The organism is Kitasatospora sp. NPDC059646 (assembly GCF_042734615.1).
Classification (GTDB): domain Bacteria; phylum Actinomycetota; class Actinomycetes; order Streptomycetales; family Streptomycetaceae; genus Kitasatospora.
This window is the reverse complement of record NZ_JBHWDS010000017.1, coordinates 1-57,383: the sequence shown is the minus strand read 5'-3', so window position 1 is coordinate 57,383 and position 57,383 is coordinate 1. Positions and strand designations below refer to the sequence as shown.

Annotated in this window: 44 protein-coding genes, 1 tRNA gene and 1 pseudogene (1 of these 46 running past the window's edge); 20 read left to right on the top strand and 26 right to left on the bottom strand. The window is 73.3% G+C overall.

What is annotated here, in order from left to right:
• Window positions 1-814 carry the 5' portion of a transketolase family protein gene (locus ACFV1L_RS14780; RefSeq protein WP_380365880.1) on the bottom strand. It extends 92 nt beyond the left edge of the window, so the window shows 814 of its 906 coding nt (coding positions 1-814); its start codon is at window positions 812-814; its stop codon lies off the left edge, out of view.
• Window positions 815-887: 73 nt separating this feature from the next.
• Entirely contained in the window at window positions 888-1,604 is a 717-nt protein-coding gene (locus ACFV1L_RS14775) for a transketolase (RefSeq protein WP_380365879.1), read from the bottom strand.
• Window positions 1,605-1,670: 66 nt separating this feature from the next.
• Here ACFV1L_RS14775 and soxR point away from each other — a divergent pair, with 66 nt between their 5' ends.
• From soxR to ACFV1L_RS14760, 3 genes are all read left to right on the top strand, one after another.
• Window positions 1,671-2,162 carry a redox-sensitive transcriptional activator SoxR gene (gene soxR, locus ACFV1L_RS14770; RefSeq protein WP_380365877.1) on the top strand — a complete coding sequence of 164 codons (492 nt, stop codon included), beginning with the start codon at window positions 1,671-1,673 and terminating at the stop codon, window positions 2,160-2,162.
• 106 nt (window positions 2,163-2,268) lie between these two features.
• The gene (locus ACFV1L_RS14765; RefSeq protein ID WP_380365876.1) at window positions 2,269-3,117 is read left to right on the top strand and encodes an SAM-dependent methyltransferase; all 849 of its coding nucleotides are present in this window, start codon (window positions 2,269-2,271) and stop codon (window positions 3,115-3,117) included.
• A 62-nt stretch (window positions 3,118-3,179) separates the two neighbouring features.
• Window positions 3,180-4,010, top strand: a complete 831-nt coding sequence (locus ACFV1L_RS14760) for a sulfurtransferase (protein ID WP_380365874.1) — start codon at window positions 3,180-3,182, stop codon at window positions 4,008-4,010.
• On the opposite strand, the gene ACFV1L_RS14755 is transcribed toward ACFV1L_RS14760, so the two are convergent.
• From ACFV1L_RS14755 to coaE, 4 genes are all read right to left on the bottom strand, one after another.
• On the bottom strand, window positions 3,944-5,293 hold the full coding sequence (locus tag ACFV1L_RS14755; RefSeq protein WP_380365872.1) for a hypothetical protein: 1,350 nt from the start codon (window positions 5,291-5,293) through the stop codon (window positions 3,944-3,946). The genes ACFV1L_RS14760 and ACFV1L_RS14755 overlap by 67 nt on opposite strands.
• Complete coding sequence (locus ACFV1L_RS14750; protein WP_380365871.1) at window positions 5,290-6,039, bottom strand: toll/interleukin-1 receptor domain-containing protein; 750 nt, start codon at window positions 6,037-6,039, stop codon at window positions 5,290-5,292. The genes ACFV1L_RS14755 and ACFV1L_RS14750 overlap by 4 nt, the downstream gene beginning before the upstream one ends.
• 73 nt (window positions 6,040-6,112) lie before the next feature.
• The gene (locus ACFV1L_RS14745) at window positions 6,113-8,212 is read right to left on the bottom strand and encodes an MMPL family transporter (protein WP_380365869.1); all 2,100 of its coding nucleotides are present in this window, start codon (window positions 8,210-8,212) and stop codon (window positions 6,113-6,115) included.
• A gap of 138 nt (window positions 8,213-8,350) precedes the next feature.
• Window positions 8,351-8,947, bottom strand: a complete 597-nt coding sequence (coaE, locus tag ACFV1L_RS14740) for a dephospho-CoA kinase (protein ID WP_380365867.1) — start codon at window positions 8,945-8,947, stop codon at window positions 8,351-8,353.
• Between coaE and ACFV1L_RS14735 the strand changes: the two are divergent.
• Window positions 8,919-9,824: pseudogene (locus ACFV1L_RS14735) on the top strand (alkaline phosphatase family protein); the annotation flags it as partial. The gene coaE and the pseudogene ACFV1L_RS14735 overlap by 29 nt on opposite strands.
• A gap of 212 nt (window positions 9,825-10,036) precedes the next feature.
• Here ACFV1L_RS14735 and ACFV1L_RS14730 read toward each other — a convergent pair.
• The 3 genes from ACFV1L_RS14730 to rpsA form a co-directional block, all read right to left on the bottom strand.
• The gene (locus ACFV1L_RS14730; RefSeq protein ID WP_380365865.1) at window positions 10,037-10,681 is read right to left on the bottom strand and encodes an MBL fold metallo-hydrolase; all 645 of its coding nucleotides are present in this window, start codon (window positions 10,679-10,681) and stop codon (window positions 10,037-10,039) included.
• Between the two features lie 10 nt (window positions 10,682-10,691).
• Entirely contained in the window at window positions 10,692-12,797 is a 2,106-nt protein-coding gene (locus ACFV1L_RS14725) for an MMPL family transporter (protein WP_380365863.1), read from the bottom strand.
• Between the two features lie 746 nt (window positions 12,798-13,543).
• Entirely contained in the window at window positions 13,544-15,034 is a 1,491-nt protein-coding gene (rpsA, locus tag ACFV1L_RS14720; protein ID WP_035861395.1) for a 30S ribosomal protein S1, read from the bottom strand.
• A gap of 430 nt (window positions 15,035-15,464) precedes the next feature.
• Here rpsA and ACFV1L_RS14715 point away from each other — a divergent pair, with 430 nt between their 5' ends.
• Together ACFV1L_RS14715 and hrpB are read left to right on the top strand one after the other, a co-directional pair.
• Complete coding sequence (locus ACFV1L_RS14715; protein ID WP_380365862.1) at window positions 15,465-16,376, top strand: class I SAM-dependent methyltransferase; 912 nt, start codon at window positions 15,465-15,467, stop codon at window positions 16,374-16,376.
• Window positions 16,377-16,378: 2 nt separating this feature from the next.
• Entirely contained in the window at window positions 16,379-18,892 is a 2,514-nt protein-coding gene (gene hrpB / locus ACFV1L_RS14710) for an ATP-dependent helicase HrpB (RefSeq protein ID WP_380365860.1), read from the top strand.
• Between the two features lie 22 nt (window positions 18,893-18,914).
• On the opposite strand, the gene ACFV1L_RS14705 is transcribed toward hrpB, so the two are convergent.
• The 3 genes from ACFV1L_RS14705 to polA form a co-directional block, all read right to left on the bottom strand.
• The gene (locus ACFV1L_RS14705; protein WP_380365859.1) at window positions 18,915-19,241 is read right to left on the bottom strand and encodes a hypothetical protein; all 327 of its coding nucleotides are present in this window, start codon (window positions 19,239-19,241) and stop codon (window positions 18,915-18,917) included.
• A gap of 78 nt (window positions 19,242-19,319) precedes the next feature.
• Entirely contained in the window at window positions 19,320-19,934 is a 615-nt protein-coding gene (locus ACFV1L_RS14700) for a GNAT family N-acetyltransferase (RefSeq protein ID WP_380365858.1), read from the bottom strand.
• Window positions 19,935-20,003: 69 nt separating this feature from the next.
• The gene (polA, locus tag ACFV1L_RS14695; RefSeq protein ID WP_380366002.1) at window positions 20,004-22,685 is read right to left on the bottom strand and encodes a DNA polymerase I; all 2,682 of its coding nucleotides are present in this window, start codon (window positions 22,683-22,685) and stop codon (window positions 20,004-20,006) included.
• A gap of 201 nt (window positions 22,686-22,886) precedes the next feature.
• On the opposite strand from polA, the gene ACFV1L_RS14690 reads away from it, so the two are divergent.
• The 7 genes from ACFV1L_RS14690 to ACFV1L_RS14660 all read left to right on the top strand — a co-directional run bounded on the left by ACFV1L_RS14690 (window position 22,887) and on the right by ACFV1L_RS14660 (window position 30,134).
• Window positions 22,887-23,339, top strand: a complete 453-nt coding sequence (locus ACFV1L_RS14690) for a PaaI family thioesterase (RefSeq protein ID WP_035861407.1) — start codon at window positions 22,887-22,889, stop codon at window positions 23,337-23,339.
• Between the two features lie 87 nt (window positions 23,340-23,426).
• Window positions 23,427-24,095: a Tat pathway signal sequence domain protein gene (locus tag ACFV1L_RS14685; RefSeq protein ID WP_380365856.1), complete on the top strand. Its 669-nt coding sequence runs from the start codon at window positions 23,427-23,429 to the stop codon at window positions 24,093-24,095.
• Between the two features lie 289 nt (window positions 24,096-24,384).
• Window positions 24,385-25,617 (top strand): branched-chain amino acid ABC transporter substrate-binding protein, encoded by a 1,233-nt coding sequence (locus ACFV1L_RS14680; RefSeq protein ID WP_035861410.1) that lies wholly within the window; start codon window positions 24,385-24,387, stop codon window positions 25,615-25,617.
• An 83-nt stretch (window positions 25,618-25,700) separates the two neighbouring features.
• Window positions 25,701-26,630: a branched-chain amino acid ABC transporter permease gene (locus ACFV1L_RS14675; protein ID WP_035861413.1), complete on the top strand. Its 930-nt coding sequence runs from the start codon at window positions 25,701-25,703 to the stop codon at window positions 26,628-26,630.
• Between the two features lie 5 nt (window positions 26,631-26,635).
• Complete coding sequence (locus tag ACFV1L_RS14670; protein WP_380365853.1) at window positions 26,636-28,579, top strand: branched-chain amino acid ABC transporter permease; 1,944 nt, start codon at window positions 26,636-26,638, stop codon at window positions 28,577-28,579.
• A 5-nt stretch (window positions 28,580-28,584) separates the two neighbouring features.
• Entirely contained in the window at window positions 28,585-29,421 is an 837-nt protein-coding gene (locus ACFV1L_RS14665) for an ABC transporter ATP-binding protein (RefSeq protein ID WP_380365852.1), read from the top strand.
• The gene (locus tag ACFV1L_RS14660; protein ID WP_380365850.1) at window positions 29,418-30,134 is read left to right on the top strand and encodes an ABC transporter ATP-binding protein; all 717 of its coding nucleotides are present in this window, start codon (window positions 29,418-29,420) and stop codon (window positions 30,132-30,134) included. The genes ACFV1L_RS14665 and ACFV1L_RS14660 overlap by 4 nt, the downstream gene beginning before the upstream one ends.
• Window positions 30,135-30,208: 74 nt before the next feature.
• Here the strand turns inward: ACFV1L_RS14660 and ACFV1L_RS14655 are convergent, their stop codons facing one another.
• On the bottom strand, window positions 30,209-30,892 hold the full coding sequence (locus tag ACFV1L_RS14655) for an ANTAR domain-containing response regulator (protein WP_380365849.1): 684 nt from the start codon (window positions 30,890-30,892) through the stop codon (window positions 30,209-30,211).
• A gap of 68 nt (window positions 30,893-30,960) precedes the next feature.
• Here ACFV1L_RS14655 and ACFV1L_RS14650 point away from each other — a divergent pair.
• Window positions 30,961-31,034, top strand: a tRNA-Leu gene (locus ACFV1L_RS14650).
• Between the two features lie 89 nt (window positions 31,035-31,123).
• Here the strand turns inward: ACFV1L_RS14650 and ACFV1L_RS14645 are convergent.
• Together ACFV1L_RS14645 and ACFV1L_RS14640 are read right to left on the bottom strand one after the other, a co-directional pair.
• Window positions 31,124-32,113, bottom strand: coding sequence for a hypothetical protein (locus tag ACFV1L_RS14645; protein WP_380365847.1), 990 nt, complete (start codon window positions 32,111-32,113; stop codon window positions 31,124-31,126).
• Window positions 32,114-32,269: 156 nt separating this feature from the next.
• On the bottom strand, window positions 32,270-33,589 hold the full coding sequence (locus tag ACFV1L_RS14640) for a LuxR C-terminal-related transcriptional regulator (RefSeq protein ID WP_380365845.1): 1,320 nt from the start codon (window positions 33,587-33,589) through the stop codon (window positions 32,270-32,272).
• A gap of 150 nt (window positions 33,590-33,739) precedes the next feature.
• Between ACFV1L_RS14640 and ACFV1L_RS14635 the strand changes: the two genes are divergently transcribed.
• On the top strand, window positions 33,740-34,669 hold the full coding sequence (locus ACFV1L_RS14635) for an NADP-dependent oxidoreductase (protein WP_380365843.1): 930 nt from the start codon (window positions 33,740-33,742) through the stop codon (window positions 34,667-34,669).
• Window positions 34,670-34,720: 51 nt separating this feature from the next.
• Here the strand turns inward: ACFV1L_RS14635 and pyk are convergent, their stop codons facing one another.
• Window positions 34,721-36,148 carry a pyruvate kinase gene (pyk, locus tag ACFV1L_RS14630; protein WP_380365842.1) on the bottom strand — a complete coding sequence of 476 codons (1,428 nt, stop codon included), beginning with the start codon at window positions 36,146-36,148 and terminating at the stop codon, window positions 34,721-34,723.
• 350 nt (window positions 36,149-36,498) lie between these two features.
• On the opposite strand from pyk, the gene ACFV1L_RS14625 reads away from it, so the two are divergent.
• From ACFV1L_RS14625 to ACFV1L_RS14610, 4 genes are all read left to right on the top strand, one after another.
• Window positions 36,499-38,334 (top strand): bifunctional metallophosphatase/5'-nucleotidase, encoded by a 1,836-nt coding sequence (locus ACFV1L_RS14625; RefSeq protein ID WP_380365841.1) that lies wholly within the window; start codon window positions 36,499-36,501, stop codon window positions 38,332-38,334.
• A gap of 139 nt (window positions 38,335-38,473) precedes the next feature.
• Window positions 38,474-39,382: a hypothetical protein gene (locus ACFV1L_RS14620; RefSeq protein WP_380365839.1), complete on the top strand. Its 909-nt coding sequence runs from the start codon at window positions 38,474-38,476 to the stop codon at window positions 39,380-39,382.
• 121 nt (window positions 39,383-39,503) lie between these two features.
• Window positions 39,504-40,286: a hypothetical protein gene (locus ACFV1L_RS14615; protein WP_380365838.1), complete on the top strand. Its 783-nt coding sequence runs from the start codon at window positions 39,504-39,506 to the stop codon at window positions 40,284-40,286.
• A 9-nt stretch (window positions 40,287-40,295) separates the two neighbouring features.
• The gene (locus tag ACFV1L_RS14610; protein ID WP_380365836.1) at window positions 40,296-40,796 is read left to right on the top strand and encodes a GNAT family N-acetyltransferase; all 501 of its coding nucleotides are present in this window, start codon (window positions 40,296-40,298) and stop codon (window positions 40,794-40,796) included.
• A 363-nt stretch (window positions 40,797-41,159) separates the two neighbouring features.
• On the opposite strand, the gene ACFV1L_RS14605 is transcribed toward ACFV1L_RS14610, so the two are convergent.
• From ACFV1L_RS14605 to ACFV1L_RS14595, 3 genes are all read right to left on the bottom strand, one after another.
• A complete protein-coding gene (locus ACFV1L_RS14605; RefSeq protein ID WP_380365834.1) occupies window positions 41,160-42,617 on the bottom strand; it encodes an aldehyde dehydrogenase family protein in 1,458 nt (485 codons plus the stop codon).
• A 54-nt stretch (window positions 42,618-42,671) separates the two neighbouring features.
• Entirely contained in the window at window positions 42,672-43,541 is an 870-nt protein-coding gene (locus ACFV1L_RS14600; protein WP_380365833.1) for a helix-turn-helix domain-containing protein, read from the bottom strand.
• A gap of 126 nt (window positions 43,542-43,667) precedes the next feature.
• A complete protein-coding gene (locus ACFV1L_RS14595; protein WP_380365832.1) occupies window positions 43,668-46,328 on the bottom strand; it encodes an AAA family ATPase in 2,661 nt (886 codons plus the stop codon).
• A 96-nt stretch (window positions 46,329-46,424) separates the two neighbouring features.
• Here ACFV1L_RS14595 and ACFV1L_RS14590 point away from each other — a divergent pair, with 96 nt between their 5' ends.
• Window positions 46,425-46,790 carry a nuclear transport factor 2 family protein gene (locus tag ACFV1L_RS14590; protein WP_380365830.1) on the top strand — a complete coding sequence of 122 codons (366 nt, stop codon included), beginning with the start codon at window positions 46,425-46,427 and terminating at the stop codon, window positions 46,788-46,790.
• Window positions 46,791-46,948: 158 nt separating this feature from the next.
• Here the strand turns inward: ACFV1L_RS14590 and ACFV1L_RS14585 are convergent, their stop codons facing one another.
• The 7 genes from ACFV1L_RS14585 to ACFV1L_RS14555 form a co-directional block, all read right to left on the bottom strand.
• Window positions 46,949-48,409, bottom strand: a complete 1,461-nt coding sequence (locus ACFV1L_RS14585; protein ID WP_380365828.1) for a glutamate synthase subunit beta — start codon at window positions 48,407-48,409, stop codon at window positions 46,949-46,951.
• Window positions 48,402-52,985 carry a glutamate synthase large subunit gene (gltB, locus tag ACFV1L_RS14580; RefSeq protein ID WP_380366001.1) on the bottom strand — a complete coding sequence of 1,528 codons (4,584 nt, stop codon included), beginning with the start codon at window positions 52,983-52,985 and terminating at the stop codon, window positions 48,402-48,404. Before gltB ends, ACFV1L_RS14585 begins: the two co-directional genes overlap by 8 nt.
• Before the next feature lie 442 nt (window positions 52,986-53,427).
• Window positions 53,428-54,168, bottom strand: a complete 741-nt coding sequence (locus ACFV1L_RS14575; protein WP_380365826.1) for a VIT1/CCC1 transporter family protein — start codon at window positions 54,166-54,168, stop codon at window positions 53,428-53,430.
• 185 nt (window positions 54,169-54,353) lie between these two features.
• Complete coding sequence (lgt, locus tag ACFV1L_RS14570) at window positions 54,354-55,331, bottom strand: prolipoprotein diacylglyceryl transferase (RefSeq protein ID WP_380365824.1); 978 nt, start codon at window positions 55,329-55,331, stop codon at window positions 54,354-54,356.
• Window positions 55,332-55,410: 79 nt separating this feature from the next.
• Window positions 55,411-56,283, bottom strand: coding sequence for a DsbA family protein (locus ACFV1L_RS14565; protein ID WP_380365822.1), 873 nt, complete (start codon window positions 56,281-56,283; stop codon window positions 55,411-55,413).
• A 55-nt stretch (window positions 56,284-56,338) separates the two neighbouring features.
• On the bottom strand, window positions 56,339-56,851 hold the full coding sequence (locus tag ACFV1L_RS14560; RefSeq protein WP_380365821.1) for a MauE/DoxX family redox-associated membrane protein: 513 nt from the start codon (window positions 56,849-56,851) through the stop codon (window positions 56,339-56,341).
• Between the two features lie 128 nt (window positions 56,852-56,979).
• Entirely contained in the window at window positions 56,980-57,150 is a 171-nt protein-coding gene (locus ACFV1L_RS14555; RefSeq protein WP_380365819.1) for a hypothetical protein, read from the bottom strand.
• Between the last annotated feature and the right edge of the window lie 233 nt (window positions 57,151-57,383).

Genomic DNA, 57,383 nt, shown 5'->3' with positions numbered 1-57,383 from the left:
GCTCGGCCACCGGCACGCCCAGCCCGAGGACGCGGTGCGGCAGCTGCTCCAGCGCCCGGTGCGCCTCGCGCTCCGAGGTGCCGGCCAGGTACGGCTCGACCAGCACCACGTCGCCCCGGTCGCCGACCGCCGCCCGCAGGCCGGCCGCGTCGAACGGCCGCACCGTCGCCGCGTACAGCACCGTCACGTCGAGCGTCTCGGTGGCCTCCAGCACCGCGTCCAGCATCGGGCCGACCGCGAGCACCACGCCGCGACCGCCCTCACGGACCGTCAGGAACCGCCCCGGGACGACCGGCCGCGCCTCCCGGTTCTGCTGGACGGACAGCCGCACGTACTGCAGGCTGTCGCCGGCCGCGACGGCGTGCCGCAGCAGCAGGTCGGCCTCGGCGGGATGGCCGGGGACGTGCACGTGCCAGCCGGGGAGGGTGTCCAGCAGCGCGACGTCGCCGGGCGCCATGTGGGTGCGGCCGCCGGCCGGCCAGTCGTAGGAGCCGGCGGCGCTCACCAGCACCGCGCCGACGCCCTGGTGGACCAGGTCCAGCTTCACCTGCTCGAAGGGGCGCTCGATCAGGAAGCTGGCGAAGGTGTGCGCGATCGGCCGCATCCCGGTCAGCGCCAGCCCGCCCGCGGCCCCGATCAGCAGCTGCTCGCGGATGCCGACGTTCACCACCCGGTCCGGGTGGGCGCGGGCCGCCCCCGCGAACTGCGCGGCGCCGATGTCGGCGAGCACCAGCGCGGTGCGCGGGTCCTGGTCGAGCAGCTCGGCAGTGGTCAGCGCGAACTGGTCGCGCATCGTCAACTCTTCGGTGGTCATCGCGCGTCGTCTCCGCTCTCGGCCGTTCTCTGGGTCGGTTCTCGGGGTCGGTTCTCGGGGTCGGTTCGTGGGATCAGTTCTTGGGTTCGACGCGGGCCACCACCACGTGCGGGCGGCCCGGGTGCGGGGCGGTGAACGCCCGGTACAGCTCCTCGTGGTCGCGGCCGTCCACGGTCGCCGTCGACCAGCCCTCACCGGCGAACCGGGCCGCGATGCCACCGCTCCAGCCGTGCGTGGCCGAGGAGTTGTCGATCACCACGGCGTGCAGCCGCTCCAGCCCGTACGCGCCGGCGAAGGCCACCGCCTCGTGGTTGCTGCCCTCGTCGAACTCGGCGTCACCGATCAGCACCCACACCGCCGGCGACTCCAGGCCCTGCGCCCGCAGCCCCAACGCCGTGCCGACCGCCAGCGGCAGCCCGTGGCCCAGCGAGCCGGAGCCGATCTCCGCACCGGGCACCAGCAGCCGGTCCGGGTGGTGGCCGAGCGGCGAGTCGTACGCGCCGAAGCTCGGCAGCAGCTCCACCGGGAAGAAGCCCTTCGCGGCCAGCACCGCGTAGTACGCCATCGGGCCGTGGCCCTTGGACAGCAGGAACCGGTCCCGGTCCTGGGCGTCCACCGTCTCCGGGCGGACGTTCAGCACCCGGTCGTACAGCACCCACAGGGCGTCCAGGGTGGAGGTGGCGGCCGGCGTGTGCTTCTCGTCGCCGGTCATCAGCGAGATCAGGTGCGGCAGGTCGTCCCGGCCGAGCGCGGGGGCGCTGCCGAGGGTGCTCGTTGCGTCGCTCGTCATGGCCACGAGCATCCAACTTCAAGCCCGCTTCAAGTCAAGCACCGACCGGCGGTAGGCTCCGGGGGCATGACGCCCTCCCGGCACGACCGCCTCACCATCGGCCAACTCGCCGAGCGCAGCGGCCTCGCCACCTCCGCGCTGCGCTACTACGAGAGCCTCGGCCTGATCCACTCCGAGCGCACCACCGGAAACCAGCGCCGCTACGCCCGCTCCACGCTGCGCCGGATCGCCTTCGTCCGGGCCGCCCAGCAGGTCGGCCTCTCCCTGGACGAGGTCCGCACCGCCCTCGCCCGACTCCCGGACGACCGCGCCCCCACCCCCCGCGACTGGCACTCCGTGGCCGGCGCCTGGCAGCACCGCATCGACCGGCAGATTGCCGAACTCCAGCAGATGAAGGCCAAGTTGACGGGATGCATCGGCTGCGGCTGCCTCTCCCTGAGCCGCTGCGCGCTGTACAACGCCGACGACCGCGCCGGCGCCGCCGGACCGGGCGCCCGCTACCTGCTCACCCGCGACCCGGACGACGGGCCCGAGCCCGCTGTCGGACCCGAGGGATAGCCTTGCCCCGCCGCCGGGCGACCGGATTCGGCCATCCGTCGTCGAACCGGTTTCCCGGCCGTCTATGCTGCCCCCGAAAGCGCGTTCCACCGACGGGGGGCCGGACATGACCGATCATCAGGAGATCTCGCTCGACTGGATGTCCGGCGAACAGACTCCGCCGCCGTCCGCCGAACTGCGCCCCGAAGTGCCGCACCCGGCCCGGATGTACGACTACTACCTCGGCGGCAAGGACAACTTCCCCGCCGACCGGGCCGCCGCCGAGAAGGTGCTCGCGCTCAGCCCGCTGGTGCGGATCAGCGCGCTCGCCAACCGCGCCTTCCTGCAGCGCGCCGTCCGCACCCTCGCCGAGCAGGGCGTCCGCCAGTTCCTCGACATCGGCACCGGCATCCCCTCGGCGGGCAACACCCACGAGATCGCCCAGTCCGTCGCCCCCTCCGCCCGGGTCGCCTACCTGGACAACGACCCGATCGTGCTGGTGCACGGCCGGGCCCTGCTGGCCGGTGCCCGGCCGGGCAGCGTCGGCGTCCTGCAGGCCGACCTGCGCGACCCCGAGGCGATCCTCGCCGACCCCGCCGTCCGCGAACTGCTCGACCTCGACCGGCCGGTGGCCCTGCTGCTGTTCGCCATCCTGCACTTCGTCGACGACGCGGACGACCCGTACGCCATCGTCCGCACCCTGGTCGACGCCCTGCCCTCCGGCAGCTACCTGGCGCTCTCGCACGCCACCGCCGACTTCGTCGACCCGGCCGAGGCCGGGAAGGGCCCCGCCGTGTACCGCGCCGCGACCGCGCAGCTCACCATGCGCACCCGCGAGCAGGTGCTGCGCTTCTTCGACGGCCTGGAACTGCTCGACCCCGGCCTGGTCACCGCCCCGCTGTGGCGGCCCGACCAGGCCCCGCAGGACACCGACGGCCAGGTCGCCATCTGGTCCGGCGTCGCCCGCAAGCCCTGACGCCCGGCACCGCCCGGCGGCGGTGCGATCATGGGACTCCCCTCACCGACGGAGCCGCCGCCATGACCGCACTGCCGCCGCCCCTGGTCGACCCCTCCTGGCTGGCCGACCGCCTCGCCGACCCCGACCTGGTCGTCCTGGACGCGAGCGTCGGCGCGCACCGCCACGCCGCCCACCGCATTCCCGGCGCCCGCCCGTTCGACCTCGACGGCGCGCTCTCCGACCCCGCCTCCGACCTGCCGCACACCATGCCGTCGGCCGCCGACTTCCAGCGCGAACTGCGCGCCCTCGGCGTCCACGACCGCTCCACCGTGGTCGTGTACGACGCCGCGGGCATCTACTCCAGCCCCCGCGCCTGGTGGATGCTGCGCGCCATGGGCTTCGACCGGGCCGCCGTCCTGAACGGCGGACTGCCCGCCTGGCAGGCCGCCGGACACCCCGTCACCACCGACGAACTCCCGTACTCCCCGGGCGACTTCACCGCCCGCCCGCGCCCCGGCCTGCTGGTCGACCGGGACACCGTGGCCGCCGCCCTCGCCGACCCCGACACCGCCGTCCTGGACGCCCGCTCGCACGAGCGCTTCACCGGCGCCGCCCCCGAACCCCGCCCCCACCTGCGCCGCGGCCACCTTCCCGGCTCCACCAGCCTGCCCTTCACCGAACTCCTCACCCCCGACGGCCGCTACCTCCCCCTCCCCGACCTCCGCGCCCGCCTCGCCGCCGCCACCGCCGCCCGCCCCCGCCTCGTCACCACCTGCGGCTCCGGCGTCACCGCCTGCATCCTCGCCTTCGCCGCCCACCTCACCACCCACCCCGCCCCCGCCGTCTACGACGGCTCCTGGTCCGACTGGGGCCGCCCGGAAACCGACCTCCCCGTCACCACCGGCCCCTGACGGGCCGTCACCGCGTCCGGCGGCCCGTACTCCCGCAGCAGGGCGGCCTCGGCCGGCAGCCGTCCGCCCCACTGCTCTGCCAGCACCCGGAGGTCGTCCGGACGCCCCGCCGCCCGTGCCTGCTCGGCGAAGCGGAGCGCCAGCTCCCGGCGTTCGGCGGGGCCGAGCCCCGGCAGCCGGACCGCCTCGGCCGTCCAGTCCCGGAGGTGCTCGCGCAGGCCGGGGAACCAGGTCCAGAAGTGCGACCGCACCGCCCTGCCGTAGGCCGACTGCGCGAACCCGGTCCGGCCGTCCCGGGTCCGCCTCATCCGCAGCGCCTCGAACCGGGCGCGCAGGTCCGGGCCGGCCAGGGCGGACTCCTCGCCCGGCGATCCGCCGAGGAGGCGGAGCAGCCGATCGGCTCCCGCGACGACGGCGTCCACCGGCGCGCCTTCGAGCATCGCGCCGGCGAGCAGCAGGGCGCGCGCCCGGACGTCGGTCACCTCCCCCACCTGCCGGGCGACTTCGTCGCTGTGGTCGGTGACCTCCGCCAGCGCTGCGGCGAGCCGGTCGGCGAACGCCGCTCCGGGCCGGCCGTGTCCGCCGGTCCCGCCGACGGCCCTGGCCAGCCGGGCGATGTCCCGCATCGGCGCGGTCGCCAACAGCTCCGCGAGGAGCGGGAGTTCCGGACGCTCCAGGTCTTCCGGGCGGTGCGGCACCTCGTCGGCCCGCAGGTGCCGGGCCAGCACGGCACGGCCGCGGGGCCGTCCGAGCTCGACCGCCTGGTGCCGGAGTTCCGGCGCGAGCACCCGCTCGACCTCCGGCGAGAGGACCACGACCAGTCTGGCGCCGGTGCGCTCCGCCGCGGACCGGTGGACGTCCAGTGCTTCGAGCGCCGCCGGGCGGTCGTCCGCGGCCGCCGCCGACAGGTCCAGCAGCAGGCGGTCGTCGGGGCCGTGGTCCGGCCGGCCGTCCCGCGGCCCGATCGGCAGGTTCTCGAAGACCCCTGCCCGCCCCGGCAGTTCGTGCAGCAGGACGATGCCGGCGGCGCGCCGCCCGACGCCGGCCTCGCCGCCCAGGAGCACGGTCGCCCCCGGTTCGGTCAGTCGCTCGGCCGCCCGGCCCAGGTTGCGGGGCCGCACGAATCTCCGGCAGAGCCAGCGGCGATCGGCCGCCGCGATCCGGATCAGCTCGCGGGGGCACGGCGGCCCGCCCGGCGGGTGGATGTGGTTGTGCTGGTCGCCCGAGCCGGTGTGGACCGGCCCGTGGGCGGAGTCGATCCGGGTGCCGACCGGAGCGGTCACCTGCCCCGGTCGCTCTCGCGCCCGGACACTCCGCCGAACTGTGTTCGGGACACCCGGAGTTCGCCGCCGGTGACGTACTGGACACCCATCCCGTCGCCGCTGAACCGCGGGCCGACGTACAGATCGCCACTGCCCGTGTGGACCGGTCCGTGCGGCGAGTTGATCACCGTCCCGGTCAGGTCGCCGCCCACCGCGCCGACTCCGTCCCGCATCCGCGGCCGGTCCGCGCGCGCCGCCCTGCGGCGGCGATCCGCGGACGCTGCCCGCCGGGAGTCGGACCTGGCCAGTGCAGGCACCAGTTGCGCGAGGTCGTCCCCGATCCGGGCCAGGTCCGCCCGCGAGTTCCGCAGGTCGAGCCGGCGGTACTGGCAGTCGGCGAGTTCGGCGAGTTCCGCCGGCAGGCGGCCGCGGTCGAGTCGGACGGCGTCGGTGAGCACCGGGACGACCACGGCGCCGCTCTCGAACGCCTCGACGATCTCCCGCCCGGTCCAGTCGACCCGGCTCTCGCCGTCCCGGCCGTCCCGGCGCGCTCGCGGATCGAACCAGCGGCGGCCGATCACGGCGAGCAGGACGTGGCTCCGACGCACCGCGGTGATCAGTTCCCGGGGGAAGCGGCTGCCCGGCGGGATCGAGTCGCTCGCCCGGAACACCTGCCCGGGCCCGAACCTCGCCGACAGCTCGTGCTCCAGCAGCGCGGCGACCGCATCGCCGTCCCCGGTGCGGTAGTTGACGAAGACGACGGACACGCCGACACACCCCCAGCCATGGACATGCCGCAATCTTCGTCGAAATCCCCGCACCCGTCGAGAACGCGGGCGCTCAGAGCTCCGCCGCCCCCTCGGGCTCCCGGGGGGCGGTGCGGAAGAGGCGGCTGGGCCACCACATGCGGTGGCGGAGGTCGGCGGTGAGGGCGGTGACCAGGACGGAGCGGACCACCAGGGTGTCGAGCAGGACGCCGAGGGCGACGGCGAAGCCGATCTCGGCGAAGCCCACGACCGGCAGCGTGCCGAGGACCGCGAAGGTCGCGGCGAGGATCAGGCCGGCGGAGGTGATGACGCCGCCGGTGGCGGCGAGGCCGGCGACGGCGCCGCGGCGGGTGCCGAGGTGGGCGGACTCCTCCCGGACCCGGGTCATCAGGAAGATGTTGTAGTCGATGCCGAGCGCGACCAGGAACACGAAGACGAACAGCGGGAACGCCTGGTCCTGGCCCTCGAAGTGGAAGACGTGCGCGAAGAAGAACGCGCTGATCCCGAGCGCCGCCGCGTACGACAGCACCACGGTGGCGATCAGCACCAGCGGCGCCACGACGGCGCGCAGCAGGGCGGCGAGGATCAGCAGGACCACGCCCAGCACCAGCGGAATGATCGTCCGGTTGTCGTGCGTCGCGGCCCGCCCCGCGTCCAGCAGCACGGCGCTGGAGCCGCCGACCTTCGCGTCCGCGCCGGGCACGGCGTGCACGGCTTCGCGGACCCGGTCGACGGTGGCCCGGGCGGCCGCGCTGTCCGGCGCGTCGGTGAGCGTCGCCGGGAACAGCGCCTCCCCGCCGCGCACCTCGGCGGGCCCGATCCCGGCGATGCCGGGGGTGGCCGCGACGGCCTGCCGGACGGCGTCCATCGGCGGCCCGGCATTGCCGACCACCGTCAGCGGGGCGCCCGTCCCGCCGGGGAAGTGCGCCGCCAGCACCTGCTGGCCGGTGACGGAGTCGGGCGTGCCGGTGAACGTCCCGGCGGTGCTCAGGCCGGTCGCGTTCAGCGACACCAGCCCGGCGGTGCAGGCGGCCAGCGCCAGCGCGGTGCCGATCCACACCTTGCGCGGGCGGTGGGCGATCCAGGCGCCGATCCGCGCCCACCGTCCGGTGCGGGTCGGCTCGGGCGTGCCGAAGCCGGGCCGCACCGGCCAGAACACCCAGCGTCCGAACGCCACCAGCAGCGCGGGCAGCAGGGTGAGCATCGCCAGCAGCGCGACGGCCACGCCGATCGCGCAGACCGGGCCGAGGCCCCTGGTGGAGTTCATGTCGGCGATCAGCAGGCACAGCATCGACGCGGCGACGGTCGCCGAACTCGCCAGGATCGCCGGCCCGGCCCGGTGCAGGGCGGCGGCCATCGCCTCGTGGCGGTCCTCGTGGCGCCGCAGCTCCTCCCGGTAGCGGGCGGTCAGCAGCAGCGCGTAGTCGGTGCCCGCGCCGAGCACCAGCACGATCAGGATGCCGGCGCTCTGCCCGTTGACGGTCAGTCCGGCGTGCGCCGCGAACAGGTAGATCACCGCCTCGGCGACCGCCAGCGCGGCGCCCGCGGACAGCAGCGGCAGCACCCACAGCACCGGGCTGCGGTAGGTGAGCAGCAGCAGCACGATCACCACGGTGACGGTCGAGTACAGCAGCGTGCCGTCGATGCCCGCGAACGCCTTCGCCTGGTCGGCGCCGATCCCGGCGGGCCCGGTGACGTGCGTGACCAGGCCGGGCTGTGCACCGGCGGAGGCGGTGGCGCGCAGGCTGTCCACGGCGGGGCCGAGGTTGTTCCAGCCGGTGGTGCCGACCTGCACGGGCACCACGGTCTGCAGGGCCTGCCCGTCCGCGGAGGCGACCGGCCCGACGACCGGCGCGACCACGTGCGGGGCGCCGGTGAACGCCTCGGCGTCACGGACGGCCTTGGCGTGGTCCTCGACGGTGATGCCGCCCGCCCGCTGGTAGACCACCACGGCGTCGGCGGTGTCCACCGGCCGGAACAGGCGCTGCGCCTCCAGCACCTGCGTGGACTCGGCGTTCGCGGGAAGCCAGCTGGACGCCTGGTTGTCCTCGGCGCCCATCAGCTTCCCGGCCAGCGGCGCGGCGACCAGCAGCACCACCAGCCAGAGCCCCAGGACCACCCACTTGCGGCGCCGCCCGCACGGCAGCGCCGCCCACCCGTTGCCGGAACTCATCGTGACCGGCCCCCAAGCTCAGGACCCCGGGCGGGCCTGCCGCCGCGCCCTCGTCGTTCCAGCATCCCGCCGCCCCCGGCCCCTCGCGCGGCGGCCGCCGGGTCGCCGGTCGGTCCCGGGCGCCGTCCCGGACGGGGGTCAGGCCCGGCGCTGCTCCAGCTGCTGCCACAGTTCGCGGACCCGGGCGGTGAGCTGCTCCAGGTCGCCGCTGTTGTCGAGCACCAGGTCGGCGACGGCGAGCCGGTCCTCGCGGGTGGCCTGGGCGGCCATCCGGGCCCGGGCCTCGTCCTCGGGCATGCCGCGCAGCTCGGTGAGCCGGCGCAGCCGCTCGGCGTCGGGGACGTCGACGACCACGACCAGGTCGTACAGCGGGGCGAGTCCGTTCTCGGCGAGCAGCGGGACGTCGTGCACGACGACCGCGTCCGGGCCGGCGGCGGCCTCCAGTTCGGCGGAGCGGGCCCGGACCAGCGGGTGAACGATGGCGTTCAGCGCGGCCAGCCGGGCCGGGTCCCCGAACACGATCCGGCCGAGCGCGGGGCGGTCGAGCGAGCCGTCGGGGAGCAGCACCCCGGGGCCGAACTCGGCGGCCACCGCGGCCAGTCCGGGCGTTCCTGGGGCGACCACCTCACGGGCGATCAGGTCCGAGTCGACGATCACCGCGCCCAGCGCGGCCAGTTGGCGGGAGACCTCGCTCTTGCCCGCGCCGATGCCGCCCGTCAGTCCGATCCTCAGCATGCCGTCAGGTTACCGGCCCGTACCGGGGCGGTCGGCGGGAGCCGCCCCGGAGCGAACGCGGGGCGAACTCCACGGGAACTCTCGGACCGTCCCCTCAAGGGCCGCCCGAAAAAAGTTGTCCATACAGCTCTACGGACCGTCCCGGGCCGCTAGGGTGCCGAACACCTGCATCGAACACCCTCGCCACCCTCGAACGATCGGAGCACCACCCGTGTCCAGCAACTGGCCCGCCGGCCCGCGCCGGGTCCTGGTCGTCGGCATCGACGGCGTCCGCCTCGACCTGCTTCCCGGCCTGCACACCCCGCACCTGGACGCGGTCGCCGCCGCCGGCTTCCTCGGCGCCGTCGAGGTGGACGACGCCACCCCGACCATGTCCGGCCCGTGCTGGGCGACCATCGTCACCGGCGTCGGCGTCGCCAAGCACGGCGTGCTCGGCAACCACCTCGGCGGCCACCGCCTCGACGTGTTCCCGGACTTCACCACCCGCCTGGCCAAGCAGCACCGCCGCCGCACCTTCGCGGTCGGCGGCTGGGAGCCGCTGTTCCTGGCCCGCGACGGCGGCCCGCTGTTCAACGCCCCCGGCCGCCTCTCGTACATCGCGCCGCTGGAGGACACCCCGGAGGCCTGGGAGGTCTGCGACGAGCGGGTCACCGCCGAGGCCGAGTACGTGCTCGCCCGCTCCGACGACGACCCGCAGGCGTCCTTCGTCTACCTCGGCGCGGTCGACGAGACGGCGCACTTCCGCGGCTGCGGCGAGGACTACCGCCGTTCGGTCGAGGCCGCCGACGTCCGCCTCGGCCGCCTGCTGGCCGCGCTGCGCGAGCGCTCCACGTACGCCGCCGAGGAGTGGACGGTCATCGTGGTCACCGACCACGGGCACGTGGACGCCGGCGGCCATGGCGGGCGCAGCGACCTGGAGCGCACCGCGTGGATCGCCGCCTGCGGCCCCGGCATCGCCCCCGGTGCCCCGGTCGGCCCGCTGCACCACACCGACGTCGCCGCGCACGTGTACGCGGCCCTGGAGATCGCCCCCGACCCGCACTGGACGCTCGACGGCCGCCCCTTCACGGCCGCCGTGCCGACCGGCCGTCAGACCAGGTCGACCGACTCGCCGGCGGTGAGCATCCGGTACTCCACGCCGCCGGTGCCGGGGCCCTGCGGGCCGAGCAGCCGCCCGTGGACGGCCTGTCCGGCCTCGCTGAGGGTCGCCTCGTGGATCGCCACCGCCTGCCGGGGCCGGGCGTCGCGCAGGTAGTCGACCAGCTCGCCGACCCGCAGCCACGGCGCGCCGAGCGGCAGCAGCAGCGTGTCGACGGTGTCCGGCGGGACGGTCAGCGCGTCCCCCGGGTGGAACACCCGGCCGCCGAGCAGGAACCCGATGTTGGGGATCCGCTCGATGTCCGGGTGGATCTCCGCGTGCCACTCGCCGTGCACCGTCACCGGCAGCCCGTCCAGGTCGAAGGCGTCGCCCTCGCCGACCACCGTGACCCGCGCCCCGATCCCCTCCAACTGCCGGGCCACCGACCGGTTGGTGTACACCCGCAGCCCCGGGTTCGCCGCCACGGCCGCCCGCACCTGCGGCTCGGTGAAGTGGTCCGCGTGCTCGTGGGTGATCAGCAGGGCGCTCACGCCCCGCACCACCTCGGGGCCGCTGAACATGCCGGGATCGATCAGCACCGCCCCCTCGGCGTGCTCGATCCGGACGCAGGCATGGCCGAACTTCGTCAGTCGCATGCGGCCAAGCCTAGGACGCGGGCACCAGTGCGGGGGGCTCTGCCGCGCGCGGCGCGGGCACGGCGGGCGGGGTCAGCGGCGGCAGTTCGACGTGCTCGCTGAGGCCGATGACCCGGTGCAGGCGGCGCAGCGGGGCGGGCGCCCACCAGTTGAGCCGGCCGAACAGCGACATCGTGGCGGGCACCAGCAGGGTGCGGACCAGTGTCGCGTCGACCGCGACGGCCACGGCCAGGGCGACGCCCATCTGTTTGACCATCAGCATCTGTCCGGCGGCGAACCCGGCGAACACGATCACCATCAGCAGGCCGGCCGAGGTGATGATCCGGCCGCTGCGCTGCAGCCCCAGCTCCACCGACCGCAGGCAGCCGTGGCCCTGGTCGTGCAGCTCCTTGATCCGGGAGAGCAGGAACACCTCGTAGTCCATCGACAGGCCGAACGCGAAGGCAAACACCAGCACCGGGATGATCGTCTCCAGGCCGCCGGTCGGGGTGAAACCGAGCAGCCCGCTGAAGTAGCCGTGCTGGAACACCAGGGTCAGCGCGCCGAGCGACGCACCCAGCGACAGCACGTTCATCAGCAGCGCCTTGACCGGCAGCACCACCGACCCGGTCATCATGAACAGCAGCACCAGCGTCCCGGCCGCGACCAGGCCCAGCGCCCACGGCCCCCGCGAGCCGATCTCGTGCTGGAAGTCGACCAGCGACGCGGCGTCGCCCGTCACGTACGTCTCCAGTCCGCCGCGGTGCTCGCGCAGCTCGCCGACCACCCGCTTGGCCTCCGCGCCCTGCGGGTCGCCCTTCACCAGCACGTCCACGGTCTGCACCCGGTCCGAGACGGGCGTCACGGCCCGCACCCCGGACACCCCCGGCAGCTTCGCGACCACCGTGTCCGCGTAGCTCTGCGCCTGCTGCGCGGTGCCCGCCACGACCACCTGCACGGGGGCCGGGGACTGCTGCGGGAAACGTTCCTGCACGGTCTCGGCGACCTGCCGGGACGCGAAGCTCTTCGGCAGCACGTCGGCACCCGAGTTGCGGAAGTGCGAGCCCAGGAACGGCGCGCCCGCCGCGAGCAGCAGCGCCACGCACGCCAGCATCACCGGCACCGCCCGCCGCTGCACCCGGCGCACCGTCCGGGAGAAGAACCCCTCGTCCGGGACGGGCGCGGTCGGCGCCTTGATCCGGCGCCCCATGAAGCCCAGCAGCGCCGGCACCAGCGTCAGCGCCGCCGCGACCGCGATCACCACCACGCTCACGCCCGCCGCCGCGACCGCCCGGAACACCGGGCTGGTGAACACGAACAGGCCGCTCAGCGCCACCGCGACCGTCAGCCCCGAGAACGCCACCGTCCGGCCGGCCGTCGCCGCCGTCCGCTCCACCGCCTGCGCGATCGTCGCACCGTGGCCGCGCTCCTCCCGGAACCGGTTCACCATCAGCAGCGCGTAGTCGATCGAGAGGCCCAGGCCCAGCACCGTAGCGATCGGCAGCACGGACGTGTCGATGTCCATGATCCGGCTGAAACCGAACATCGCCAGCAGCGCCCCGCCCACCGAGGCCACCGCCCCGATGCCCGGCAGCCCCGCCGCGGCCAGCCCGCCGAACACCAGCACCATCACGATCAGGGTGAGCGGCAGCGTGACGATCTCCCCGAACCGGGTGTCCTTCGCGGTCTGGTCCTTCACCTCCTGCTGCAGCACCAGATCACCGCCCACCACGGTGTGCGCGCCGTCCGCGGTGATCTGCTCCAGCCGGTCCGTCACCGCGCTCAACTGCTTGGCCGACGACCCGTCCGCCATCCGCACGCTCACCAGCGACGCCTTGCCGTCCGCCGCGGTCAACTGCCCGCCGGTCGAGTACGTGTCCGCCACCGAGAGCACGCCCGGCAGCTTCGCCACGTCCGAACTCGCCTGCTGAACGGCCGCCTTCACGCCTCCGGCAGCCACCGCAGGCCCGTCCACCACCGCCGTCACGGTGCCCTGCACCGGATCCGCGGCCTGCACCACGGACGTACCGCGCGCCGACTCCGACCCCCCGTTGCCGGTCCCCGCCACCGACCCCTCGAACACCCGCCCGCCGATCAGCACCCCCACCGCGAGCACCACCGCCCAGAACCCCAACACCCAGCGCCGGTGCCGGAAACACACCCGCCCGAGCGCGGCCAACCGCCCTCGAACCTGGAAAACCTGGACCTCTGCTGCTGCGGTGGAGCGAGAGCTTCGCATGTGCGGGGCGCCTTTCGGACAACTGCCCCCAAGGTATGCGCGACTTCCCGAACGTCCTATAGCCGGACGATGAGCCTCATCTCACAATTCCCTTCACATAAACGCCACTTAAGCTCCCCACCTCCCCCAGATCGGCAGCCCCAAGGCCACCAGACGCCCCCCACCAGACCCTCGGGCGAGCAGAGCACGGAGCCAGCCCCACACAGCGCAGCACACCCCCGCCGACCAGGCCCGCAGGCGGTTCGCAAGGCCGGCCGCGCGCAGCACACCCTCGGCCGGCGACTGCTCGGGACCCCAGCCACACGCAACGCGCACCCCTCCCCACCAGCCCCCCACGCAGCACGCCCTCCTCGCCAAACCCCCGGGCAGCCGCAAAGCCGGCCCCAGCCACGCGCAGCGCAGCACCCCCCTCACCGCCCGCGACGCGCAGCGCTCCTGTCTCGGGCCACCCCCGGGCAGCCGCAAAGCCAGCCCCAGCCGCGCGTGGCATGCGCCCCCTCCCTCACCAGCTGCGCGGAGCGCACCCTTGCTGGCGGGTGCTCGGGTGGGCGGGTGGGCGCAAAGACAGGAACCCCCCACCCAGGGAATGCCTGGGCAGGGGGTTCCTGTTCGCGTCAGCTACTCAGCAGCCGAAGCGCAGAGCTTCAGCTCTGGCCACCGGCCAGCTTCTCGCGGAGCGCAGCCAGCGCCTCGTCGGAGGCAAGCGCGCCGGAGCCCTCGTCGCTGCTGGAGGAGTACGAGCCGCCACCGGACACCGGGGCCTCCTCGCCGGCCTCGGCGGCAGCAGCCGCGTCCGCCTCGCGGGACTTGATGACCTGGGCCTGGTGCTGCTCGAAGCGGGCCTGGGCCTCGGCGTACTGCCGCTCCCACTCCTCGCGCTGCTTCTCGAAGCCGGGCAGCCAGTCGTTCGCCTCGGGGTCGAAGCCCTCCGGGTAGATGTAGTTGCCCTGGTCGTCGTAGGAGGCGGCCATGCCGTACAGGGTCGGGTCGAACTCGACCGACGCCGGGTCGGCACCGAGGGACTCGTTGGCCTGCTTCAGCGAGAGGCTGATGCGACGACGCTCGAGGTCGATGTCGATGACCTTGACGAAGATCTCGTCGCCGACCTGGACGACCTGCTCCGGGATCTCGACGTGGCGCTCGGCCAGCTCGGAGATGTGGACCAGGCCCTCGATGCCCTCGTCCACGCGGACGAACGCACCGAACGGAACCAGCTTGGTGACCTTACCCGGCACGACCTGCGAGATCTGGTGCGTGCGGGCGAACTGCTGCCACGGGTCCTCCTGGGTCGCCTTCAGCGACAGGGAGACGCGCTCGCGGTCCATGTCCACGTCGAGAACCTCGACGGTGACCTCCTGGCCGACCTCGACAACCTCGTTCGGGTGGTCGATGTGCTTCCAGGACAGCTCGGAGACGTGCACCAGGCCGTCGACGCCGCCGAGGTCCACGAACGCACCGAAGTTGACGATCGAGGAGACGACGCCGGAGCGGACCTGGCCCTTCTGCAGGGTGGTGAGGAAGGTCTGGCGGACCTCGCTCTGGGTCTGCTCCAGCCAGGCGCGGCGGGACAGGACCACGTTGTTGCGGTTCTTGTCCAGCTCGATGATCTTGGCCTCGAGCTCCTTGCCCACGTAGGGCTGGAGGTCGCGGACGCGACGCATCTCGACCAGCGAGGCCGGGAGGAAGCCGCGGAGGCCGATGTCGAGGATGAGACCACCCTTGACGACCTCGATGACGGTACCGGTGACGATGCCGTCCTCTTCCTTGATCTTCTCGATCGTGCCCCAGGCGCGCTCGTACTGGGCGCGCTTCTTGGACAGGATCAGGCGACCCTCCTTGTCCTCCTTCTGGAGAACCAGGGCCTCGATGTTGTCGCCGACGGCAACAACCTCGTGGGGGTCGACGTCGTGCTTGATCGAGAGCTCACGGGACGGGATGACACCCTCGGTCTTGTAACCGATGTCGAGGAGCACCTCGTCACGGTCGACCTTCACGATGACGCCCTCAACGATGTCGCCGTCGTTGAAGTACTTGATGGTCTCGTCGATCGCGGCGAGGAACGCGTCCGCGTCGCCGATGTCGTTGACCGCAACCTGCGGGGTGGTGCTGACAGAGGTGTCGGTGGGGCTCGTCATTAGGAAAAGGGCTCCGGTACGGACATGAAGTCGTAGTAATGCCACGCGGAGGGCCCTGATCGCTCCCACCGAAAGCCGTACAGGCCAGAAAACGGCCACCGAAACGATTCCAGCGATCGGAATCCCGGTGTCCGTCTGACGACCGTGGGGTCTTCGACAGATGCGAGCGCGACCTGCTCCGTCCGAGGCGCGCAGGCCCGCAGCGCAACTTGTAGCATACGGGGACACCCGGGCACGGTCAACGCCGAAGTCGGCGAGACCGGTAGAGGCCGGGACGGATCAGGCCATATCCTCCGAAGGCGCACCTCGCGGCGGCTCGAACACCGGCCCTACCCCGGATGCCACGGCCCGACCCGGTTCCGTACGGGAGTACAGGACCGGCTCCGCGGCAGCGGCGCTTCCGCATTCGACAGCCTACGTGACGGATTCCATGACCCACTCCACCACCCCCGGTTCCGACGAGCCCCGCGACTACGACCCGGCCGGGTACGACGTCCCGAGCGCCTACCACACCGATGCCGACGAGGACGACGACGGCGACGAGACGCTGCGGCGGGAGGCCGGCGAGGAGGAGTCCAGCCGGGCCAGCCGGCACTGGTGGGACCGGAACGCGGACGACTACCAGGACGAGCACGGCGAGTTCCTCGGCGACGACCGGTTCACCTGGTGCCCGGAGGGCCTGGACGAGGCCGAGGTGCGGCTGCTGGGCGACCCGGCGGCGCTGAAGGGCGCGGCCGTGCTGGAGATCGGCTCGGGCGCCGCCCAGTGCTCGCGCTGGCTGGCGGCGCAGGGCGCCCGGCCGGTCGCGCTGGACATCTCGTACCGGCAGTTGCAGCACTCGCGGCGGATCGACCTGGGCCGCGGCCTGGAGCCGGTCGCGGTGGTGCAGGCGGACGGCGCGGTGCTGCCGTTCGCGGACGGCTCGTTCGACCACGCGTGCTCGGCGTACGGCGCGGTGCCGTTCAGCGCGGACACCGCGCGGCTGATGCGCGAGGTGCACCGGGTGCTGCGGCCGGGCGGGCGGTGGGTGTTCTCGGTGACGCACCCGATCCGCTGGGCGTTCCCGGACGAGCCCGGCGAGGAGGGCCTGACGGCGTCCTCCTCGTACTTCGACCGCACCCCGTACGTCGAGCAGGACGAGCACGGCGTGGCGACCTACGTCGAGCACCACCGGACGCTGGGCGACCGGGTGCGGGAGCTGGTCGGGGCCGGGTTCACGCTGCTCGACCTGATCGAGCCGGAGTGGCCGGAGCACCTGGAGCAGGAGTGGGGCGGCTGGAGCCCGCTGCGCGGCCGGCACATCCCCGGGACGGCGATCTTCGTCGCCCGCCGGGACGGCTGACGGTGCGCACCGGGGGGCGCGAACTGCCGGTCCGCACCGCGCTGGGACCGCTCGCGGCGGCGCTGGAGGAGCACGGCACGGCCGTGCTGTCCGCGCCGCCCGGCACCGGCAAGACCACCCTGGTGCCGCTCGCCCTGGCGGGGCTGCTGGACGCTCCCCCCGCTCCCGGGCCGCCGCGCCGGGTGCTGGTCGCCGAGCCGCGCCGGCTGGCGGTGCGGGCCGCGGCGCGCCGGATGTCCTGGCTGCTGGGCGAGCCGGTCGGCGGACCGGTCGGGTTCACGGTGCGCGGCGAGCGCCGGGTCGGCCCGGACACCCGGGTCGAGGTGGTCACCACCGGCGTGCTGCTGCAGCGCCTGCAGCGCGACCCCGAACTGCCGGACGTGGACGCGGTGGTCCTCGACGAGTGCCACGAGCGGCACTTGGACGCGGACACCGCGCTGGCGTTCCTGCTCGACGTCCGGGCCGCGCTCCGCCCCGAGCTGCGGCTGCTGCTGGCCTCCGCGACCGCCGACACCGACGCCTGGGCCGAACTGCTGGGCGGGGCGCCGGTGGTGGCCGCCGAGGGCGTCTCGCACCCGGTCGAGACGGTGTGGGCGCCGCCGCCGGGCGCGGTCCGGCCGCCGCACGGGACGCGGGTCGACCCGGCGCTGCTGGAGCACGTCGCGGCGACGGTGCGCCGGGCGCTGGCCGAACGCGACGGGGACGTGCTGTGCTTCCTGCCGGGCGTGGGCGAGATCGCCCGGGTGGCCGCGCAGTTGGACGGCGTCGAGGTGCTGCAGCTGCACGGGCAGGCGCCGCAGGCGGTGCAGGACGCGGCGCTGGGCCCCGGCGAGCGGCGGCGGGTGGTGCTGAGCACCTCGGTCGCCGAGTCCTCGCTGACGGTGCCGGGCGTGCGGGTGGTGGTCGACTCGGGGCTGACCCGGGAGCCGCGCACCGACCACGCCCGCGGCCTGTCCGGGCTGGTCACCGTCCGCACCTCGCTGGCCGCGGCCCGGCAGCGCGCCGGGCGGGCCGGGCGCGAGGCCCCCGGCACGGTGTACCGGTGCTGGGCGGAGGCGGAGGACGCCCGCGCCGCCCGCTTCCCGACGCCCGAGATCGCGCTCGCCGACCTGACCTCGTTCGCCCTGCAGGCCGCCTGCTGGGGCGCCCCGGACGCCACCGGCCTCACCCTGCCCGACCCGCCGCCCGCCGGTGCGCTGGCCGCCGCCCGCGGCACGCTGCGCGCGCTGGACGCGGTCGACGCCGACGGCCGCCCCACCGAGCGCGGCCGGGCGATCGCCCGCACCGGGCTGCACCCACGGCTGGCCCGCGCGCTGCTCGACGGCGCCGCCGCGGTCGGCCCGCGGCGCGCCGCCGAACTCGTCGCGCTGCTCTCCGAGGAGCCGCCGCGCGCCCTCGGCGACGACCTCGCCGGGATCTGGCGCACCGTCAGGCAGGGCACCGACCCGTACGCGCGCCGCTGGAAGGAGGAGACCCGCCGGCTGGAACGCGCCGTGGGGCAGCCCTCCGGCGGCGGTGGCGGGCCGTCGGACGCGGCGGCCGCCGGGCTGGTGGTCGGGCTGGCGTACCCGGAGCGGGTCGCCCGGGCGCGGGACGGCGCGGAGGGCGCGTACCTGATGGCGTCGGGGACGGCGGCCCAACTCCAGGGCGGCTCCCGGCTGCCGGCCGGCGGGTGGCTGGCGATCGCGGTGGCCGACCGGCCCGCCGGGTCGCCGTCGGCGCGGGTGCTGCGCGCGGTCGCGATCGACGAGGCGACGGCCCGCCGGGCGGCCGCGCCGCTGCTGGACGGGCGGGAGGAGGTCGGCTGGTCGGCCCGGCAGCGGGAGGTGACGGCCCGTCGGGTGGAGACCCTCGGCGCGATCGAGCTGGCCGCGGCGCCGCTGACCGCGCCGGATCCGGCACTGGTGCGCGAGGCGCTGCTGACCGGACTCGCACGGGAGGGCATGTCGGCCCTGTTGAGCTGGCCGCCGGCCGCGGCGGGGCTGCGCGAGCGTCTGGCGTTCCTGCACCGCACCCTCGGCGGGGAGTGGCCGGACGTCGGCGACGCGGCGCTGCTGGCGGCCGCCGGGCAGTGGTTGGAGCCGGAGCTCTCCCGGGCCCGCCGCCGCGCCGACCTGGAACGGATCGACACCGCGGCCGCGTTGCAGCGCCTGCTGCCGTGGGCGAGCGGCGAGGCGGGGCGGCTGGACGAGCTCGCCCCCGAGCGGATCACCGTGCCGAGCGGCAGCCGGGTCCGGGTCGACTACTCCGGCGACCGGCCCGTTCTCGCCGTCAAGCTCCAGGAGCTGTTCGGCTGGGACGCCGCCCCGGCGCTGGCCGGCGGCCGCGCCCCGCTCACCGTCCACCTGCTGTCCCCCGCCGGCCGGCCGGCGGCCGTCACCGGTGACCTGGCCGCGTTCTGGCGCGAGGGCTACCGGGCCGTCCGCGCCGAGCTGCGCGGCCGCTACCCCCGCCATCCCTGGCCGGAGGACCCGACCACCGCCGAAGCCACCCGCCGGGCCAATCCGCGCAAGTGACGCCGCGTCGGCCGAGGGGGCGTCAGCGGCGCCTGGTCGGGGTGGTCGTGCGGGTGTTGCGCCTCGGCGTGCTGCGGTCGCCGTCGGGGTGCGTCGCCCCCGGCGTCGTCCGCGGGGTGGCGGGAGCAGGGGTGGCGGGAGCCGGGGTGGTCCTCGGCTCCTCGGCGGTCCGGGACGGCGACGGCGTGGGCGGGGCGCCGGGGGACGGCGACCAGGTGGAGGTGGGTGCGGCGCTCGGCGCCGCCGCGGGCACGGGGGCGACCGGGCGCGGGGGCGGCTGCCGGACGGGGCCCGGTCCGGCCGTGCACGCCGCGCCGCCGGCCATCAGCGCGGCTGCTGCCAGCACCATCCCCGCCCGCGTTCTTCCGCCCTGCGGCACCGTCATCGCTGCGCTCCCCCTTGCCCTTCGAACACCGGCGTGCGGAGCCTACTGGTTGCCGCGGTCCGCCCCCGGCCACTCCGCGGCGAGGACCGCCATGTCGATGTCGTCGATCCACCGGTCGCCGTACCGCAGGACCTGGCGGCGGATCCCCTCCACCTTGAAGCCGGCCTTCTCGTAGGCGCGTTGGCCGCGTGCGTTGAACGCGTAGACGCCCAGCGAGACCCGGTTCAGGCCGAGGGTGCGGATGGCGTGGTCGGTGGCCATCCGGACGGCCTCGGTGCCGAAGCCGCGGTCGCGGCCGTCGGGCCCGATGCAGATCCGCAGGTTGCAGGAGCGGTTGGGCTCGTCCCACTCGTTCAGGACGACCTCGCCGACGCCGCGGCCGGTGGACCGGTCGACGATGATCAGGTCGAGCCGGTCGGGCTGCTCGTTGCGGGTGGAGTACCACTCGACGATGCGCTTCTCCATCGCCTCGTCCCACTCGGGCGCCACCGGGGTGTGCACGGGCGAGGTGTACTTCAGCACGTCCGGGTCCTGGAGCATGACCCGCAGCCAGGGCAGGTCCTCCTCCGGCCGGACCGGGCGGAGGACGATCCGCTCCCCCTCCAGCGTCGGCTTGTCGGCGAACGTGGCAGCGGGAGCGGCGGGTTGATCAGTCATTCGGCCAGTCTCCGAGCCCCGGGCGGGCGCCTGCAAGCGATTTGGCGGGCGCCGCCCGGGGCCGGGCGGTCAGTGTGCGGCGGCCTCCCAGTCGGCGCCGACGCCGACCGAGACGTCGAGCGGGGCGCGCAGCGGGTACGCGCCGGCCATCTGCTCGCGGACCAGGGCCTCGACCTGCTCGCGCTCGCCGGGGGCGACTTCGAGGACGATTTCGTCGTGGACCTGGAGCAGCATCCGGCTGCCGAGGCCGGCGGCGCGGAGGGCTTCGTCGACCCGGAGCATGGCGATCTTGACGATGTCGGCGGCGGAGCCCTGGATGGGGGCGTTGAGGGCCATCCGTTCGGCCATCTCGCGGCGCTGGCGGTTGTCGCTGGTGAGGTCGGGCAGGTAGCGGCGGCGGCCGAGCAGCGTCTCGGTGTAGCCGACGGCGCGGGCCTCCTCGACCACGTTGTGCAGGTAGTCGCGGACGCCGCCGAAGCGCTCGAAGTAGGTGTCCATCAGGCCCTGGGCCTCGGCGGGCTTGATGCCGAGCTGCTGGGACAGGCCGTACGCGGACAGGCCGTAGGCGAGGCCGTACGACATGGCCTTGATCTTGCGGCGCATCTCGGCGTCGACCGCGTCGGGGGCGACCGAGAAGACCTGCGAGGCGACGGTGGTGTGCAGGTCCTCGCCGGAGGCGAAGGCCTCGATCAGGGCGGCGTCCTCGGACAGGTGGGCCATGATGCGCAGTTCGATCTGCGAGTAGTCGGCGGTGAGCAGCGTCTCGTAGCCCTCGCCGACCACGAAGGCGCGGCGGATGGCGCGGCCCTCCTCGGTGCGGACGGGGATGTTCTGCAGGTTCGGGTCCTGCGAGGAGAGGCGGCCGGTGGCGGCGACCATCTGGTTGAAGGTGGTGTGGATGCGGCCCTGCGGGGAGACCGTCTTGAGCAGGCCCTCGACGGTGGTGCGCAGCTTGGCCTGGTCGCGGTGGCGGAGCAGGATGACCGGCAGTTCGTTGTCGGTCTGGGTGGCGAGCCAGGTGAGGGCGTCGGCGTCGGTGGTGTAACCGGTCTTGATCTTCTTGGTCTTGGGCAGGCCGAGGTCGCCGAACAGGACCTCCTGGAGCTGCTTGGGCGAGCCCAGGTTGAACTCGCGGCCGGCGGCGGCGTGCGCCTCCTCGACGCAGCGCTGGATCTCGGCGGCGAACTGGGCCTCCAGGCCCTGCAGCCAGGCGCGGTCGGCGGCGATGCCGTAGCGCTCCATGCGGGCGAGGAGTTCGGCGATCGGCAGTTCCATGTCGTGGAAGAGCTGCACGGCGCCGACCTCGGCGAGCCGGGTGTCGAAGAGTTCGGCGAGGTCGTGGACGGCGCGGGCCTCGGTCATCAGGGCCTGGGCGCCGGCGCTCGGGTCGGGCTCGTCGGCGTCGAAGCTGAGCTGGCCGGTCTCGGCCTGGGCGGCGGGGGCGAGCGAGCGGGCCAGGTACTCCTCGGCGAGGACGTCGAGGGTGAAGGCGCGGCGGCCGGGCTTCTCCAGGTAGGCGGCGAGCGCGGTGTCGGCGGTGACGCCGGCGAACTGCCAGCCCTGTTCGGCGAAGGCCCGCATGACCTGCTTGGCGATGTGCAGGGCCTTGGGGCGCTTGGGGTCGGCGAGCCAGGCGGTGAACGCGCGGTCGTCGTCCTCCTCCAGCGCGGCGGGGTCGAACCAGGCGGCGGCGGTGCCGGTGGCGAGGGCGACCTGCTTGACCCGGCCGGCGCCGAGGGCCCACTCGTAGTCGGCGGCGAGGGCGGTGCGGGCGCCGTCGGCGGTGTGCTCCTCCAGCCAGGCGGCGAGCGCGCCGGGGACGGTCAGCAGGTCGCCCTCGACGGCGGGGCCGGTGGGGACCTCGGCGGCGGCGGTCCCGGCGCCGGCCGGGTCGATGCCCTGCACGCGGTCGCGGAAGTTGGGGTTGCGGAACTCCAACGCCTCCATGATCCGGGCGATTTCCTCCCGGTCGAACGGCGTGCGCTCCAGCTGGGGGACGGTGAGCGGGAGTTCGACGTCCCGGACGAGCTCGGTGAGGATCCGGTTGCGCTTGACGGAGTCGAGGTGCTCGCGGAGCTTCTCGCCGATCTTGCCCTTGACCTCGTCGGCCCGGTTGACCAACTCCTCGAAGGAGCCGAACTGGTTGACCCACTTGGCGGCGGTCTTCTCGCCGACGCCGGGGATGCCGGGCAGGTTGTCGGACGGGTCGCCGCGGAGCGCCGCGAGGTCGGGGTACTGGTCGGGGCGGACGCCGTACTTCTCGGCGACCTTGTCGGGGGTGTAGCGGGTGAGCTCGGAGACGCCCTTGGTCGGGTAGAGCACGGTGACGTGCTCGTCGACCAGCTGGAGCGAGTCCCGGTCGCCGGTGACGATGAGCACCTCGTAGCCCTCGGCGACGGCGGCGGTGGCGAGGGTGGCGATGATGTCGTCGGCCTCGAAGCCCTCGGCGGTGAGCCGGGGGATGCGCATGGCGTCGAGGAGTTCGCCGATCAGCGGGATCTGGCTGCGGAACTCGTCGGGGGTCTTGGCGCGGTTGGCCTTGTACTCGGGGAACTCGGTGGCGCGGAAGGTCTGCCGGGAGAGGTCGAAGGCGACCGCGAGGTGGGTGGGCGCCTCGTCCCGGACGGTGTTGACGAGCATCGAGGTGAAGCCGTAGACCGCGTTGGTGTGCTGGCCGGTGGTGGTGGAGAAGTTCTCCACCGGCAGGGCGAAGAAGGCCCGGTAGGCCATCGAATGCCCGTCGAGGAGCATCAGCCGGGGCCGTCCGGCCGCACTCTTTCCTGCACCCTGTGTCGCCACGTCACGTCCCGTTCCTGCCGGATTGCACTGCCGCCCCCGATCCTAGGGCCCGGGGACGACATCTCCCGGCGCGGCGCGGGCCTCCTCCCTACTGGCGGGTAGACAGTCGTACGATCGACCCGCCCAACGAAGTGAACCCCGAACAGGAGCACCATGACCGACTCGGCGCCCGTACTGAACGTGCCCCAGGACGTGCTGGACCACTTCGCGAAGCTGGGGGTGAGCCCGTCGACCTTCTCGGGCGGGCACCTGGGCGAGAAGCTGGGCATCACGATCGTGGAGGCCTCCCCGGACCGCGTGGTGGGCACCATGCCGGTGGAGGGCAACCAGCAGCCGTACGGGCTGCTGCACGGCGGGGCGTCGGCCGCGCTGGCCGAGACCCTGGGGTCGATCGGCGCGATGCTGCACGCCGGCCCGGGCCGCTACGCGGTCGGCGTGGACCTGAACGCCACCCACCACCGCTCGGCCACCTCGGGCCTGGTGACGGGCGTCGCGACGGCGGTGTTCAAGGGCCGCACCGCGGCGACCTACGAGATCGCGGTGACGGACGACACCGGCCGCCGGATCACCAGCTGCCGGCTGACCTGCATGCTGCGCGACCTGTAGCGGCGCACGCCCCCAACTCCCCGCGCGCCCCCTGGGTTTGGCCGCGCCCCGGCAGGGGCAGTCTCGGCTGGACGAGGGGGCGCCGCCATGTCCGCAGAGTGCGAACGGCCGGGCGAGCCAGGGGGGTTCCTCGGCCCGGTGGAGCCGGGCGAGGGCACCTGGACGCAGCTCAGGCTGTACGCCGAGGAGCCGCCGCGACTGCTGAGCAGGCGTCAGAAGGCGCTGGCGGTCGCGGCGTTGCTGGCCTTGGCGCTTTCCCTGACGGCGCGTCACGCGATGGAGCGCACCGAGGCCGCGGCGAACTCGCCGCCGTCCCAGCCCGTTCAGCCCTTCCCCTCGCAGTCCACCCGGTTCGAGTACGGCGGCCCGCTGCCGGCCGGGCAGGACTCGTTCGCGCTGTCGCTGACGGTGCACAACAACGGCCCGGGGCCGGTGGACGTGCTGGGGGTGAGCCAGGGTTACCGCGGCCTGTCGGTGGTGGTGGCGGGTTGGCTGCCGCAGACGGTGCCGTCGGGGCGGACGATCTCGTTGCGGGTCGGCCTGAAGGTGACGGACTGTTCGGCGGCTCCGGCGGACGCCGGGCTGCCCTTTCTCGATGTAACGCTGCGTAACACGCGCGCCATGGAGACGGTGAGCCAGATTCTCGGCGACCCGTATGCCCGCGACCTTTCCGGAGCACTGCATTCGACCTGCGACATTCCCGATAATCGGACACCTGCGACCAGCCCGACATCGTCGGACAAACCTGTCCGATAAGCGGAGACGCCAAGCGTGACCAGGGAGTTGGGAACCTCAACCATCCACTTCTCGGGACGGAGCCCGGAATTCCGGGCTCCACCTGGGGTTTTCGACCATGTTCTGAGATCAACTTCCAGCGTGGTCATAACAAGAGAATCACAGCCTCATCTCCCCCTCTGCCCGAGCCGCCGCGCCCGGTCTAGAGTCACGCCCAGTCACCGGCTGTCCGATTTTCGGGCTCGGTCGACGCGTTCCGGCACCGCCAGCCCTGTGCGCGTGTCTTCCGTCCAGAAGGAGACCCCCAGTCGTGCGAAAGAGCTCACTGCTTGTCGTGACCATTGCAGTTACCGGAGCGCTCACCCTCTCGGCCTGTGGCTCGCGCGGCGCCAAGTCCGGCTCGGACAACGCGGGCGGCGGCACCACCAAGGTGGTCATCGGCGTGGACGCCCCGCTCAGCGGCAAGCTGTCCGCGCTGGGCCTCGGCATCAAGAACTCCGCGGACCTGGCCGCCAAGAAGGCCAACAAGGACAAGCTCGTCCCCGGCGTCACCTTCTCCGTCGAGGCCAAGGACGACCAGGCCAACCCGACCTCCGGCAAGCAGAACGCCACCGCCCTGGTCGACATGAAGGACGTCGTCGGCGTCGTCGGCCCGCTGAACTCCAGCGTCTCGCAGACCATGCAAAAGGTCTTCAACGACGGCAAGCTGACCCAGGTCTCCCCCGCCAACACCAGCCCCGAGCTGTCCCTCGGCCCGGACTGGGGCAGCAGCAAGTTCACCCGCCAGTACGCCACCTACTTCCGCACCGCCACCACCGACGTGGTGCAGGGCAAGTTCGCCGCCCAGTACCTGTTCAACGAGGCGAAGAAGACCAAGGTCTACGTCATCGACGACAAGAAGACCTACGGCGCGGGCCTGGCGGCCATCTTCCAGGACGAGTTCAAGAAGCTCGGCGGCACCGTGGTCGGCACCGACCACATCAACCCCGACGACAAGGACTTCTCCGCGGTCGCCACCAAGGTCGCCTCCTCCGGCGCCGACTCGGTGTACTACGGCGGCGAGTACCCGGAGGGCGGCCCGCTCACCGACCAGATCAAGAAGGCCGGCGCGAAGGTCCCGCTGTTCGGCGGCGACGGCATCTACGACCCCGAGTTCATCAAGCTCTCCAACAACAACAGCGAGGGCGACCTGGCCACCTCGGTCGGCGCCCCGGTGGACGAGCTGGACTCCGCCAAGACCTTCATCTCCGACTACAAGGCCGAGGGCTACAAGGAGCCGTACGCGGCCTACGGCGGCTACTCGTACGACGCCGCCTGGTCGATCATCGAGGCCGTCAAGGCCGCGGTGGAGCACAACGGCGGCAAGGTGCCCTCGGACCTGCGCGCCAAGGTGCTGGAGGAGATGGGCAAGGTCAAGTTCGCCGGCGTCACCGGCCAGGTCTCCTTCGACCAGTACGGCGACACCACCAACAAGCAGCTGACGGTCTACAGCGTCAAGGGCCCCGAGTGGAAGGCCGTCAAGAGCGGTACCTACACCGGCTGATCTCCCTGCACCAGCCGATGTCCGGCGGGGGGCGCCACAAGTGCCCCCCGCCTCCTCATACCCCCTATCCACGGAGGCCCGCGGTGCACGAACTGCCGCAAAACCTGGCCAACGGACTGATGCTCGGCCTGATGTACGGCCTGATCGCCATCGGGTACACGATGGTCTACGGCATCGTCCAGCTCATCAACTTCGCCCACGGCGAGATCTTCATGATCGGCGGCTTCGGGGCACTGACCGCCTACGCGGCCCTGCCGCACGGCACTTCCCTGTGGCTGGCACTGCCGGTCATGATCCTGGGCGGCGTGATCGCCTCCGTGCTCACCGCCACCGCGGCGGAACGGTTCGCCTACCGGCCGCTGCGCAACGCGCCCCGGCTGGCCCCGCTGATCACCGCGATCGGCCTGTCGATCGCGCTGCAGCAGGTGGTCTGGGCGTTCTACCCGGGTGCCAAGAAGGCCATCTCCTTCCCGCAGTTCGAGGGCGACACCGTCAGCCTCGGCCTGTTCCACCTGCAGCGCAACGACCTGTTCCTGCTCGCCGCCGCTCCGCTGTGCATGCTGATCCTGGCGTCGTTCGTGCGGTTCACCCGCACCGGCCGGGCCATGCAGGCGACCGCGCAGGACCCGGACACCGCGAAGCTGATGGGCATCAACACCGACCGGATCATCGTGGTCGCCTTCGCGCTGGGCGCGGCCTTCGCCGCCGTCGCGGCCGTGGCGCACGGCCTGAGGTACGGACAGGTCGACTTCATGATGGGCTTCCTGGCCGGCCTGAAGGCGTTCACCGCCGCCGTCCTCGGCGGCATCGGCAACATCTACGGCGCGATGCTCGGCGGGCTGGTCCTCGGCGTCGCCGAATCGCTGGCCACCGCGTACATCCAGAACGTCCCCGGCATGCACCAGCTCGGCGGCGGCGCCTGGGCCAACGTGTGGGCGTTCGTCCTGCTGATCGTCGTGCTGCTGGTGAGGCCCCAGGGCCTGCTCGGCGAGCGCGTCGCGGATCGGGCGTGAGCACCATGACGACTTCCCACGAGACCACTCCGGTGCTGCGGCTGCCCGCCGTCGCGGCGTTCGCCGCGACGCTGGCCGGCGGCGTGCTGGCCGCCGCGTCCGCGGCGATGTCCTGGACCTGGACCGACGCGTTCCCCGGCGACCTCACCTACTACGGCTCCCCGGCCGGCCTGCAGTGGCTGGCGCTGGCCGGCGGCCTGCTGACGGCGCTGCTGGCGCTGGGCGCCCGCGGCCTGAAGGGCCTGCGCTGGCTGAGCCCGTCCGGCAGCCACAACGGCGTGCTGTTCGCCGCCCTCGGCACCCTCGCGGTGTGCTGGTACTCGGTGGCCGCGATCGCCGTCGAGCTCGACGGCCTGGTCAACCTCGACCCGGGCGGCTGGGTCGCCGCGGTCGGCTCGCTGCTCGCCGTCGTCGGCGCGCTCGGCCTGCCGCTGGACCGCCGGCGCACCGTCAAGCAGCCCGCCGTGGCCTGGTGGTGGTACCTGGTGGCGGCCGTCTCGGCGGTGCTCCGGGTCGGCCTCGGCCAGGGCTGGGCGCTGAACGCGGTGCCGCCCGGCATCCGGCCGATCTTCACCGAGAACCTGTGGTTCTTCGTCGCGGTGCCGGTCGCGATCGTCGGTTTCAAGCTCTGGCTGCTGCTGGACGCCTGGCTGCGGATCGGCCGGATCGAGCGCCCGCTGCTCCCCGCCCGCGCCCTGCCGTCCTGGGCGGAGATCCTGGTGATCACCGCGGTGTTCGCGCTCGGCCTGGGCGTGGTCGAGTTCGGCATCTCCACCGAGTACGGCGAGCTGTTCGTCGGCTTCCTGCTGCTGACCGTCTTCGCCACCGCGGCGCTGCTGGCCTCCGGCGCAATCGCCCGGCTGCGCGAGCTGACGACCCGTCACCGCTCGGTGACCACCGGCGCGGCGTTCGCCGCCGCGGGCGCGTTCCCGTTCACCCAGAGCAGCGAGACGTACGTGCTGATCGGGGCGAACATCCTGATCTTCGCGACGGTGGCGCTCGGCCTGAACGTGGTGGTCGGCCTGGCCGGCCTGCTGGACCTCGGCTACGTGGCCTTCCTCGGCGTCGGCGCGTACGCCGCGGCGCTGGTCTCCGGCTCGCCGTTCTCGGTGTTCCGCGGCGTGCACCTGCCGTTCCCGGTCGCGGTGCTGATCGGCGCGCTGGCCGCGCTGGTGTTCGGCGTGGTGATCGGCGCCCCGACGCTGCGGCTGCGCGGCGACTACCTGGCGATCGTCACGCTCGGTTTCGGTGAGATCTTCCGGATCGCGATGAACAACCTGGACGGCCGCTCCGGTCCGAGCCTGACCAACGGCCCGAACGGCATCGCGGCGATCCCGGACGTCAACCTGTTCGGCTTCGACTTCGGTCAGCCGCACGAGTTCCTCGGGCTGCAGCTCGGCAAGTTCGGCAACTACCTGCTGCTGATGCTGGTGGCCACCGCGATCGTCGTGGTGGTGTTCGGCCGGGTCGCCAACTCCCGGATCGGCCGCGCCTGGGTGGCGATCCGCGAGGACGAGACGGCGGCCGAGGCGATGGGCATCAACGGCTTCCGGGTGAAGCTGATCGCCTTCGCGCTGGGCGCCACGCTGGCCGGCCTGGCCGGCGCGGTGCAGGCGCACGTGGCCGGCGCGGTCTCCCCCGACCAGTACCTGTTCGCCGGGCCGGTCCCGCCCAACTCGGCGTTCCTGCTGGCCGCGGTGATCCTCGGCGGCATGGGCACCATCAGCGGCCCGCTGGTCGGCGCGGCCCTGCTGTTCCTGATCCCGGCGAAGCTGCAGTTCCTGCAGTCCTACCAGCTGCTGGCGTTCGGCGTGGCGCTGATCCTGCTGATGCGCTTCCGCCCGGAGGGCCTGATCGCCAACCGCCGGCAGCAGCTGGAGTTCCACGAGGCCGAGCTGCCCGCGCAGGGCACCTCGCCCGACGACGCACTCACCAAGGCAGGGGCGTGACCGCCATGACCACCGACACCGCCCCCGTCGGCGGGGCGCCCGCGCCGCTCGCCGAACCCGTGCTGGAAGCCTCCGGCGTGGTGATGCGCTTCGGCGGCCTGACCGCCGTCAACCAGGTCGACCTGACGGTCCGTCAGGGCGAGATCGTCGGCCTGATCGGCCCGAACGGCGCCGGCAAGACCACCTTCTTCAACTGCCTGACCGGGCTGTACGTCCCGACCGAGGGCACCGTCACGTACAAGGGCCGGGTGCTGCCGCCCAAGCCGCACCTGGTCACCGAGGCCGGCATCGCCCGGACCTTCCAGAACATCCGGCTGTTCTCCAACATGACGGTGCTGGAGAACGTCCTGGTGGGACGGCACACCCGCACCAAGGAGGGCCTGTTCTCGGCGATCCTGCGCGGGCCGTCCTACCGGCGCGCGGAGCAGGAGAGCCGCGAGCGGGCGATGGAGCTGCTGGAGTTCTGCGGCCTGGCCGCGAAGGCCGACCACCTGGCCCGCAACCTGCCCTACGGCGAGCAGCGGAAGCTGGAGATCGCCCGGGCGCTGGCCTCCGAGCCGGGCCTGCTGCTGCTGGACGAGCCGACGGCGGGCATGAACCCGCAGGAGACCCGGGCCGCCGAGGAGCTGGTGTTCGCGATCCGGGACCTCGGGATCGCGATCCTGGTGATCGAGCACGACATGAAGTTCATCTTCAACCTGTGCGACCGCACGGCGGTGCTGGTGCAGGGCCAGAAGATCGTCGAAGGCGACCGGGAGACCGTCCAGAACGACGAGCGGGTCGTCACCGCCTACCTGGGCGCCCCGCTCGAAGGAACCACCGCAACGGAGGCCGACCAGTGACCGCTCTGCTGGAAGTCGAGGACCTCCGCGTCGCCTACGGCAAGATCGAGGCCGTCAAGGGCATCAGCTTCACCGTCGAACAGGGCGAGGTCACCACCCTGATCGGCACCAACGGCGCGGGCAAGACCACCACCCTGCGCACGCTGTCCGGCCTGCTCCGGCCGACCGCGGGCCGGATCGTGTTCGAGGGCGAGCCGATCGACACGGTGCCCGCGCACCGGATCGTCGCGCTGGGCCTGGCCCACTCGCCCGAGGGCCGGCACATCTTCCCGCGGATGACCATCGAGGAGAACCTGCTGCTGGGCGCGTTCCTGCGGCGCGACCAGGCGGGCATCGCGGAGGACGTGGAGCGGGCCTGCACGCTCTTCCCGATCCTCGCCGAGCGCCGCAAGCAGGCGGCCGGCACGCTGTCCGGCGGCGAGCAGCAGATGCTGGCGATGGGCCGGGCGCTGATGTCCCGCCCGAAGCTGCTGATGCTGGACGAGCCGTCGATGGGCCTGTCGCCGCTGATGATGCAGAAGATCATGGCGACCATCGTGGAGCTGCGCTCCGCCGGCACCACCATCCTGCTGGTGGAGCAGAACGCGCAGGCCGCGCTCTCGCTCTCGGACCGGGCGTACGTGATGACCACCGGCGAGATCACCCTCTCCGGCACCGGCGAGGAGCTGCTGCGCGACGACACGGTGCGCCGCGCCTACCTCGGCGAGGACTGACCCCCCGTCAGCACGGCGAGTGCCCCGCCTCCCGGTCCGGGAGGCGGGGCACTCGCACGTCGGCGCCGGGCCCGTCAGCCCTCGGCCGCCTCGGCCTTCTTGCGGTCCTGGGCGGCGCCCTCCTCGATGACGGCCTCGGCGACGGCGGCCATGGTCATCCGGCGGTCCATCGAGGTCTTCTGGATCCAGCGGAACGCGGCGGGCTCGTTCAGCCCGAACTTGGTCTGCAGCACGCTCTTCGCGCGGTCGACCAGCTTGCGGGTCTCCAGCCGCTGCGAGAGGTCCGCGATCTCCTGTTCGAGGGTGCGCATCTCGGTGTACCGGGAGACCGCCATCTCGATCGCCGGCACCAGGTCGCTCTTGCTGAACGGCTTGACGATGTACGCCATCGCGCCGGCGTCGCGGGCCCGGTCGACCAGTTCCCGCTGCGAGAAGGCGGTGAGCATCAGCACCGGGGCGAGGTGCTGCTCGTGGATCCGCTCGGCGGCGGAGAGGCCGTCCAGGACCGGCATCTTGACGTCCAGGATCGCCAGGTCGGGCCTGAGCTCCTCGACCAGCCGCAGGGCCGTCGCACCGTCACCGGCCTCACCGACGACGGTGTAGCCCTCTTCCTCCAGCATCTCCTTGAGATCGAGGCGGATCAGTGCCTCGTCCTCGGCGATGACGATTCGGGTGATCTGGGGCGGGTCGGTGTCAAGCGGCTGGGCCTGCTCGTCGGCGGTGCTCACGGGGCTCCTCGGTCCGGCGGGGTGCTGCATGCACGAGCCTACCCAGACACGGTATGTTTGGTTCACCACGGTGGGGGGTTTGACCTTCGAACCGCTGGGCCCCGATAGCCCAATCGGCAGAGGCAACGGTCTCAAACACCGTCCGGTGTGGGTTCGAATCCCACTCGGGGCACTTTCTCTTCGATTCCAAGGTCACTGGCCTTGGCTGCGCGCCGCCGCGGTGACGATCACCACGGCGGCGCCGCCGTTTCCGGCCCCGGCTCAGGACAGCGGGCCGCTGCCGGCCAGGCCGCTCGCGGTCAGTTCGACGGCGGCGGCGGGGCTCGGGGCGTCGGTGACCGAGAAGGTGTAGTCGCCGTCGGTGGCGCCGCTGAACACGAACCAGGCCGCCTGGTCCTGGCGCAGCGGCCGGTCCGGGTAGATCGCCTCGATCGGGGCGGCGGTCGGGCCGACCTCCTGGCCGCCGGGCAGCTTCAGCCGCAGCGCGGTGCCGTCCACCGCCATGCCGGCCGGGCCGACGGCGCCCTTCATGTCGAACACCACCAGCACGGCGCGCTGCCCGGGCTTGAGCGTGGTGATGCCGTTGCCGTCGCCGAAGTCGGCGCGCAGCTGGGCCGACTTGAGGTTCAGGGTGAGCCGGCCCGAGGTGAGGCTGGTGCCGGACGGCCTGAGGTCGACGGGCTTCAGGCTGACCGCGGCCCGGCCGCCCTGCCCGAGCGGGACGACGCCCTGCGCGGTGCCGGCCCCGCCGAGCACCAGGGACGCGCCGTCGAAGGCGAACGGGCGGCCCCGGTCCGGGTGGCCGCGGAAGGTGATCGGCAGCGGGTCGGTCGCGCCGGGGACCGGCGGGACGGCGCTGCCCGGGTCTCCGTCGACGGGGGTTCCGGCGAGGTCGAGGGCCAGTTCGGGCCAGCTGCGGATCGCGGTGGCGGTGAAGGTGTTGGTGACGGCGGTGTCCAGCACGACCGTGTACTCGCCGCCCTGGCCGGGCGTCCAGGTGGCGCTCTTCACGTCGAACCGGAGGCCGCCCCACCACGCGCTGCGGCCGATCTGCACGGTCTTCGCGGCCTGCGCGCCGGTGCTCGCGGGGGCGGCGGTGCTGCCGGGGGCGGCCGGACGGGCGGCCGGCCCGGCGGGCGCCGGGGCGCTGCTCCGGCAGGCGGTGGCGCCGGCGGCGAGCAGCACGGCGGCGGCGAGGGCGGCGGCGGTTCTGACGGGGCGTCGGGCCGGGCGTGCGGGTCTGCTCTTCATGGCGGTTCCCTCCCTGGGCGCCGCCACGGGGTGCGGGGCGCCGTCGCCCGGGTGGTACCCGCGCCCCGGCGGGACGATCCGGCCGTGACAGGGCCGGGACCGAACCGCGCCACGACAGTGAAGTCTCCTCCGCCGCAAGGAAGTTGACGAACGATCCTACGACGCGGCGTACAGCCCGGCGGGCCGGCCGGCCCGGTGCGCGAGGGCGGCGGCCTCGCCGCGGGAGGCGACGCCGAGCTTGGTCAGGATGTTGGCGACGTGGAACTTCACCGTGGACTCGCTGATGTGCAGCGCCGCGGCGATGTCCCGGTTGCGGCGGCCCCGGGCGAGCTGGTCCAGCACCTCGTGCTCGCGCGGCTGGAGGCCGTCCAGCGGGTCGCCGGCGGCGGCGGGTTCGGGCAGGGCGAGCGGCAGGTCGACCGTGACCGTGGTGCCCCAGCCGGGGACGGCCTCCACGGTGCTGTGCCCGCCCAGTGCGGCGATCCGCTCGGCGGTGCGGTGCACGCCCAGGGCGTCGGCGGCGAGCGCACCGAGGCCGTCGCCGCGCACCACCGCGCGCAGCCGGCCGTCGGCGGTGAACTGCCAACCGACGTGCAGCCGGGTGGGCTTCTCCTGGTCGAGCATCATCAGCACGGCGGCCCGGACGGCGTCCCGGGCGGTGTGCGCCAGGTCGGCGGGGACGGAGCGGGTGGCGTCGGCCGGGGGTGCGACGTCCAGCCGGACCCGGGTGTGGCGCAGCAGCGGGCGAAGATCGCGGGCGAGGCGGGCGAACGCGGCGTCGGCGGGCTCCTCACTGAGGGTGCGGTCCAGGTCGGCGGAGCGGCGCAGGTCGAGCAGGGCGGTGACGGCGAGCTCGGTGGCGGCGCGGCGGGCGGCGGCGTCGTCCAGGTCGGCGGAGCGCAGCGGGGCGAGGATGGCGGTGAGCGCGGCGCTGTGGGCGCCGGTGGACTGGGCGATCGCCCAGGCGCGGGCGTTGGCGGAGATCCGGGAGGCGACGGCCTGGGCGGGCGCGGCGTCGGTGGCGCGGTGTTCGGAGTGGGCGACCACCAGGTCCCACAGGTGCTGGAGGAGCTCCGGCGCACCGGCGGCGAGCGGGGCGGCGTCCGGCCGGACCAGCACCAGAACCGCGCCCCTGCCGCTGCCCGGGGTGGTGGTGACCACCACCAACGGCCGTTCCCGGCCCGCGAGTTCGGCCGTTCCCTGCCAGGGCCGGCCGGGCCCGGCCTCGGCCAGTGCGCGTTCGCCGAGCCGGGAGAGCAGCAGGCTGCCGAAGGCGTCGGCGAACTCCGGCGCCCCGACCACGTTCGCCGGGGAGTACGCGCAGACGCCGCTGAGCTGGGCGGCGGCCAGGTGCGGGACGAGCGGGTCGAGCACCTGCGAGAGCCGCGGCAGCAGGCCGGGGCGGGGTTCGCGCAGCACCTCGGCGGCGCGGGCCAGGGCGTCCTGCGGGCTGCTCCAGGGAGCGGTCTCGTCCATACCGGCCAGCCTAGTCGGGCCCTCGCCCCCCGCCCCTGGCTTTTCGGCCAGGTCGAACTGGCCGGAAGGCGGGCCGGGCGGCGGCCGCCCGGGGCACAGGATGGGACACGTCGAAGCGACCGAACTTCCCTCCGAACCAAGGACATTGCCATGACCAAGGCCATTGCTTTCAGTGAGTACGGCGACCCGGACGTGCTGGCCCCGATCGACATCGAGGTGCCCGAACCGGGACCGGGCCAGGTGCGGGTCGCGGTGCGCACGCTGGGGGTCAACCCGCTGGACCGGCGGCTGCGCACCGGTGAGCTGGCGGCGCTCTTCCCGATCGCCTTCCCGTTCGTGCCGGGCTGCGAGGTGGCGGGCACGGTGACGGCGGTCGGCGAGGGCGTGACGGGCTTCGCGCCCGGCGACGAGGTGTTCGGCGGGATGATGGCCGGCGGCTACGCCGAACACGCCCTGGTGCAGGCCGAGTCGCTGGCGCACAAGCCGGCCTCGCTGAGCTGGGAGCAGGCGGCCGCGCTCCCGACCGGCGCGGAGACCGCGGAGCGGGTGCTCGGCGTCCTGGGGGTGCGGCCGGGCGAGACGCTGCTGGTGCACGGCGCGGCGGGCGGCGTCGGCACGCTGCTGCTGCAGTTCGCCCGGGAGCGCGGGATCACGGTGGTGGGCACCGCGAGCGAGGCCAACCACGGCTACCTGCGGGAGCTGGGCGCGATCCCGGTGGCGTACGGCGAGGGCCTGGCCGAGCGGGTGCGGGCGGCCGCTCCCGGCGGCCGGGTGGACCGCGCGCTGGACGCCTCCGGCCGGGCCGACGAGATCCCGCTGTCCGTCGAGCTGACCGGTGCCGCGGACCGGGTGCTGTCGATCGCGAACGCGGTCGGCGCCCAGCAGCACGGCGTCCGGTTCAGCGGCGGCCAGGAGACCGAGCACTTCCACCAGCGGGCGTTCGCGGCCGCCCTGGAGCTGCACGGGGCGGGCAGGCTGGTGCTGCCGCTGCACCGGGTGCTGCCGCTGGCCGAGGCGGCCGAGGCGCACCGGATCAGCGAGCACGGGCACCTGCGCGGCAAGGTCGTCCTGACGGTGTGACAGGTACCGGGAGGGGCCGCCCCGTCGGTGGGGAGGGGCGGCCCCGGGCGGTCAGTTGTCCAGTTCGCCGACGTGGTGGACGCGCACCAGGTTGGTGGAGCCTGCCAGGCCGGGCGGGGAGCCGGCGGTGATCACCACGATGTCGCCGCGCTTGCAGCGGCCCAGGCTGAGCAGCTGGGCGTCGACCTGGGCGACCATCTCGTCGGTGGTGGTGACGAACGGGCCGAGGAAGGTCTCCACGCCCCAGCTGAGCGCCAACTGGCTGCGCACGGCGGGCTCGTAGGTGAACGCCAGCACCGGGATCGGCGAGCGGTAGCGGGTGAGCCGCTTGGCGGTGTCGCCGCTCTGCGTGAAGGCGATCAGGTACTTGGCGTCCAGGAAGTCGCCGATCTCGGCGGCGGCCCGGGCGACCGCGCCGCCCTGGGTGCGGGGCTTGCTGCCCTCGGTGAGCGGCGGCAGTCCGGCGGCCAGGATCTCGCTCTCGGCGGCGGCGACGATCCTGCTCATGGTCTTGACCGTCTCGACCGGGTACTTGCCGACCGAGGTCTCGCCGGACAGCATCACCGCGTCGGTGCCGTCGAACACGGCGTTGGCGACGTCGGAGGCCTCGGCGCGGGTGGGCCGGGAGGCGTTGATCATCGAGTCCAGCATCTGGGTGGCGACGATCACCGGCTTGGCGTTGCGGCGGGCCAGCTTGACGGCCCGCTTCTGCACCAGTGGCACGTCCTCCAGCGGGAGTTCGACGCCCAGGTCGCCGCGGGCGACCATCAGGCCGTCGAAGGCGTCCACGATGGAGTCGAGGTTGTCCACCGCCTGCGGCTTCTCGATCTTGGCGATGACCGGGATCCGGCGGCCCTCCTCGGCCATCACCCGGTGCACCTCCTCGACGTCCCGGCCGCTGCGCACGAACGACAGCGCGACGAGGTCGGCGCCGGTCCGCAGCGCCCAGCGCAGGTCTTCGACGTCCTTGTCGGAGAGCGCGGGCACGGAGACGGCGACTCCGGGCAGGTTGAGGCCCTTGTGGTCGGAGACCAGGCCCCCTTCGATGACGATGCAGTGGACCCGGGGGCCCTCGACGTGGGTGACCTCCAGGCAGACCCGGCCGTCGTCGACCAGGATCCGTTCGCCGCGCGACACGTCGGCGGCCAGGCCCGGGTAGGTGGTGCCGCAGATGTCGCGGTCACCGGGGACGTCCTCGGTGGTGATGGTGAACTCGTCGCCGCGTTCCAGCAGGACGGGTCCGTCGGCGAAGGTGCCCAGCCGGATCTTCGGGCCCTGGAGGTCGGCGAGCACCCCGACGCTGCGGCCTGTCTCGTCCGAGGCCTTGCGGACCCGGTGGTAACGATCCTCGTGCTCCGCGTGGGAGCCGTGGCTGAGGTTCAGTCGGGCGATGTCCATACCGGCGTCGACCATGGCTTTGATCTGGTCGTACGAGTCCGTGGCAGGCCCGAGGGTACAAACGATTTTTGCTCGGCGCATACCTGAGAAGCGTAGGCATTACCCGGCCGTAACAGAGCGCTTCCGGCCAGTCCCCCCACGGCAGTTGACGGAAGATTTGATGAACGGACCGACACACTCCAAGCAGTGGCGCACCGGGTGAGCTGGGCGGCTTCCGGTTGACGCACGGACGTGCGGTCCGCCGGGCCGGCGTCACGGGAGAGTTGCCCAGATCTCACCTGTTGGACAGCTCTCGGGGCTGGTACCGGAGCCGAGAAGAGGGCAGACTGCCACACGCGTTTTTCTACGCGCGTCACGGCAGGTGGCGGGGTGTCAGCTGCCCCGACGCCGCCTCCCCCCTGACGGCCCGTACCGCCCGACTTGGAGTCTTGATGTCCCTGAACCGCCGTGACTTCGTCACCCGCTCCGCCGCCACCGCGGCCGGGGCCGCCCTGGCCGGCGGCCTGACCGCCGCCACGGCCACCCCCGCCGCCGCGGCGGACCAGAACCAGGGCGAGTCCCGCGGCCGGGGCCCCGTCCCGTTCAAGGCGAGCTTCACCGTCATGGGCACCACCGACCTGCACGGCCACGTCTTCAACTGGGAGTACTTCACCGACTCCGAGTTCGACGACAAGAACCACAACGACGTCGGCCTGGCCAAGATCTCCACCCTGGTCGAGCAGGTCCGCCAGGAGAAGGGCCGAGGCCGCACCCTGCTCATCGACGCCGGTGACACCATCCAGGGCACCCAGCTGTCCTACTACTACGCCCGGGTCGAGCCGATCACCGGCACGAAGGCCCCGCGCCACCCGATGGCCGCCGCGATGAACGCCATCGGCTACGACGCCGCCGCGCTCGGCAACCACGAGTTCAACTACGGCATCCCGCTGCTGCGCGCCTACCAGGACCAGCTGGACTTCCCGCTGCTCGGCGCCAACGCGCTGAACGCCAAGAACGAGAAGCCGGCCTTCCCGCCGTACGTGATCCGCGAGCTGCACCTCGGCCACGGCCGCCCGATCCGGGTCGGCATCCTCGGCCTGACCAACCCGGGCATCGCGATCTGGGACAAGGCCAACGTCCAGGGACAGCTGACCTTCCCGGGCATCCCCGAGGTCGCCGCCAAGTGGGTGCCGAAGCTGCGCGCCGCCGGCGCCGACGTGGTCGTGGTCTCCGCGCACACCGGCGCCGACGACCCGTCCTCGTGGGGCGACCAGCTGCCCTACGCGGAGAACGCGGGCGTCACCATGGCCGCCACCGTGCCCGGCATCGACGCGGTGCTGATCGGCCACGCCCACAAGGAGGTCGTCCAGCGCGACGTCGTCAACCAGCAGACCGGCCGGACCGTCGTCCTGTCCGAGCCGCTGTGCTGGGGCGAGCGCCTGACCTGCTTCGACTTCGAGGTCGAGTTCGCCCGCGGCCAGTGGACCGTCACCGGCGTCACCTCGCGCCTGCTGAACTCCAACACGGTCGCCGAGGACCCGAAGATCGTCAAGCTGGTCGACGCCCAGCACAAGAAGGTCGTCGCGTACGTCAACCAGGTCATCGGCACCTGCAAGGAGAGCCTCTCCATCGCCGAGTCCCGGTTCAAGGACACCCCGATCATCGACCTGATCGGCCGGATCCAGGCCGACGCGGTGCGCGACGCGCTTTCCGGCGGCCAGTACGCCAAGCTGCCGGTGCTGGCCCAGGCCGCGCCGTTCAACCGCACCGCCGTCATCCCGGCCGGCGAGGTCAAGCTGCGCGACGCGGCCGGCCTGTACATCTACGAGAACACCCTGGAGGCCCGGATCCTGACGGGCGCCCAGATCAAGGACTACCTGGAGTACTCCGCGAAGTACTACGCCCAGGTCGCCCCGGGCGCGCCGATCAACCTGGACACCCTGACCAACCAGGCCAACAACACGCCCGACTACAACTACGACTCGATCTACGGCGTCAGCTACGACATCGACATCGCGCAGCCGGTCGGCAGCCGCATCGTCAACCTGTCCTACCAGGGCAAGCCGGTCGACCCGGCCGCGCAGTTCGTGCTCGCCGTCAACAACTACCGTGCCAACGGCGGCGGCAACTTCCCGCACGTCGCCAAGGCGCAGCAGGTGTGGGCGAACTCCGACGAGATCCGCAACACCATGATCGCCTGGGTGAAGGCCAAGGGCGTCATCGACCCGGCCGACTTCTACGGCCAGAGCGGCTGGCGCCTGGTCCGGGCCGGCGTTCCCGTCTTCTAACTCCTCCTCCCGGTCTCCCGCCGCTCAGGGGCCGTTCGGACCGCGGGTCCGCGCGGCCCCGCCGCGTTCCCGGGAACCGCTTCGCCGGCCCGTCCGTCCAACCCGCACACTGCACACAGGAGTTGAGGGGGCGGCACGAATGCGCGGACGGATCGCGGTGGCGGCGGTGGCGGCGGGACTGCTGTTGGGCGGGTGCTCGGACACCCCGGCCCCGCCCGGCCCGGCGGTCGCGCCGAGCCTGGTCACAGCCGGACCCGAGGTGCGTGCCGCGACCGGCGACGCCGCCCGCCAGGCCGCCGCGGTGGCGGCCGCCTGGCCCGGCTCGGCCGCCCAACAGGCCTGGGAGCACGGGTACTTCCCCACCGCCGACACCTCCGAGTGGCTGCCCCCGGGGGCGTTCCGCAGCGGGGAGGACAAGGCCGCGTACACGGCCGGCCACCTCGACCTTCAGGCCACCCTGCCGGTGTCGGTCGCCGACACCGCCGAGGTGCAGTTCGCGGACGGCTCCCGGCTCGTGCTGCCGCAGCGCTCCGCGAAGGAGGTCTTCGAGGAGCTGACCCGCTCCGACCGGCCCTGCTCCGGCCACTGCGACGCCCGCCTGACCGTCACCGGCGTCCGCCCCGGCACCACCACCGTGCCCACCTCGCGCGGCCAGGCCACCATCCCCGTCTGGGAGTTCACCGTCGCCGGCTACGACGGGCCGTTCCGCTACCCCGCCGTCCGCTCCCAGGACCCGTACCGGCCCGCGCCCGGCCCCGGCCCCGCCGGGGCCACCACGCTGCGCTCCGTCTCCGCCGACGGCCTGGTGCTCACCGCCGGCGTGCCGCACGGGAGTTGCGACACCGTCCAGCCCGGCGAGGTGTACGAGACCGACCTGGCCGTCGTCCTGATCGGCCGCATCGCCGCGCGCAGCCTCCCGGCGGGCCAGGCCTGCGACCTCGCCCTGCGGGTCACCCCGGTCGAGTTCCGCCTCGCCCGCCCGCTCGGCGCCCGCGCCGTCCTCGGCCTCGCCGACGGCCGCCCGCAGACCCTGCCGGCCGCACACTGACACCCGCACCCCGCAACCGAACGGCCGGGGGCGCGCGTCCGACCTCACACAGGTCGGGGAATCGGGGGGGTTCATGTCCGGACGCGGAGGCGTGGGACGCGGCCGCACAGTGGTGGCGTCCGTGCTGCTCGCGGGATTCCTCGGGCTGGCGGTCTGCTTCTGGGCGGCCGTCCGGCCCGAGCCGCAGCCCGACGTCGAGAAGGCCGCCCGCTCACCCGCCGCCCGGGCCGCGGACCGGACGGCGACCGCCGAGTCGGACCGTCAACTCGACCGGCTGAAAGCAGCGTTGCCCTGGGCGAGCCCGCTGGGAACGACCGTGGCGGACGTCTGCACCACGTCCGCGGTCAACCACATGGGCTTCGCCCGGCAGCGGTGGAACCCGGTGACCTGCACCAGGACCAGCACCGCCTACCTGGCCTTCGACGGCGACTTCCGCCAGCACCTCGTGCTGCTGGACACGGCCCTGGCCGGCGCGGGCTGGAGGACCGACGACCGGCTCCCGCTCCGCACGCCCGAACCGCCGGGCCTGGCCGCCGCCTTCGACTACGGCCACCAGCCGCCCGGCGACGCGACGGCGGCACAGATCGCCGAGGCGGCCGCCCGCCCCGACGTCGCCACAGTCCGGTACACCCTGCCGAACGGCACCGGCTACGCACCGCCCCCCGGCGCGGACGTCGCACCGGCCGGCCCCGGCGCAACCGTCGAGGTGGTCCGGGCCCCGCACCTGCCCGCCCTCGACGACGGGACGTCCGCGCACGACCTGACACTCAAGTACCCGACGGTCAGAACCAGTTGGTTCGTCGACTGGCAGCCCTGCAGCCGCGCCGAACTGGCCGCCGCCTACCCCGCGCACAGCGCCGTCGTCGCGGTCTCGCTCCGCTTCCCGTACCACGCCACGCAGTAGTCTGGCCCGATGCTGACCGACCGCCTCCTGCTGCGCCCCTGGGAACCCGCCGACCGCGACCGCGCCTTCTCCCTCTACTCCCGGTGGGAGGTGGCCCGTTGGCTCGGCCGGGAGCCGCGCGCCCTCGCCGACCCCGCCGAGGCCGACGAGCTGATCGCCCGCTTCCGCTCCCGCTGCACCCCCGACGGCCGGTACGGCGTCTGGGCGGCAGAGATCCGCGAGACCGGGGTGATCGCGGGGACAGTCCTGCTGATCCCGATCCCGGACGGCGACGGCGAGATCGAGATCGGCTGGCACTTCCACCCGGACAGCTGGGGCCACGGCTACGCCACCGAGGCCGCCGCCGCCGTCCGCGACCGCGCCTTCGCCGACGGCCTGCCCGAACTCCACGCCGTCGTCCGCCCGGACAACACCCGCTCCCTGGCCCTCTGCCGCCGCCTGGGCATGACCCCCCTGGGCCGCACCGACCGCTGGTACGGCACCGAACTGGAGGTCTTCCACCAGAGCTGACCGCCGCCCGGCCTCCCGCCGTACGGGGCGGACCGTACGACATTCAGCGGAAATCGCCCGCGTTCCATGAACGCCACGGGGAAGAGCGCCCAGCAGGGTGCCGCAGTAGGCGGCCGAGGCAGGCTCCGGACGGGTCGGCGTCAACGGGGGCTCCCAGGGCCGCTCGGGGATGGCCACGCCGGCGGCACGAGCGGCAGCGACAGCCAACGCACAGGAGCCGGAAGCGCATTGAGTGGACGGGTCGGGCGGGAGGCCAAGGACACCCACCGACCGTATCCCCCGCCGTCCGCCGCCCTCTGGCGATCTCGTGCACCGCGAGGCCCCGCCGCCCGGCTCGGGTGGCGGGGCCGCTGTCCGTGGGGTTCAGAACGGGAAGCGGGAGCGCCCGTGCTGGATGGAGATCCACTTGACGGTGGTGAAGGCGTCCACGCTGGTGTCGCCGTTCAGGCGGCCGAGGCCGGAGCTCTTCTGGCCGCCGAACGGGACGATGGGCTCGTCCGCGATGGTGCCGTCGTTGACGTGGATCATGCCGGTGTCGATGCGCTGCGCGAACCTGACGCCGCGTTCGATGTCGGCGGTGTGGACGGCGCCGGACAGCCCGAAGGGGGTGTCGTTGGCGATCCGGACGGCCTCGTCCTCGCCGTCGAAGGGGATCAGCAGGGCGACCGGGCCGAACACCTCGCGGTGCAGGATCGGCGCGTCGGCCGGGATGTCGGTGAGGACGGTCGGCTTGACCAGGGTGCCGACGGTCGCGCCGTGCAGCAGCGGGCGGGCGCCGCCCGCTATCGCCGCGTCGACCTCGGCGGTGATCGCCTCGGCCTGCGCGGAGTTGATGAGCGGTCCGATCTGGGTGGCCGGGTCGGACGGGTCGCCGGCCCGCAGCGAGGCGACCTTCGCGGTGAACTTCTCGCTGAACTCGGCGAACAGGCTGCGGTCGACCAGGATCCGGTTGGCGGCCATGCAGATCTGGCCCTGGTGGGTGTAGCGGCTGGCGACGGCGGCGTCCACCGCGTAGTCGAGGTCGGCGTCGTCGAGCACCACCAGGGCGCTGTTGCCGCCGAGTTCGAGCACGGTCCGCTTGAGGTGGCTCGCGGCGACGGTGGCGACGTGCCGGCCCACGCTGTCGGAGCCGGTGAACGCGATGACCTTCGGCACCGGGTGCTCGATGAACGCGTCGCCGATCTCGGCGATGTCGGTGAGCACCACGTTCAGCAGGCCGGCGGGCAGCCCGGCCTCCTCGAAGATCTTGGCGATCAGCGTGCCGCCGGCCACCGGCGCGTCCTGGTGCGGCTTGAGGACGACGGCGTTGCCGAGCGCGAGCGCGGGCGCGACGGCCTTCAGCGACAGGAAGACGGGCGCGTTGAACGGGCTGATCACGCCGACCACGCCGACCGGCAGCCGGTAGACGCGGTTCTCCTTGCCCGGGACGGGCGAGGCCAGGATCCGGCCCTCGGCGCGCAGCGCCACCGCCATCGCCTCGCGGAGCATGTCCTTGACCAGGGCGAGTTCGAACGCGGACTTGCCGAGGGTGCCGCCGAGTTCGACGGTCATCACGTCGAGGATCTCGGCCTCGCGGGCCTCCACCACCCGCAGCGCCCGCTCGAACACCTCTCGGCGCTGGTAGGGGCTGGCGGCGGCCCAGCCGGGCTGGGCCCGCTCGGCGGCGCGGTAGGCCTGGTCGATCTCCTCGACGGTGGCCACCGTGAACGAGGCCAGCTTCTCCCCGCTGTAGGGGTCGAGGTCCACGATGTCCCAGGAGCCGGTCCCCGGCCGCCACTGGCCGTCGATGTACTGCTGGGCGAGTTCCGCGATCAAGGACATCTGATCCCTCTCGGTGGTGATCACCTACTGACGGATCATCATCTTAATTGTGGGCTAGCTCTCTTGGAGGATCTCCGCCAGAAGCGTCCTGGTCTCCTCCTCGGACAGCGCCGCCGCCGACACCCGGTCCAGCGCGGCCGTGTACTCGGCGACCTCGCTCGGCTTGTCCAGGTACAGCGCGGTGGTGAACTGCTCGACGTACACCACGTCCGCCAGGTCCGGCTCGGGGAAGGACAGCACCGTGAACGCCCCGCTGTCCGCCGCCAGCGCGCCCATGCCCAGCGGCAGCACCCGCAGGCCGATGGTCTCCCGCAGCGACAGCTCGGCCAGCCGCGCCAGCTGACCTCGCATCACCTCCGGCCCGCCGCACGGCCGGCGCAGCGCCGTCTCGTCGACGATCAGGTCCAGCCGGGCGGTGGTGTCGGGCGCGAGGTAGCGCTCCTGCCGGCGCAGCCGGACGGCCGCCCGGCGGGCGATCTCCTCCTCGGGGACGCCCGGGCTGCCGGCCCGCATCACCGCGTGCACGTACTCGGGGGTCTGCAGCAGCCCGGGCACGAACTGCACCTCGTAGCTGCGCACCAGGTTCGCCGCGTCCTCCAGGTTCAGGTACGTCTGGAACCAGCCGGGGATGACGTCCCCGTAGCCGTGCCACCAGGCCGGGGCGTTGGTCTCGCCGACCAGGCCGAGCAGCGCGGCGCGGGACTGCTCGTCCTCCACGCCGTACAGCGTCAGCAGGTCCGCCACGTCACGCTGCTTGAAGCCGACCCGGCCGAGTTCCATCCGGCTGATCTTCGACTCCGAGGCGCGGATCGAGTAGCCCGCGTCCTCCCTGGTCACGCCCCGGGCCTCGCGCAGCCGGCGCAACTGGGCGCCCAACTGGATGCGACGAGCGGTCGCACCGCTGCCCGTCTGCAGGCCCGTCATGCAAACCTCCGCCCCGAACCAACAGTTGGACCCTGTGGGATGCAGTCTGCCACTGCGCGGCGACACTCCGCGAGGGCCTTCCGGCATTTGGCCAAGCCGTTGCAGAGTTGTGCGTTTCACACCCGGTCAGGAGAGCGCCGGCAGCACCTCGGCGAGACCGGTCCGCGAGCTCACCCCGAGCTTCGGGTACGCCTTGTACAGGTGGTGACCGACGGTGCGGGCGCTCAGGAACAGCTGCGCGGCGATGTCCCGGTTCGACAGGCCCTGCGCGGCCAGCCGGACGATCTGCGACTCCTGCGGCGTCAGGCCGGCCACCGCGCCGGCCGGGCCGCGCGCGGCGGGCGCCCCGGTGGCGTCCAGCTCCAGCCGGGCCCGCTCCGCCCAGGGCAGCGCGCCCAGCCGGCGCAGCGTCCGCTCGGCCGCCCGCAGCGGCACCCGGGCGTCCGTCCGCCGCCGGCCCCGGCGCAGCCACTCGCCGTACAGCAGCTCGGTGCGGGCCTGCTCCCACGGGCGCGGCTGCTCGGCGTGCCGGGCCAGCGCCGACAGGTAGAGCTCCTCCGCCAGCTCGTCGGGGGCCAGCAGCGCGTGGCAGCGGTGCACCAGCGCCCGCGCCCACGGCTGCCCGCTGCGGTCCGCCCAGTGCTCGAACCGGGCCAGCGGCTCGGCGACCTCCTCCGGCCGGCGCAGCCGCACCGCCGCCTCCACCAGGTCGGGCACCGAACGGACGGCCGACACCTGGAAGTTCTGCCCGCTGCCGGCCAGCGCCGCCAGCTGGCCGAACGCGTCCTCGGCCCGGCCCGCGCCCAACTCCAGCACGCCGACCGCCCACTGCGCCCACGGCGCCCCGAAGGCGCCCCGGGCGCGGGCCTGCGCGGCGTGCTCCCGGCAGCGGGCGTCCTCGCCGCGGGACGCCGCCAGGTAGGCCAGGAAGCCGTGCAGCTGCCCGGTCCACATCGGCTGCCCGCAGTCCTCGGCGAGCCGCAGTCCCTCCCCGGCGTGCTCGTCGGCGGTGTCCGGGCGGCCGGTGAACAGCTCGGCCTCGGCCAGGAAGAACAGCAGCGTGGGCAGCGTCCCGAACGCGCCGCCCTCCCGGGCCTCCCGGACCAGTCGGCCGGCCAGGTCCAGCACCTCCTCGTCCCGGCCCGGCAGCAGCGCGGCCCCGCACGGCAGCGCCAGGTCCACGGGGGCCACCGCCCCGGCGGTCCGCGCGGCCCGTTCGGCCTCCGTCAGCGTCGGCCCGTCCGGCGCGTCGCCGAGCGCCGCCGTCACGTACCGCACCGCCGGCGCCAGCGAGTCGTCGGCGGGCAGGGCGAGTGCGCCGAGCGCCGTCAGCGTCGCGCACACCGCCTCCGCGTCGAGGTACCAGGCGGCGTGCACGGCCTGCACCAGCACCCGGGCCGCCGGGCCGGGCGCGGACTCCGCGACCAGCGCCGCCGCCTCGGTCAGCCGCAGGTGCGCGGAGCGGTGCTCGCCGCGCCAGAACTCGGCCACGCCGCGCGCGAACAGCAGGTGCGCCCGGGTCACCGGGTCCAGTCCGGGGCCGTCCGCCGCGGCGGCCAGCGACTCGGCCCGGCCGACCTCGCCCGCCTCCAGTGCGGCCTCCACCGCCTCCACCGTCAACTCCCGGGCCCGCAGGGGGTCCGGGCTCAGCCGGGCGGCCCGCTCGTACGCCGCCGACGCGCCCGTGTGCCCGCCCCGGGACGCCGCCCCGGCGGCCGCCGCCGCCAGCTCCTCCGCCACCGCCGCGTCCCGGCCGGTCGCCGCCAGCGCCCGGTGCCAGGCCCGCCGCAGCGGCTCCCGCTCCCCGTACGCCTGCGCGAGCGTGGCGTGCGCCGCCAGCCGGTCCACCAGCGGCGCCCGGTCCACCAGCGCCGAACGCAGCAGCGAATGCCGGAACATCACCCGGCCGGCCGCCAACTCCACCCGTACCAGGCCCTGTTGCTCGGCCGGCGCGAGGTCGGCGACGGTCAGCCCGCACTCCCCCGCCGCGCGCAGCAGCACCTCCAGCGAACCGGACTCCTCCAACGCGGCCAGCAGCAGCCACCGTTGGGCCGTGCCGGGCAGCCGGCTCAGCTGCCCGTGGTACGCCAGCCGCAACCGCCCGGTCGGCGGCAGGCTGCCCGCCGCCCCGGCCGCCGACAGCTCCACCAGCGCCAGCGGGTTGCCCTGCGCCACCGCCAACACCGCCGCGGGGTCGGACAGTTCGGGCGCGACGGCGGCCAGCAGCTCGGCCGCGGCCCGTTCCGTCAGCGGCTCCACCCGCAGCTCCGGCAGCCCGGGCAGCTCCGGCCCGTCCAACCGGGTCGCGAGCAGCAGCACCACCGCCTCCGCGCCCAGCCGGCGGGCCGCCACCTGGAGGGCCTCGGCGGACTCCCGGTCCACCCACTGCACGTCGTCCACCAGACACAGCACCGGCCCCTGCTCGGCGAGGTCCCCGAGCAGCGTCAGCACCGCCAGGCCCACCAGCAGCCGGTCTCCGGCCGGGCCGTCCGCCAGCCCCAACACCCGTTCCAGCGCTGCCCGTTGCGGACCGGGCAGGCCCTCGACGCCCGCCAGTACGGGTGCCAGCAGCTGACTGAGCGCCGCGTACGGCAGCCGGGCCTCCGACTCCACGCCCGTCGCCCGCAGCACCCGGCCGGGGGCCGCGTCGGCCGCCGCGGCCAGCAGCGCGCTCTTCCCGACCCCGGGCTCCCCGCGCAGCACCAGCACCCCGGCCCGCCCCGCGCCCGCTTCCGCCAGCAGCCGGTCGACAACCGACTGCTCCGCCCCCCGTCCGTACAGCAGCATGCCCAGCACCCTACCTATACGTGACTGATTCGCCCCGCCCGCGAGATCCGTAACTTCTTGTCCCGCAAGGAAGTCCACACCGAAACGGAGCCCGCCATGGACCTGCAGAACATCGTCGAGCGCTACCTCGCCGCCTGGAACGAGACCGACCCGGCCGCCCGCCGCAAGCTCGTCGAGGAGGCCTGGGCCGCCGACGGCAGCTACACCGACCCGATGGTCGCCACCCGCGGCCACGACGAGTTCGACGCCACCCTGGCCGCCGTCCAGGCCCAGTTCGCCGGCCTCGTCTTCCGCCTCGGCGGCCCCGTCGACGCCCATCACAACGTCGCCCGGTTCACCTGGGAGCTCGCCCCGGAGGGCGCGGAGGAGGCGATCGTCGTCGGATTCGACGTGCTCACGGCGACGGAGGACGGCCGGATCGCCTCGGTGGTCGGCTTCCTGGACAAGGTTCCGAGCGCGTAGGACGGGACCGGAGCGGAGCACGGCCCGCACAAGACAACGACGCCTGCCCTAGACCTGGTCGGGGAAAGGGGCAGGCGTCGACCGGATCCCGGCGGCTCTGGCGGGTCGGTGTTTGTCGGCCGTGCCCCCCGTGCGGGGGGCTGGCGTCCGTGGGGTGGTCAGACCACCAGGGGACGGTCGGTCGGCTTGATCGGGGCGGGGAGCGGAGTCTTGCCACCCAGGTACTTGTCGACCGCCGCGGCGGCCGAACGGCCTTCCGCGATCGCCCAGACGATCAGCGACTGACCGCGACCGGCGTCACCGCAAACGTACACCCCGGGGACGTTGGTGCCGAACTTGCCGTCCCGCGCGACGTTCCCGCGCGGGTCCAGCTCGACGCCCAACTGCTCCACCAGGCCGTTCTTGACGTCCGTCCCGGTGAATCCCATCGCCAGGGTGACCAGCTGCGCGGGAATGACCCGCTCGCTGCCCGGCACGGGCTCGAACTTGCCGTCCTTGAAGGCGACTTCGACGAGGTGCAGCTCCTGCACGTTCCCGTCCTCGTCCCCGGCGAAGTGCGTGGTGGAGACCGAGTAGACCCGCTCCCCGCCCTCCTCGTGGGCCGAGGTCACCTTGTACGTCATCGGCATCGTCGGCCACGGCTGCGCGGCCGGCCGGGAGTCCGACGGCCGCGGCATGATCTCCAACTGGGTGACGGAGGCCGCGCCCTGACGGTGCGCGGTGCCGACGCAGTCGGCGCCGGTGTCGCCGCCGCCGATGACCACGACGTGCTTGCCCTTGGCCGAGATCGGGGAGTCGACGTAGTCGCCCTCCTGGACCTTGTTGGCCAGCGGCAGGTACTCCATCGCCTGGTGGATGCCGTTCAACTCCCGCCCGGGGACGGGCAGGTCGCGCGCGGTGGTGGCGCCGGCCGCGATCACGACGGCGTCGAAGCGCGAGCGCAGGTCCTGCCCGGTGAGGTCGACGCCGACCTCGACGCCGGTGCGGAACCGGGTGCCCTCCGCGCGCATCTGCTCGATGCGGCGGTTGATGTGGCGCTTCTCCATCTTGAACTCGGGGATGCCGTAGCGCAGCAGCCCGCCGATCCGGTCGGCCCGCTCGTACACCACGACGGTGTGCCCGGCCCGGGTGAGCTGCTGGGCGGCGGCCAGGCCGGACGGGCCGGAGCCCACCACGGCGACGGTCTTGCCGGACAGCCGCTCCGGGACCTGCGGGGTGACCCCGCCGCGGTCCCAGGCCTTGTCGATGATGGTGACCTCGACGTTCTTGATGGTCACCGCGTCCTGGTTGATGCCGAGCACGCACGCCGACTCGCACGGAGCCGGGCACAGGCGGCCGGTGAACTCCGGGAAGTTGTTGGTGGCGTGCAGCCGCTCGATCGCGCCGGCCCAGTCGTCCCGGTAGGCCAGGTCGTTCCACTCGGGGATCAGGTTCCCCAGCGGACAGCCGTTGTGGCAGAACGGGATGCCGCAGTCCATGCAGCGGCCGGCCTGCTTGCTGATGATCGGAAGGAGGCTGCGCTCGACGTAGACCTCGTTCCAGTCGCGCAGTCGCACGTCCACCGGACGGCGCTCCGCCAGCTGCTTGGGCGTGGTCAGGAAGCCCTTGGGGTCAGCCACGTGCCGCCTCCATCATCTTCGCGGTGGTGTCGGCCTCGGAGAGGCCATCGCGCTCAGCGGCGTCCTTGGCGGCGAGCACTGCCTTGTAGTCGGTCGGCATGATCGTGGAGAAGCGGGAGACCCCGCTGCCCCAGTCGGCCAGGAGCTCGGCGGCGACGGTGGAGCCGGTCTCCTCGTAGTGCTGCTGCACGGTCTCGCGCAGCCACTCGCGGTCGGCGGCGCTGGGGGCCTCGATGCCCACCATGCCGCTGTTGACGTTGGCGGGGCGCAGGTCCAGCACGTAGGCGATGCCGCCGGACATGCCCGCCGCCAGGTTGCGGCCGGTCTCGCCGAGGATCACCACCCGTCCGCCGGTCATGTACTCCAGGCCGTGGTCGCCCACGCCCTCCACCACCAGGGTGGCACCGGAGTTGCGGACCGCGAAACGCTCGCCGGCCTTGCCGCGCAGGTGGATCCGGCCCGAGGTGGCGCCGTAGCCGATGGTGTTGCCGGCGATCACGTGCTGCTGCGCGTCGGCGCCGATCGCGGCGGCCTCGCGGGCCGGGCGGACCACGATGACGCCGCCGGACAGGCCCTTGCCGACGTAGTCGTTGGCGTCGCCCTCCAGGCGCAGCGTCACGCCCTTGGGGAGGAAGGCGCCGAACGACTGGCCGGCCGAGCCGGTGAAGGTGACGTCGATGGTGCCCTCGGGCAGCCCCTCGCCGCGGTACCGCTTGGTCACGTGGTGGCCGAGCATGGTGCCGACGGTGCGGTTGACGTTGCGGATCGGCAGCTGGATGCGGACCGCGTCGCCGCGCTCCAGGGCGTCCTCGGCCAGCTCGATCAGCTGGTTGTCGAGCGCCTTGTCCAGCGCGTGGTCCTGCTCGGTGGTGCGGTGCAGGGCCGCGCCGTCGGGCAGTTCGGGCACGTGGAACAGCGGGGCCAGGTCGAGCCCGGCGGCCTTCCAGTGGTCGATCGCGGCCTGCGCGTCGATGTGCTCGGCGTGGCCGACGGCCTCCTCGATGGAGCGGAAGCCCAGCTCGGCGAGGATCTCGCGGACCTCTTCGGCGATGAACTCGAAGAAGTTGACCACGAATTCGGGCTTGCCGGTGAACCGCTCGCGCAGCACCGGGTTCTGCGTGGCGACGCCGACCGGGCAGGTGTCGAGGTGGCAGACCCGCATCATGATGCAGCCGGAGACCACCAGCGGGGCCGTGGCGAAGCCGAACTCCTCGGCGCCCAGCAGGGCGGCGATGACGACGTCGCGGCCGGTCTTCAGCTGGCCGTCGGTCTGCACCACGATGCGGTCGCGCAGGCCGTTCAGCAGCAGGGTCTGCTGGGTCTCGGCGAGGCCGAGCTCCCAGGGGCCGCCCGCGTGCTTCAGCGAGGTCAGCGGCGAGGCGCCGGTGCCGCCGTCGTGGCCGGAGATCAGCACCACGTCGGCGTGCGCCTTCGACACGCCCGCAGCGACCGTGCCGACGCCGACCTCGGAGACCAGCTTCACGTGGATGCGGGCGTCCGGGTTGGCGTTCTTGAGGTCGTGGATCAGCTGGGCGAGGTCCTCGATGGAGTAGATGTCGTGGTGCGGCGGCGGGGAGATCAGGCCGACGCCCGGGGTGGAGTGCCGGGTCCTCGCCACCCACGGGTAGACCTTGTGGCCGGGCAGCTGGCCGCCCTCGCCGGGCTTGGCGCCCTGGGCCATCTTGATCTGGATGTCGTCGGCGTTGACCAGGTACTCGGAGGTGACGCCGAACCGGCCGGAGGCGACCTGCTTGATCGCCGAGCGGCGCTCGGGGTCGTACAGGCGCTCCGGGTCCTCGCCGCCCTCGCCGGTGTTGGACTTGCCGCCGAGCCGGTTCATCGCGATGGCGAGCGTCTCGTGCGCCTCCATCGAGATGGAGCCGTAGGACATCGCGCCGGTGGAGAACCGCTTGACGATCTCGGAGACCGGCTCGACCTCGTCGATCGGGACCGGGGTCCGGCCGGCCGCGTCGAGCCGGAACAGGCCGCGCAGCGTCATCAGGCGCTCGGACTGGGCGTTCACCCGGCCCGTGTACTGCTTGAAGATGTCGTAGCGCTTGCTGCGGGTGGAGTGCTGGAGGCGGAACACCGTCTCCGGGTCGAACAGGTGCGGCTCGCCCTCGCGGCGCCACTGGTACTCGCCGCCGATCTCCAGCGCGCGGTGCGCGGCGGAGATGCCGGACGCCGGGTACGCCTTGGCGTGCCGGGCGGCGGTCTCCTTGGCGATCTCGTCCAGGCCGATGCCGCCGAGCTTGGTGGTGGTGCCCGCGAAGTAGGCGTCCACCAGCTCCTGGGACAGGCCGATGGCCTCGAAGACCTGCGCGCCGCGGTAGGAGGCGACGGTGGAGATGCCCATCTTGGACATCACCTTCAGGACGCCCTTGCCGAGCGCCTTGATCAGGTTCTTGATCGCCTTCTCGGCCTCGATGCCGGAGACGAAGACGCCCTGGGAGACCAGGTCCTCGACGGACTCCATGGCCAGGTACGGGTTGACCGCGCCGGCGCCGTAGCCGACCAGCAGCGCGACGTGGTGCACCTCGCGGACGTCGCCGGCCTCGACCAGCAGCGACACCTGGGTGCGCTGCTTGGTGCGGATCAGGTGGTGGTGGATCGCCGAGGTGAGCAGCAGCGACGGGATCGGCGCGTGCTCGGCGTCCGAGTGCCGGTCGGAGAGGACGACGATGCGGGCGCCGTCGGCGATCGCGGCGTCGGCCTCGGCGGCGATCTCGGCGAGCCGGGCGGCGAGGCCCTCGCCGCCGGCCGCGACCTTGTACAGGCCGGACAGGGTGACGGCCTTCAGGCCGGGCTGGTCGCCGTCCGCGTTGATGTGGATCAGCTTGGCCAGCTCGTCGTTGTCGATCACCGGGAAGGTGATGCCGACGGAGCGGCAGTGCGCCGGGGAGGCGTCCAGCAGGTTGCCCTCGGGGCCGAGGTTGCTGTGCAGCGAGGTGACCAGCTCTTCGCGGATGGCGTCCAGCGGCGGGTTGGTGACCTGGGCGAACAGCTGGGTGAAGTAGTCGAACAGCAGGCGCGGCTTCTCGCTGAGCGCGGCGATCGGCGAGTCGGTGCCCATCGAGCCGAGCGCCTCGGCGCCGGTCTTCGCCATCGGTGCGAGGATGACCCGCAGCTCTTCCTCGGTGTAGCCGAAGGTCTGCTGACGGCGCGTCACCGAGGCGTGGGTGTGGGCGATGTGCTCGCGCTCGGGGAGCTTGGCGAGCTGGATCTGCCCGGCGGCCACCCACTCCTCGTAGGGGTGCTCGGCGGCGAGGGCGGACTTGATCTCCTCGTCCTCGACGATCCGGTGCTCGGCGGTGTCGATCAGGAACATCCGGCCGGGCTGCAGGCGGCCCTTCTTGGCGACCTTCTCCTGCTCGATGTCGAGCACGCCGACCTCGGAGGAGAGCACGACCAGGCCGTCCTCGGTGATCCAGTACCGGGCGGGGCGCAGGCCGTTGCGGTCGAGGACGGCGCCGATCCGGGTGCCGTCGGTGAAGGTGACGCAGGCCGGGCCGTCCCAGGGCTCCATCAGGTTGGAGTGGTACTGGTAGAAGGCGCGGCGGGCCGGGTCCATGGTGGCGTGGTTCTCCCACGCCTCCGGGATCATCATCAGGACCGCGTGCGGCAGCGAGCGGCCGCCGAGGTGCAGCAGCTCCAGCACCTCGTCGAAGGACGCCGAGTCGGAGTGGTCCGGGGTGCAGACCGGGAAGATCCGGCTCAGGTCGCCGGGGATCAGGTCGGTGGCGAGCTGGGACTCCCGGGCGGTCATCCAGTTGCGGTTGCCCTTGACCGTGTTGATCTCGCCGTTGTGCGCGACGAAGCGGTACGGGTGGGCGAGCGGCCAGCTCGGGAAGGTGTTGGTGGAGAACCGCGAGTGCACCAGGCCGATCGCGGAGGCGTACAGCCGGTCCGACAGGTCGGGGAAGAACGGCTCCAGCTGCCCGGTGGTCAGCATGCCCTTGTAGACCAGGGTCCGGGCGGACAGCGACGGGAAGTACACCCCGGCCTCGCGCTCGGCGCGCTTGCGCACCACGAACGCGACCCGGTCCAGCTCGATGCCGGTCCGCTCGCCGTGGGAGAGGAACAGCTGGCGGAAGCGCGGCATGACGCTGCGGGCGGTGGCGCCCAGCAGCTCCGGGGCGGTGGGGACCTCGCGCCAGCCGAGGACGGTCAGGCCCTCCTCGGCGGCGATCGCGCCGATCCGGGCGACGGCGGCGGCGTCCGCCTCGTCGTCCTCCGGGAGGAAGGCGATGCCGACCGCGTAGGAGCCGGCGGCGGGGAGTTCGAAGTCGACGTTGGCGCGCAGGAACGCGTCCGGGATCTGGGTCAGGATGCCGGCGCCGTCGCCGGAGTCGGGCTCGGCGCCGGTGGCGCCGCGGTGCTCCAGGTTGCGCAGCACGGTCAGCGCCTGCTCGACGATCCTGTGGTCGGCGATGCCGGTCAGCGTGGCCACGAAGCCGACGCCGCAGGCGTCGTGCTCGTTGCGCGGGTCGTACAGACCCTGGGCCTGGGGACGCGCGTCCGGAACGAGGGCGTAGGGGCCGCCGGCGGCCTGGTCGCCCTCGTGGCCGGAGTGCATGGATGCAGACAGCATCGGCTCTCCCGTCGTCGTGATCAGTTGCTTGATGCAAAGGGACGACGTTGGCCCTGATGCGATTTGTCGGTGCAGGTTACATGATGCCCGTGATCCCGGGAAGTGGAATTCTGCGTCCATATCGCGGACACAACCGCAGGTCACAGGGCGAATGGAGGGAAGGCGCAGCGTCGCGCGTCCAGTCCAGTGTGCCCGGTGTCCGGGGGGCCGAAACAGGGGCGAAACGCCCTTGGAACGATCCCCGCCGGGGGTCGACCTGGGATTCCCCGACCCGGAGGCCGACCGCGGTTGGGATTGTGCGGGTCGGCGACCGGATGATGAGACTAGGGCAAGGCGGCGACCCGTGCCCATGTGTGGAACATCACGCGCTGCAACGCATAATCATGCAGAGGTCTGGGTGTTCGTACAGGCCCGTCCGGGGGGCCGGTCAGCCGATCGCCCCGCCGATCAGCCGGCCCAGCAGGAAGGTGACGGCCGCCGCCGCGCCGCCCAGCACCAGCTGGCGCACGCCGCTGAACCACCAGCTGCGCGCGGTCACCCGGGCCACCACGGCGCCGCAGCCGAACAGGCCGAGCACGGCCAGCAGCGCGGCCGGCCACAGCGCGGTCGCGCCGAGCAGGTAGGGCAGCACCGGCAGCAGCGCGCCGAGCGCGAAGCAGCCGAACGAGGAGACCGCGGCGACCAGCGGCGAGGGCAGGTCGTCCGGGTCGATCCCGAGCTCCTCGCGGGCGTGCACCGCGAGCGCCGTGTTCGGGTCGGCGGACAGCTGCCGGGCCACCTCGTGGGCCAGCTCCGGGTCCACGCCGCGCTCCACGTACATCTGGGCCAGTTCGGCCAGCTCGCCGCCCGGGTTGCGCTTGAGCTCGATCCGCTCGGCCTCCAGCTCGGCCTCCACCAGCTCGCGCTGGGAGGCCACCGAGGTGTACTCGCCGGCCGCCATCGAGAACGCGCCGGCCGCCAGTCCGGCCAGGCCGGTCAGCACGACGGTGCTCGGCGTGGCGTCGCCGCCGACCACGCCGGTCATCAGCGCGAAGTTGGACACCAGGCCGTCCATCGCCCCGAACACGGCCGGACGCAGCCAGCCGCCGTTGACGTCCCGGTGGTGGCCGTCGGCGGGTATCCGGGGCTGCGGGCTGTCGGTGTGCGGGTCGACGGTGACGGTGCTCATGCTGGCGGCTCCCCTTCCGGGCACGGCGGACGACCCCCTCGCCGGGTTCCGGCCGGGCTGCTCGTGCCTTCCGAACGTAGCCGTTTGACCTGCGACTTTCCAGCAAAGTAAGCCTGCCCAAAGGCAGTTGGGGCCGCCCCCGCCGGAACCGGCGGGAGCGGCCCCGACGGGGTCGATCAGCGTGCTCAGGAGGACTTTTCGGAGTCCTTGGCGACCTCGGCGTCCTTGCCGTCCTCGGCGGCCGCGCCGTCCTCCGGTGCCTGCGCGGGGGCGTCCTTCGGCGCGTCGCCCGCGGGGGCGCCCGCCGCCGCGGCCGCCTCGGCCCGCTCGCGCGTGGCCTGCGGGTCGATCTCGTCCGGGTCCTCGCGGCCGGGCCGCAGCCGGGGCGAGACCACCAGGTAGACCACGGCGCCGATGAAGACGGCGATCGCCACCCAGTCGTTCAGCCGGAGGCCGAAGAAGCGGTGCGCCTCGTCGATGCGCAGCCACTCGGTCCAGAACCGGCCCGCGGTGTAGGCGGCGACGTACAGCGCGAAGGCCCGGCCGTGGCCGAGGGTGAAGCGCTTGTCGGCCCAGATCACCAGCACGGCGACCAGCACGCACCAGATCGACTCGTACAGGAAGGTCGGGTGGTAGATGCCGCTGACGACCTCGCCGTTCGGCAGGGTCTTGTCGATCTCCAGGCCCCACGGCAGGGTGGTCGGCCGGCCGTACAGCTCCTGGTTGAACCAGTTGCCCCAGCGGCCGCAGGCCTGGGCGAGGGCGATGCCGGGGGCGATCGCGTCGGCGTAGGCGGGGAGCGGGACGCCGCGGCGGCGGGCGCCGATCCAGGCGCCGACCGCGCCGAACGCGATGGCGCCCCAGATGCCGAGGCCGCCCTCCCAGATCTTCAGCGCGTCGAGCGGGTGCTTGCCCTCGCCGAAGTACAGCTGGTTGTCGGTGATGACGTGGTAGAGCCGGCCGCCGACCAGGCCGAACGGCACCGCCCAGACGGCGATGTCGCCGACCGTGTGCCGGCCGCCGCCGCGGGCGACCCAGCGCCTGCTGCCGAGCCACACGGCCACGACGACACCGATGATGATGCAGAACGCGTAGGCGCGCAGCGGGATGGGTCCCAGGTAGAGGACGCCCCGCGACGGGCTCGGAATGTATGCGAGATCCATGGCACCCTCGACGCTACCGTGTCCCGCCCGTCGCACCGGCACCGGAGCGGGTCACGGAAGCGTCACTCCTCCCGGCGGGTCAGGGCGAGGGCGGGTTGTTGCTCTCGGCGGCCGTCGAGGTGGGCGCCGGGCTCTGCCCGTGCGAACCGGGCGTGCCCAGCTTCTTGCCCTGGTTGGCCTCGTCGACCCACTTCACCAGGTTCTCCGGGCTGATCTGCTCGTCGCCCTTCTTCGGGTAGATCGGCGTGCCGTTGAGCAGCACCGTCGGCGTCGACTTGAAGCTCGACTTGTCGAAGTCCTGCTGCACGGCGGACACCCAGCCGGCGAAGGTGTTGGAGTTGACGCAGCCCTGGAACTCGGCGTTGTCCAGGCCCGGCACCTTCTTGCCCAGGTCGATCAGGGTCTGCTTGTTGCCGAAGGTGTCCGCGGTCTCGTCGGGCTGGTTGCGGTACAGCACGTCGTGGTAGTCCCGGAAGTGCCCGGCGTTCTGCGCGCAGCCGAGCGCGTTGGCGCCGTACTTGGAGCCGTTGCCGCCCAGCGAGCGGTCGATGAACGACACGATGTGGTAGTTGACGAAGACCTTGCCGGCGTCCTCCAGCTGGTCGACGGTCGGCGAGAAGGTGCGCTCGAAGATGCCGCAGGCCGGGCAGCGCGGGTCCTCGTACACGGTGAGGGTGGACGGGGCGTCGGCGGCGCCGACCGGGATGATCAGGTTCTTGTCGCCGATGGTGCCGGCCGGGGCGGCGGTCGGGGTCTCCGGCTTGGAGCGCTGGTTCTGCACCACCACGCCGACCACCACGGCGGCGGCGATCACCGCGAGCACCGCGCCGCCGACCACCAGCTTCTTGTTCCGCCTCGACCGGGCCTCCTGCTCCGCCCGTTCCTCCAGCATCCGCTCACGGGCGCTGCGCTTGCCTTCTCGGTTCTTGTCGCTCATGAGGTGCTCTGCCATGGTCGGGGTCGGTTCTCTCTTCATTGCGGGGGGTGGGCGGCCCGGCCGGGCCGGGTCAGGCGGCCAGCCAGGCGTCCACCGAGAGCTTGGTGCGGGGGCGGAAGACCAGCCACGCCGACAGCAGCAGGAACCCGGTGTCGCGCAGGATCTCCTGGAGGTACTTGGTCTGCGACTCGTCCACCGCCCCGCCGCCGCCGAAGCAGCCGCAGTCGATCGAGATGCCGCGCGCCCAGGCCGAGCCGATGCCCGCGATGAACATCAGCAGCAGCGCCGCGGAGATCACCGCGACCACCCGGGTGCCCAGGCCGAGCACCAGCAGGACGGCCAGCGCCAGTTCGAGGAACGGCAGCCCCCAGCCGACCGGCTTGACCAGCGACTCCGGCAGGATCTCGTAGGCCCGGACGGCCTGCGCCGCCTCGGCCGGGTCGGAGACCTTCGCCAGTCCGGCCCAGCCCCACACCACGGCCAGGCCCAGTCGCACCGCCAGCCCGAACCACTCGGCCGCCGGACCGTCCACCGCCCGGCGAAACCCGCTCACCCGGTCGTGTTCGGCCTGCTGACTGGCCATCAGTTCCCCCTCGGGCACGTGCCACCGTTTTCTGCCTGATGAACCGTAGGGGATGGCGGGCGGTTCCTCCACATTGGCGAGTTAAGCCGTACGAGCGACGCTATGCGGTCATACGTCCGATTTTCGAATCATCGCCCCGGCGCCTCGCAGACCGTCTCCGACTGCTGGCACACCACCGCCCGCTCCGCGCCCCGCCGGGCCAACTCCCGTTCCACGCCGCCGGTTCCGGCCAGCGCCGCGGCCAGCGCCAGGGCGGCCGCCAGCGCCCGCAGCAGCACCGCCTTCTGGACCCGGGCCATCCGTACGTCCTTTCGCCGACGAACCATCAGGGGGTTCAACGTCCGGGCCCGCGGCGGGAACACCGACCGGCGCGGACAGTTCACCCGATCAGGTGGTACCCGGAAAACGCCGGAGGGCCGCCCGGGGGGCCCCCCTGTACCCCGGGGGCGCCCGCCCCCCCCGGGGAGCGGGGGGGGCGCGCCCGCCCCCCGGGGGGCGCCCGCGCCCCCACCGCGGGCCCCCCCCCCGGCAC

What these genes read in the sequence shown, in the direction of transcription:
- ACFV1L_RS14700 (WP_380365858.1), bottom strand. Translation starts at nt 19,934, where the DNA reads ATGACTGATCAACCCGCCGCTCCCGCTGCCACGTTCGCCGACAAGCCG.
- ACFV1L_RS14640 (WP_380365845.1), bottom strand. Translation starts at nt 33,589, where the DNA reads ATGGACGAGACCGCTCCCTGGAGCAGCCCGCAGGACGCCCTGGCCCGC.
- lgt (WP_380365824.1), bottom strand. Translation starts at nt 55,331, where the DNA reads ATGGATCTCGCATACATTCCGAGCCCGTCGCGGGGCGTCCTCTACCTG.
- ACFV1L_RS14715 (WP_380365862.1), top strand. Translation starts at nt 15,465, where the DNA reads ATGACCCACTCCACCACCCCCGGTTCCGACGAGCCCCGCGACTACGAC.
- ACFV1L_RS14690 (WP_035861407.1), top strand. Translation starts at nt 22,887, where the DNA reads ATGACCGACTCGGCGCCCGTACTGAACGTGCCCCAGGACGTGCTGGAC.
- ACFV1L_RS14595 (WP_380365832.1), bottom strand. Translation starts at nt 46,328, where the DNA reads ATGCTGCTGTACGGACGGGGGGCGGAGCAGTCGGTTGTCGACCGGCTG.
- ACFV1L_RS14760 (WP_380365874.1), top strand. Translation starts at nt 3,180, where the DNA reads ATGACCGCACTGCCGCCGCCCCTGGTCGACCCCTCCTGGCTGGCCGAC.
- ACFV1L_RS14620 (WP_380365839.1), top strand. Translation starts at nt 38,474, where the DNA reads ATGCGCGGACGGATCGCGGTGGCGGCGGTGGCGGCGGGACTGCTGTTG.
- ACFV1L_RS14575 (WP_380365826.1), bottom strand. Translation starts at nt 54,168, where the DNA reads ATGAGCACCGTCACCGTCGACCCGCACACCGACAGCCCGCAGCCCCGG.
- ACFV1L_RS14655 (WP_380365849.1), bottom strand. Translation starts at nt 30,892, where the DNA reads ATGCAGCACCCCGCCGGACCGAGGAGCCCCGTGAGCACCGCCGACGAG.
- ACFV1L_RS14555 (WP_380365819.1), bottom strand. Translation starts at nt 57,150, where the DNA reads ATGGCCCGGGTCCAGAAGGCGGTGCTGCTGCGGGCGCTGGCGGCCGCC.
- polA (WP_380366002.1), bottom strand. Translation starts at nt 22,685, where the DNA reads ATGCTCCTCGACGGGCATTCGATGGCCTACCGGGCCTTCTTCGCCCTG.
- ACFV1L_RS14610 (WP_380365836.1), top strand. Translation starts at nt 40,296, where the DNA reads ATGCTGACCGACCGCCTCCTGCTGCGCCCCTGGGAACCCGCCGACCGC.
- ACFV1L_RS14645 (WP_380365847.1), bottom strand. Translation starts at nt 32,113, where the DNA reads ATGAAGAGCAGACCCGCACGCCCGGCCCGACGCCCCGTCAGAACCGCC.
- ACFV1L_RS14565 (WP_380365822.1), bottom strand. Translation starts at nt 56,283, where the DNA reads ATGGCAGAGCACCTCATGAGCGACAAGAACCGAGAAGGCAAGCGCAGC.
- ACFV1L_RS14745 (WP_380365869.1), bottom strand. Translation starts at nt 8,212, where the DNA reads ATGAGTTCCGGCAACGGGTGGGCGGCGCTGCCGTGCGGGCGGCGCCGC.
- ACFV1L_RS14605 (WP_380365834.1), bottom strand. Translation starts at nt 42,617, where the DNA reads ATGTCCTTGATCGCGGAACTCGCCCAGCAGTACATCGACGGCCAGTGG.
- ACFV1L_RS14730 (WP_380365865.1), bottom strand. Translation starts at nt 10,681, where the DNA reads ATGCGACTGACGAAGTTCGGCCATGCCTGCGTCCGGATCGAGCACGCC.
- pyk (WP_380365842.1), bottom strand. Translation starts at nt 36,148, where the DNA reads ATGCGCCGAGCAAAAATCGTTTGTACCCTCGGGCCTGCCACGGACTCG.
- ACFV1L_RS14685 (WP_380365856.1), top strand. Translation starts at nt 23,427, where the DNA reads ATGTCCGCAGAGTGCGAACGGCCGGGCGAGCCAGGGGGGTTCCTCGGC.
- ACFV1L_RS14590 (WP_380365830.1), top strand. Translation starts at nt 46,425, where the DNA reads ATGGACCTGCAGAACATCGTCGAGCGCTACCTCGCCGCCTGGAACGAG.
- coaE (WP_380365867.1), bottom strand. Translation starts at nt 8,947, where the DNA reads ATGCTGAGGATCGGACTGACGGGCGGCATCGGCGCGGGCAAGAGCGAG.
- ACFV1L_RS14600 (WP_380365833.1), bottom strand. Translation starts at nt 43,541, where the DNA reads ATGACGGGCCTGCAGACGGGCAGCGGTGCGACCGCTCGTCGCATCCAG.
- ACFV1L_RS14625 (WP_380365841.1), top strand. Translation starts at nt 36,499, where the DNA reads ATGTCCCTGAACCGCCGTGACTTCGTCACCCGCTCCGCCGCCACCGCG.
- ACFV1L_RS14635 (WP_380365843.1), top strand. Translation starts at nt 33,740, where the DNA reads ATGACCAAGGCCATTGCTTTCAGTGAGTACGGCGACCCGGACGTGCTG.
- ACFV1L_RS14560 (WP_380365821.1), bottom strand. Translation starts at nt 56,851, where the DNA reads ATGGCCAGTCAGCAGGCCGAACACGACCGGGTGAGCGGGTTTCGCCGG.
- soxR (WP_380365877.1), top strand. Translation starts at nt 1,671, where the DNA reads ATGACGCCCTCCCGGCACGACCGCCTCACCATCGGCCAACTCGCCGAG.
- rpsA (WP_035861395.1), bottom strand. Translation starts at nt 15,034, where the DNA reads ATGACGAGCCCCACCGACACCTCTGTCAGCACCACCCCGCAGGTTGCG.
- ACFV1L_RS14665 (WP_380365852.1), top strand. Translation starts at nt 28,585, where the DNA reads ATGACCACCGACACCGCCCCCGTCGGCGGGGCGCCCGCGCCGCTCGCC.
- ACFV1L_RS14775 (WP_380365879.1), bottom strand. Translation starts at nt 1,604, where the DNA reads ATGACGAGCGACGCAACGAGCACCCTCGGCAGCGCCCCCGCGCTCGGC.
- ACFV1L_RS14670 (WP_380365853.1), top strand. Translation starts at nt 26,636, where the DNA reads ATGACGACTTCCCACGAGACCACTCCGGTGCTGCGGCTGCCCGCCGTC.
- ACFV1L_RS14765 (WP_380365876.1), top strand. Translation starts at nt 2,269, where the DNA reads ATGACCGATCATCAGGAGATCTCGCTCGACTGGATGTCCGGCGAACAG.
- ACFV1L_RS14705 (WP_380365859.1), bottom strand. Translation starts at nt 19,241, where the DNA reads ATGGTGCTGGCAGCAGCCGCGCTGATGGCCGGCGGCGCGGCGTGCACG.
- gltB (WP_380366001.1), bottom strand. Translation starts at nt 52,985, where the DNA reads ATGCACTCCGGCCACGAGGGCGACCAGGCCGCCGGCGGCCCCTACGCC.